The organism is Azospirillum sp. Marseille-Q6669 (assembly GCF_965111635.1).
Map to the genome: position 1 here is coordinate 822,252 of NZ_CBCOOP010000002.1, position 56,174 is coordinate 878,425.

Annotated in this window: 51 protein-coding genes and 2 tRNA genes (2 of these 53 cut by a window edge); 29 read left to right on the plus strand and 24 right to left on the minus strand. The window is 66.6% G+C overall.

Annotated elements, in window-relative coordinates; translation table 11 throughout:
• Positions 1-1,974: the 3' portion of a glycosyltransferase family 2 protein gene (locus ACWPXE_RS15185; RefSeq protein ID WP_454018492.1), read on the plus strand. Its footprint begins 636 nt before the window's first position; 1,974 of the gene's 2,610 nt are visible here — the last part of the coding sequence; its start codon lies off the left edge, out of view; its stop codon occupies positions 1,972-1,974.
• Positions 1,975-2,077: 103 nt separating this feature from the next.
• On the opposite strand, the gene ACWPXE_RS15190 is transcribed toward ACWPXE_RS15185, so the two are convergent.
• Positions 2,078-2,362 (minus strand): hypothetical protein, encoded by a 285-nt coding sequence (locus ACWPXE_RS15190; protein WP_237903460.1) that lies wholly within the window; start codon positions 2,360-2,362, stop codon positions 2,078-2,080.
• Between the two features lie 300 nt (positions 2,363-2,662).
• Between ACWPXE_RS15190 and ACWPXE_RS15195 the strand changes: the two genes are divergently transcribed.
• Positions 2,663-3,397: a Crp/Fnr family transcriptional regulator gene (locus tag ACWPXE_RS15195; RefSeq protein WP_246653612.1), complete on the plus strand. Its 735-nt coding sequence runs from the start codon at positions 2,663-2,665 to the stop codon at positions 3,395-3,397.
• Positions 3,398-3,631: 234 nt separating this feature from the next.
• A complete protein-coding gene (locus tag ACWPXE_RS15200; RefSeq protein WP_174451834.1) occupies positions 3,632-4,045 on the plus strand; it encodes a response regulator in 414 nt (137 codons plus the stop codon).
• Positions 4,046-4,070: 25 nt separating this feature from the next.
• On the opposite strand, the gene ACWPXE_RS15205 is transcribed toward ACWPXE_RS15200, so the two are convergent.
• The gene (locus ACWPXE_RS15205; protein ID WP_454018493.1) at positions 4,071-4,778 is read right to left on the minus strand and encodes a Crp/Fnr family transcriptional regulator; all 708 of its coding nucleotides are present in this window, start codon (positions 4,776-4,778) and stop codon (positions 4,071-4,073) included.
• A gap of 162 nt (positions 4,779-4,940) precedes the next feature.
• Here ACWPXE_RS15205 and ACWPXE_RS15210 point away from each other — a divergent pair, with 162 nt between their 5' ends.
• On the plus strand, positions 4,941-5,354 hold the full coding sequence (locus ACWPXE_RS15210) for a hypothetical protein (RefSeq protein ID WP_174451832.1): 414 nt from the start codon (positions 4,941-4,943) through the stop codon (positions 5,352-5,354).
• Here the strand turns inward: ACWPXE_RS15210 and ACWPXE_RS15215 are convergent.
• Both ACWPXE_RS15215 and ACWPXE_RS15220 read right to left on the minus strand, forming a co-directional pair.
• Positions 5,326-5,865, minus strand: coding sequence for an isoprenylcysteine carboxyl methyltransferase family protein (locus tag ACWPXE_RS15215; protein ID WP_349597475.1), 540 nt, complete (start codon positions 5,863-5,865; stop codon positions 5,326-5,328). The genes ACWPXE_RS15210 and ACWPXE_RS15215 overlap by 29 nt on opposite strands.
• A gap of 11 nt (positions 5,866-5,876) precedes the next feature.
• Positions 5,877-6,926, minus strand: a complete 1,050-nt coding sequence (locus ACWPXE_RS15220; RefSeq protein ID WP_454018494.1) for a type III polyketide synthase — start codon at positions 6,924-6,926, stop codon at positions 5,877-5,879.
• 166 nt (positions 6,927-7,092) lie between these two features.
• On the opposite strand from ACWPXE_RS15220, the gene ACWPXE_RS15225 reads away from it, so the two are divergent.
• Positions 7,093-7,818: a DUF502 domain-containing protein gene (locus tag ACWPXE_RS15225; protein ID WP_454018495.1), complete on the plus strand. Its 726-nt coding sequence runs from the start codon at positions 7,093-7,095 to the stop codon at positions 7,816-7,818.
• A gap of 25 nt (positions 7,819-7,843) precedes the next feature.
• On the opposite strand, the gene recG is transcribed toward ACWPXE_RS15225, so the two are convergent.
• The 4 genes from recG to cobU all read right to left on the minus strand — a co-directional run bounded on the left by recG (position 7,844) and on the right by cobU (position 12,919).
• Positions 7,844-9,925 (minus strand): ATP-dependent DNA helicase RecG, encoded by a 2,082-nt coding sequence (gene recG, locus ACWPXE_RS15230; protein ID WP_454018496.1) that lies wholly within the window; start codon positions 9,923-9,925, stop codon positions 7,844-7,846.
• A 367-nt stretch (positions 9,926-10,292) separates the two neighbouring features.
• Positions 10,293-11,735, minus strand: a complete 1,443-nt coding sequence (locus tag ACWPXE_RS15235) for a cobyric acid synthase (RefSeq protein WP_454018497.1) — start codon at positions 11,733-11,735, stop codon at positions 10,293-10,295.
• Positions 11,736-11,771: 36 nt separating this feature from the next.
• Positions 11,772-12,398 carry a cob(I)yrinic acid a,c-diamide adenosyltransferase gene (gene cobO, locus ACWPXE_RS15240; protein ID WP_454018498.1) on the minus strand — a complete coding sequence of 209 codons (627 nt, stop codon included), beginning with the start codon at positions 12,396-12,398 and terminating at the stop codon, positions 11,772-11,774.
• Complete coding sequence (cobU, locus tag ACWPXE_RS15245; RefSeq protein WP_454018499.1) at positions 12,395-12,919, minus strand: bifunctional adenosylcobinamide kinase/adenosylcobinamide-phosphate guanylyltransferase; 525 nt, start codon at positions 12,917-12,919, stop codon at positions 12,395-12,397. Before cobU ends, cobO begins: the two co-directional genes overlap by 4 nt.
• Before the next feature lie 181 nt (positions 12,920-13,100).
• On the opposite strand from cobU, the gene ACWPXE_RS15250 reads away from it, so the two are divergent.
• The 3 genes from ACWPXE_RS15250 to ACWPXE_RS15260 all read left to right on the plus strand — a co-directional run bounded on the left by ACWPXE_RS15250 (position 13,101) and on the right by ACWPXE_RS15260 (position 14,916).
• The gene (locus ACWPXE_RS15250) at positions 13,101-14,096 is read left to right on the plus strand and encodes an extracellular catalytic domain type 1 short-chain-length polyhydroxyalkanoate depolymerase (protein WP_454018500.1); all 996 of its coding nucleotides are present in this window, start codon (positions 13,101-13,103) and stop codon (positions 14,094-14,096) included.
• An 86-nt stretch (positions 14,097-14,182) separates the two neighbouring features.
• Positions 14,183-14,458, plus strand: coding sequence for a hypothetical protein (locus ACWPXE_RS15255; RefSeq protein ID WP_454018501.1), 276 nt, complete (start codon positions 14,183-14,185; stop codon positions 14,456-14,458).
• Positions 14,459-14,523: 65 nt separating this feature from the next.
• Complete coding sequence (locus ACWPXE_RS15260) at positions 14,524-14,916, plus strand: hypothetical protein (RefSeq protein ID WP_454018502.1); 393 nt, start codon at positions 14,524-14,526, stop codon at positions 14,914-14,916.
• Positions 14,917-14,931: 15 nt separating this feature from the next.
• On the opposite strand, the gene ACWPXE_RS15265 is transcribed toward ACWPXE_RS15260, so the two are convergent.
• Entirely contained in the window at positions 14,932-15,390 is a 459-nt protein-coding gene (locus ACWPXE_RS15265) for a hypothetical protein (RefSeq protein WP_454018503.1), read from the minus strand.
• 163 nt (positions 15,391-15,553) lie between these two features.
• Here ACWPXE_RS15265 and ACWPXE_RS15270 point away from each other — a divergent pair, with 163 nt between their 5' ends.
• Together ACWPXE_RS15270 and arfB are read left to right on the plus strand one after the other, a co-directional pair.
• Complete coding sequence (locus ACWPXE_RS15270) at positions 15,554-16,207, plus strand: DsbA family oxidoreductase (RefSeq protein ID WP_454018504.1); 654 nt, start codon at positions 15,554-15,556, stop codon at positions 16,205-16,207.
• A gap of 19 nt (positions 16,208-16,226) precedes the next feature.
• Positions 16,227-16,646 carry an alternative ribosome rescue aminoacyl-tRNA hydrolase ArfB gene (arfB, locus tag ACWPXE_RS15275; RefSeq protein ID WP_014240675.1) on the plus strand — a complete coding sequence of 140 codons (420 nt, stop codon included), beginning with the start codon at positions 16,227-16,229 and terminating at the stop codon, positions 16,644-16,646.
• A gap of 6 nt (positions 16,647-16,652) precedes the next feature.
• Here the strand turns inward: arfB and ACWPXE_RS15280 are convergent, their stop codons facing one another.
• On the minus strand, positions 16,653-17,096 hold the full coding sequence (locus ACWPXE_RS15280; protein WP_454018505.1) for a PRC-barrel domain-containing protein: 444 nt from the start codon (positions 17,094-17,096) through the stop codon (positions 16,653-16,655).
• A gap of 157 nt (positions 17,097-17,253) precedes the next feature.
• Here ACWPXE_RS15280 and ACWPXE_RS15285 point away from each other — a divergent pair, with 157 nt between their 5' ends.
• Positions 17,254-17,814: an AI-2E family transporter gene (locus tag ACWPXE_RS15285; RefSeq protein WP_454018506.1), complete on the plus strand. Its 561-nt coding sequence runs from the start codon at positions 17,254-17,256 to the stop codon at positions 17,812-17,814.
• Entirely contained in the window at positions 17,781-19,127 is a 1,347-nt protein-coding gene (locus tag ACWPXE_RS15290; protein WP_454018507.1) for an AI-2E family transporter, read from the plus strand. Before ACWPXE_RS15285 ends, ACWPXE_RS15290 begins: the two co-directional genes overlap by 34 nt.
• A 3-nt stretch (positions 19,128-19,130) precedes the next feature.
• On the opposite strand, the gene ACWPXE_RS15295 is transcribed toward ACWPXE_RS15290, so the two are convergent.
• The 4 genes from ACWPXE_RS15295 to ACWPXE_RS15310 all read right to left on the minus strand — a co-directional run bounded on the left by ACWPXE_RS15295 (position 19,131) and on the right by ACWPXE_RS15310 (position 24,952).
• Positions 19,131-20,084: an ACT domain-containing protein gene (locus ACWPXE_RS15295; RefSeq protein ID WP_454018508.1), complete on the minus strand. Its 954-nt coding sequence runs from the start codon at positions 20,082-20,084 to the stop codon at positions 19,131-19,133.
• A gap of 4 nt (positions 20,085-20,088) precedes the next feature.
• On the minus strand, positions 20,089-23,715 hold the full coding sequence (mfd, locus tag ACWPXE_RS15300) for a transcription-repair coupling factor (protein WP_454018509.1): 3,627 nt from the start codon (positions 23,713-23,715) through the stop codon (positions 20,089-20,091).
• Positions 23,716-23,725: 10 nt separating this feature from the next.
• Complete coding sequence (locus ACWPXE_RS15305; protein WP_038530795.1) at positions 23,726-24,028, minus strand: FAD assembly factor SdhE; 303 nt, start codon at positions 24,026-24,028, stop codon at positions 23,726-23,728.
• Between the two features lie 132 nt (positions 24,029-24,160).
• Entirely contained in the window at positions 24,161-24,952 is a 792-nt protein-coding gene (locus tag ACWPXE_RS15310) for a crotonase/enoyl-CoA hydratase family protein (RefSeq protein WP_454018510.1), read from the minus strand.
• 198 nt (positions 24,953-25,150) lie between these two features.
• On the opposite strand from ACWPXE_RS15310, the gene ACWPXE_RS15315 reads away from it, so the two are divergent.
• The 3 genes from ACWPXE_RS15315 (at position 25,151) to ACWPXE_RS15325 (ending at position 27,637) form a co-directional block, all read left to right on the plus strand.
• Positions 25,151-25,747: a hypothetical protein gene (locus ACWPXE_RS15315; protein ID WP_454018511.1), complete on the plus strand. Its 597-nt coding sequence runs from the start codon at positions 25,151-25,153 to the stop codon at positions 25,745-25,747.
• 175 nt (positions 25,748-25,922) lie between these two features.
• The gene (egtB, locus tag ACWPXE_RS15320; RefSeq protein ID WP_454018512.1) at positions 25,923-27,221 is read left to right on the plus strand and encodes an ergothioneine biosynthesis protein EgtB; all 1,299 of its coding nucleotides are present in this window, start codon (positions 25,923-25,925) and stop codon (positions 27,219-27,221) included.
• An 83-nt stretch (positions 27,222-27,304) separates the two neighbouring features.
• A complete protein-coding gene (locus ACWPXE_RS15325) occupies positions 27,305-27,637 on the plus strand; it encodes a (2Fe-2S) ferredoxin domain-containing protein (protein ID WP_237903438.1) in 333 nt (110 codons plus the stop codon).
• A 61-nt stretch (positions 27,638-27,698) separates the two neighbouring features.
• Here ACWPXE_RS15325 and ACWPXE_RS15330 read toward each other — a convergent pair whose 3' ends face one another.
• Positions 27,699-28,862, minus strand: a complete 1,164-nt coding sequence (locus tag ACWPXE_RS15330) for a nicotinate phosphoribosyltransferase (protein WP_145625986.1) — start codon at positions 28,860-28,862, stop codon at positions 27,699-27,701.
• Positions 28,863-29,225: 363 nt separating this feature from the next.
• On the opposite strand from ACWPXE_RS15330, the gene ACWPXE_RS15335 reads away from it, so the two are divergent.
• From ACWPXE_RS15335 to ACWPXE_RS15345, 3 genes are all read left to right on the plus strand, one after another.
• Positions 29,226-29,738: a flagellar basal body-associated FliL family protein gene (locus ACWPXE_RS15335; RefSeq protein WP_454018513.1), complete on the plus strand. Its 513-nt coding sequence runs from the start codon at positions 29,226-29,228 to the stop codon at positions 29,736-29,738.
• Positions 29,739-29,850: 112 nt separating this feature from the next.
• Positions 29,851-31,203 carry a glutathione-disulfide reductase gene (gor, locus tag ACWPXE_RS15340; RefSeq protein ID WP_454018514.1) on the plus strand — a complete coding sequence of 451 codons (1,353 nt, stop codon included), beginning with the start codon at positions 29,851-29,853 and terminating at the stop codon, positions 31,201-31,203.
• A 169-nt stretch (positions 31,204-31,372) separates the two neighbouring features.
• Positions 31,373-32,269, plus strand: a complete 897-nt coding sequence (locus tag ACWPXE_RS15345) for a manganese catalase family protein (RefSeq protein WP_145699941.1) — start codon at positions 31,373-31,375, stop codon at positions 32,267-32,269.
• 143 nt (positions 32,270-32,412) lie between these two features.
• On the opposite strand, the gene ACWPXE_RS15350 is transcribed toward ACWPXE_RS15345, so the two are convergent.
• A complete protein-coding gene (locus ACWPXE_RS15350) occupies positions 32,413-33,756 on the minus strand; it encodes an AmpG family muropeptide MFS transporter (RefSeq protein WP_454018515.1) in 1,344 nt (447 codons plus the stop codon).
• 216 nt (positions 33,757-33,972) lie between these two features.
• Between ACWPXE_RS15350 and ACWPXE_RS15355 the strand changes: the two genes are divergently transcribed.
• Positions 33,973-35,358, plus strand: a complete 1,386-nt coding sequence (locus ACWPXE_RS15355; protein WP_014240660.1) for a class II 3-deoxy-7-phosphoheptulonate synthase — start codon at positions 33,973-33,975, stop codon at positions 35,356-35,358.
• A gap of 141 nt (positions 35,359-35,499) precedes the next feature.
• Here ACWPXE_RS15355 and ACWPXE_RS15360 read toward each other — a convergent pair whose 3' ends face one another.
• From ACWPXE_RS15360 to ACWPXE_RS15385, 6 genes are all read right to left on the minus strand, one after another.
• Positions 35,500-35,952, minus strand: a complete 453-nt coding sequence (locus tag ACWPXE_RS15360) for a flagellar basal body-associated FliL family protein (RefSeq protein ID WP_454018516.1) — start codon at positions 35,950-35,952, stop codon at positions 35,500-35,502.
• Positions 35,953-36,093: 141 nt separating this feature from the next.
• Positions 36,094-37,587 (minus strand): NADP-dependent succinate-semialdehyde dehydrogenase, encoded by a 1,494-nt coding sequence (gene gabD / locus ACWPXE_RS15365; protein WP_454018517.1) that lies wholly within the window; start codon positions 37,585-37,587, stop codon positions 36,094-36,096.
• A gap of 141 nt (positions 37,588-37,728) precedes the next feature.
• Positions 37,729-38,619, minus strand: coding sequence for a pantoate--beta-alanine ligase (panC, locus tag ACWPXE_RS15370; RefSeq protein ID WP_454018518.1), 891 nt, complete (start codon positions 38,617-38,619; stop codon positions 37,729-37,731).
• A 151-nt stretch (positions 38,620-38,770) separates the two neighbouring features.
• Entirely contained in the window at positions 38,771-38,935 is a 165-nt protein-coding gene (locus ACWPXE_RS15375; RefSeq protein ID WP_014240656.1) for a hypothetical protein, read from the minus strand.
• 231 nt (positions 38,936-39,166) lie between these two features.
• Positions 39,167-39,241, minus strand: a tRNA-Val gene (locus ACWPXE_RS15380).
• A 132-nt stretch (positions 39,242-39,373) separates the two neighbouring features.
• Positions 39,374-39,448, minus strand: a tRNA-Val gene (locus ACWPXE_RS15385).
• Positions 39,449-39,694: 246 nt separating this feature from the next.
• Here ACWPXE_RS15385 and ACWPXE_RS15390 point away from each other — a divergent pair.
• Positions 39,695-40,519 (plus strand): DUF3108 domain-containing protein, encoded by an 825-nt coding sequence (locus ACWPXE_RS15390; protein WP_454018519.1) that lies wholly within the window; start codon positions 39,695-39,697, stop codon positions 40,517-40,519.
• 4 nt (positions 40,520-40,523) lie between these two features.
• On the opposite strand, the gene ACWPXE_RS15395 is transcribed toward ACWPXE_RS15390, so the two are convergent.
• Positions 40,524-40,802: a hypothetical protein gene (locus ACWPXE_RS15395; protein WP_200475224.1), complete on the minus strand. Its 279-nt coding sequence runs from the start codon at positions 40,800-40,802 to the stop codon at positions 40,524-40,526.
• A gap of 145 nt (positions 40,803-40,947) precedes the next feature.
• Positions 40,948-41,628 carry a phosphoglycolate phosphatase gene (gene gph / locus ACWPXE_RS15400; protein ID WP_454018520.1) on the minus strand — a complete coding sequence of 227 codons (681 nt, stop codon included), beginning with the start codon at positions 41,626-41,628 and terminating at the stop codon, positions 40,948-40,950.
• Positions 41,629-41,934: 306 nt separating this feature from the next.
• Between gph and glmU the strand changes: the two genes are divergently transcribed.
• The 9 genes from glmU to ACWPXE_RS15445 all read left to right on the plus strand — a co-directional run.
• Complete coding sequence (gene glmU / locus ACWPXE_RS15405) at positions 41,935-43,290, plus strand: bifunctional UDP-N-acetylglucosamine diphosphorylase/glucosamine-1-phosphate N-acetyltransferase GlmU (RefSeq protein WP_454018521.1); 1,356 nt, start codon at positions 41,935-41,937, stop codon at positions 43,288-43,290.
• Between the two features lie 57 nt (positions 43,291-43,347).
• A complete protein-coding gene (gene glmS / locus ACWPXE_RS15410; protein ID WP_454018522.1) occupies positions 43,348-45,174 on the plus strand; it encodes a glutamine--fructose-6-phosphate transaminase (isomerizing) in 1,827 nt (608 codons plus the stop codon).
• Between the two features lie 156 nt (positions 45,175-45,330).
• Positions 45,331-46,170: a TnsA endonuclease N-terminal domain-containing protein gene (locus tag ACWPXE_RS15415; protein ID WP_454018523.1), complete on the plus strand. Its 840-nt coding sequence runs from the start codon at positions 45,331-45,333 to the stop codon at positions 46,168-46,170.
• Positions 46,167-48,335 (plus strand): Mu transposase C-terminal domain-containing protein, encoded by a 2,169-nt coding sequence (locus tag ACWPXE_RS15420; RefSeq protein ID WP_454018524.1) that lies wholly within the window; start codon positions 46,167-46,169, stop codon positions 48,333-48,335. The genes ACWPXE_RS15415 and ACWPXE_RS15420 overlap by 4 nt, the downstream gene beginning before the upstream one ends.
• Positions 48,316-49,962, plus strand: a complete 1,647-nt coding sequence (locus tag ACWPXE_RS15425; RefSeq protein ID WP_454018525.1) for an ATP-binding protein — start codon at positions 48,316-48,318, stop codon at positions 49,960-49,962. The genes ACWPXE_RS15420 and ACWPXE_RS15425 overlap by 20 nt, the downstream gene beginning before the upstream one ends.
• 12 nt (positions 49,963-49,974) lie before the next feature.
• Positions 49,975-51,648: a TnsD family Tn7-like transposition protein gene (locus tag ACWPXE_RS15430; RefSeq protein WP_454018526.1), complete on the plus strand. Its 1,674-nt coding sequence runs from the start codon at positions 49,975-49,977 to the stop codon at positions 51,646-51,648.
• Positions 51,639-53,300, plus strand: coding sequence for a hypothetical protein (locus tag ACWPXE_RS15435; protein ID WP_454018527.1), 1,662 nt, complete (start codon positions 51,639-51,641; stop codon positions 53,298-53,300). Before ACWPXE_RS15430 ends, ACWPXE_RS15435 begins: the two co-directional genes overlap by 10 nt.
• A gap of 306 nt (positions 53,301-53,606) precedes the next feature.
• Positions 53,607-54,779 carry a DNA cytosine methyltransferase gene (locus ACWPXE_RS15440; protein ID WP_454018528.1) on the plus strand — a complete coding sequence of 391 codons (1,173 nt, stop codon included), beginning with the start codon at positions 53,607-53,609 and terminating at the stop codon, positions 54,777-54,779.
• A gap of 11 nt (positions 54,780-54,790) precedes the next feature.
• Positions 54,791-56,174, plus strand: partial view of an ATP-binding protein gene (locus ACWPXE_RS15445; RefSeq protein ID WP_454018529.1) — the 5' portion only. It continues 398 nt past the right edge of the window; 1,384 of the gene's 1,782 nt are visible here — the first part of the coding sequence; its start codon is at positions 54,791-54,793; its stop codon lies off the right edge, out of view.

Below are 56,174 nucleotides of genomic sequence, written 5' to 3' on the forward strand. Positions count from 1 at the left end.
AAGACCAAGTTCCCGAACAAGCACATCCTGATCTCGGAAATCGGCTGGCCGGCGGACGGCCCGTGGCGCCGCGGCGCCGAGGCGAGCCAGGTCAACCAGGCCAAGTTCATCCGCACCTTCCTGAACGTCGCGGCGCAGAACAAGCTCGACTACTTCATCATGGAGGCCTTCGACCAGCCCTGGAAGCGGGAGATCGAAGGCACCGCCGGCACCAGCTGGGGCCTGTGGGACGCGTGGCGCAAGCCGAAGTTCCCGATGATCGGCGAGGTGACGGAGTTGCGGAACTGGCCGCTGCTCTGCGGCATCTCCATCGCCGTAGGCTTCCTGCCGCTCGTCTTCTTCCTGTGGCGCCGCGGCGGCGACCTGAAGTTCGGCGGGCAGGTCTTCTACGGCGCGATGATCCAGGGCGTGTCGTCGGTGCTGGTCTTCACCTTCACCGCGGCCAGCGTCGCCGGTCTCGCCACCACCACCGAGATCGCTTGGGGCATCCTGGTCTTCTGCCAGCTCGTCCTGCTCGCCGTCATGCTGATCGACGGGCTGGAGCTGACGGAGGTCGTCTGGCAGGACCGCTTCAAGCGCAAGTTCCAGCCCTGCTCGGCGGCCCCTCTGCCCGACGCGCCGAAGGTGTCCATCCATGTGCCCTGCTACAACGAGCCACCGCACATGGTCATGGAGACGCTGGACGCGCTGGCCCGGCTGGACTACCCGAACTACGAGGTCCTGCTGCTCGACAACAACACCAAGGACCCGGCGGTGTGGCGCCCGGTCGAGGAGTATTGTCGCAAGCTGGGGCCGAAGTTCCGCTTCTTCCACTTGGACAACTGGCCGGGCTTCAAGGCCGGCGCGCTGAATTTCGGCCTCGCCCAGACGGCGCCGGACGCCCAGCACATCGCTGTCATTGACAGCGACTATCAGGTCCACCCCGACTGGCTGAAGGCGACCATCCCCCATTTCAACCGGCCGGAGGTCGGCTTCGTGCAGTCCCCGCAGGACTACCGGGACTGGAGCCACGACCTGTTCCAGCGGATGATCAACTGGGAATACGCCGGCTTCTTCCACATCGGCATGATCCAGCGCAACGAGCGCAACGCGATCATCCAGCACGGCACCATGACCATCATCCGCAAGTCCGCGCTGGAGGAGGTCGGCCGCTGGGGCGAGTGGTGCATCACCGAGGACGCCGACCTCGGCCTGCGCCTGTTCGAGCACAAGTACGAGGCCGTCTACATGCCGGAGAGCTACGGCAAGGGCCTCGTCCCCGACAGCTTCTCCGCCTACAAGACGCAGCGCTTCCGCTGGGCCTACGGTGCCGTTCAGATCCTCAAGCACCACTGGCGCGACCTGCTGCCGGGCGGCCCGCGCCTGACCGCCGGGCAGAAGTATCACTTCATCACCGGCTGGCTGCCCTGGTTCGCCGACGCCGCCCACATGATCTTCGGCATCGCCGGCATCATCTGGTCGCTCGGCCTGCTGGCCTTCCCGAAGTATTTCGAGTTCCCGCCCAGCGTCTTCATGATCCCGACGCTCAGCGTCTTCGCCTTCAAGGTCGGCGCCTCGCTCTGGCTGTACGAGGCGCGGGTGAAGTGCGGCTTCTGGGACAAGGTCGGGGCCGCCATCGCCGGCATGGCGCTGACCCACACGGTGGGCCGCGCCATGTGGCTGGGCATGTTCACTTCCGGGCGCCCCTTCGTCCGCACGCCGAAGTGCGAGAACCAGCCGGCGCTGATGCAGGCCTTCCTGATGGCGCGGGAGGAGATCGCGCTGCTGCTGGGCCTTTGGGGCGCCGCTCTGGCCATCGTGGTGGTGTTCGGTCACGAGAATCGCGACGCCTTTATGTGGTCGGGCCTTTTGGTCGTACAGTCGCTGCCCTACCTGTCCGCCTTCATCACCGCCCTGATCAACGCCTTCCCCAACATCGGGCTGGGCAAGCGGCGCCCTGAACCCACGGAAGCCGCCGGAGCCGGGGCGGACTGACCGCCCCATCGGATCGCCAACCCGAATCGCACGCATGAAGGGAGCCCCGCCGGAATGGCGGGGCTCCCTTCATTTCGCCCGGAAAGGCGTGCCGTACGCTTTCTTAGTCCTGGGAACCGCCGTCCGCCATCTGCCCGATCCCGACATGCGCCGACGCAGGATGGGTGGCGTTCACCTGGATCATCAGGCGCTCAACGATCTGCAACGCCACGCGATGCAGATTTGGATCCTCACCCTTTGGATCGCGATTCTGGTGGGCGGCAGCGGCGTCCTCAAGCGCGGCATGCGCTTCCTCGAGCCGTAAGACCCCGCGTTCCACCAATGCGAGCATAAGGGATTCACAAATCGAGAGGGCAGCCAGTCCCGCCGCATCCCGCTCCGCCGCCATGCCGCCCCCCGCACTGATCTGTTACCACCGCCGGCCGTTCAAAACCCCATACGGCCAATGCCACCAACAGTTTTGTATATGATCCCTCACCTGTCCGGTCGAGAAAATCTAACCCCTATTAACCTATGTTATAGATGGTTTTATCGTTTGGCTTAATCGTTCGAGGCCGCCCGGAATTGGGCTGGCAGTGGCACTCGCTTCGGGGCCATAACAATTGGACGATCAAAGGCTGGAACAGAAATGACCCGCGCCCAGGCCAACATACCGTCATCTCCACTGGGGCGCAAGATAACCAGTTACATGAGTCTGACAGACGAGGAGAAGAGTTTCCTCAACGAGTTGGAGCGCAATGTTACCCGGCACGGTTCGCGTTCTGATCTTCTCCAGCAGGGGGAACGCTACGGTTGCGTGCGAGTGATGCGCAAAGGCTGGGCAATCCGTCACAAAGCGCTTCCCGACGGGCGGCGGCAGGTCGTCAATTTTGTCCTGCCCGGGGACATCATCGGCTTTTACTGCAACCTGTTCGAGACGGCGGACCATGGCGTCACCACCCTGACCCCGGCGGAGGTCGCCAACTTCCAGCCGGAACGAATCATCGAACTGTTCAAGCTCTTCCCCCGTCTGGCCGCCGCCCTCGCCTGGTCGGGCGCCAAGGAGGAGGCGATCATCGCCGAACGCCTGCTCAGCGTCGGCCGCCGCACCGCGCTGGAGCGCACGGCCCACCTGATCGTGGAACTGCTGCGGCGGTTGAGCATCGTTGGGCTGGTCGAGGAGGGGCGTTTCACACTGCCGGTCACCCAGGAAATCCTGGCCGACGCGCTGGGGCTCAGCATCGTCCACATCAATCGGACGCTCCGGCGGCTGCGTGACATCGGGCTGATCGATCTGGCCGGACAGCAGATCACCGTCCACGATGTGAAGCAGCTCGCCTCCGTCGGCCAGTTCGACGAGTTGTACCTGCACCTGATCCAGGCACCCAAACAGCTGGAGCACGCCTTGGACGCCAAGTCCGACCGAAAGCGCGCGGGGGACTGATCGGTTTTTCGACCCTCTTCGATATTCCCTTCCGATTAACCTATGACAATGCGTCGGCGCGCCATTCGATATAGAATCTTAATTACCTGCACAGATAACTGAGCAGACCGACCACGGAGCGGACAGCGGCCACCCCCGCAACAGCTTTCCCAAACACGCTGGACGGGCGGCATCGGGCAGCCGGTATCGCCGTCCTGCTGTTCACCGGTTTCCCCGCTGTTCATTGGATAACGCATGACCGACGCCCCCCTCGCCGGCCGATCCGCAAGCTCCGGCACACTGACCGTCGCCCTTCTTGAGGACGACATGGTGCTGTGCCTGTGCATGGAAACCCTGTTCGAGGATTGGGGAATGGTGCTGGTCAGCGCCCCGACGCCAGACGCGCTCCTGGACGCGCTGAACGGCGGGGCGCTCCCCGACATCCTGGTCGCCGATTACCATCTGGGACGTCACGGCAAGGCGCCGGAGTCGGTGCGGGCGGTGCTGGAGGACGTCGGCTCCGCCCTGCCCGTCATCATCACCACCGGCGACGAATCCGCGGCTACCCAGGCGGAGATCCGCGCCGCGGGCTGGCATTTCCTCCCCAAGCCCTATGATCCCGAATCGCTTCGCGCCCTGATCCTGACCGTTCTCGGGCGGACGGACTGATACGCCCTTTCCGGCTGCCATCCCCTCACGCGCCGGCCCGGACATCCTCCACCAACGCCTCCAACCGGTGCAGGTCGCGCACGACCAGCGCGTCGGCCCGACGCTCCACCAGCCCATCGCGGGCAAGATCGTTCAGCACGCGGGCGACCGTCTCGCGTGCCGTGCTGACCCGGCTGGCGATGTCGGCATGGAGGGGAATCGGAGCGATCACCGCCGTCGCCCCTTCCACCCGCCCGCGTTTGGCGAGCCGCAGCAACTCGGCGTGGACACGGTTGTTGGCCCCCAGCGTGGACAATTCCATCACCCGGTCGGTGGCGATGCGGACGACCCGGCACAGCCGCCGCATCACCGCCATGGCGAGTTCCGGGTGGCCGGACACCAATTCCTGAAAGGGTTGGGGCGCCAGGAAGGCGATCAGGGTTCCCTCCTCCAAAGCCATCGCGGAGGCCGAGCGGGGAAGCCCGTCGATGGCCGCCATCTCTCCCAGGAACCCGCCGGCCTCGATGTCGTCGAAGCTGATCTCGCGACCCGCCGGGGAATGGCTCAGCACCCGCACGCGCCCGTGGACCACCAGCACGACGTCCCGCGATTCTCCCTGGTGGTCGATGATCTGCTCGCCGGCGTGGAAGCGGCGCCAGCGGCACTGGCGCGCCAGGGCGACACGCTCCTCCTCGGACAGTGGGCTCAACAGCGTGATCGCATCCAGCCGGGACAGTCCAGCGTCAACAGGCACGGGGCTACATCCTTTTCTGACAGCGACCCTCAAGCACAACCCTGAGCATAGCCGGGCCTGCGCAAAGGTGGAACCGCCTCCCTCCAACGGGTGTCGCTAACGTCCCGTTAACCCTGAAAGCGGCAGAACGGACGGGACGCGCCCACCGGAATTGAGAGAGCCATGTCGTTCCAACTGCCCTCCGGCCCCGTTCCCCGCAGCCTGATCCCCTATGCCGGCCGCGTGGATTCGCAGCGCCTGCTGTCGGTCGTCGCCATCCCCTTCGCCGCGGCCATCGCCATGGCGACCGCCGTGGCGGCGATGGGCGGCGTGACAGACCCCATCGCCGAGGCCGGCGGGCCGATGTACTTCGTCCTGAACTTCGTGAAGTTCTGCTATCTGGCGGTGTCGATGGCCCATCTGTCCGGCGCCCTGGCGGAACGCGCCAACGGCGGCTTGCCCGCCGGCCTGTGGCTCGACGAGATGGACCGCTCGGAGCCGGAATCCCGCGAGTCCTTCTGGCACGCCTTTCCGAACCACCTCGACGGGGCGGCCATCGCCGGCTGCGTCACGATGCTGTGCTTCCTGCTGACCTGAGCGCGCGCCGTCCGGACAGCGCGCCGTCCTCGACACGGATGCGGTGCAGGGTCAACGGCACGTTCAGCAGCGTGGCCAGCACCGCGATCCACCACGCCCCGAAGACCAGGGGCAGCACGGCCAGTTCGCCCGCCACGACCAGATAGTTGGGGTGGCGGACCCAGCGGAACGGCCCGCGCCGCACCAGCGGGGCGCCGGGCAGGGTGACGATGCGGGTGGTCCAGAACCGCCCCAGCGTGGCGATCACCCAGACCCGCCCGGCCTGCAACAGCACGAACAGGGCGAGCAGCCAGCCGTTGATCGGCGCGTCCGCCGGAACGACGGCGAACAGCAGCGCAAGCCAGCCGGCGTGCAGCCCGACGAACAGCGGGTAATGGGCGGCCCCGACCTCCTGCGCGCCCTCGGCCAGGAGGCGGCGCGTGTTGCGTTGGGCGATGACGAGTTCGCCCAGACGCTGGGCCGCGACCAGCAGCAGGATGACGTGGGGCCAGCCCAGCGGCAGCGTTTCCATTCCAAGCGCTCCTAGAGGTCGACCTGGGCCATCGCAGCGGTGAAGCCGGGGCCGAGCGCGGTCATCAGGTGGGGACCACGGGCGCCGGACGCGATGCGCCGCTCCAGCACGAACAGCACGCTGGCCGCCGACATGTTGCCGCAGCGGCGCAGCACCGCCCAGGCGTCGTCCAGCCCGGCGGAGACCGGGGCGCAGACCTCCTCCAGCGCATGCAGTACCTTGGCGCCGCCGGGGTGGCAGATCAGCCCGGCGAGGTCGCCGCGAGCCAGCCGCCGCCGCTCCAGGAAGCCGTCGAGGACCGGTTCCAGCCGGTTGCGGATCAGCGCCGGGATGCTCTGGCTGAAGATCACGCCGAGACCGTCATCCTCGACCCGCCAACCCATCACGTCCTGCGTTCCCGGCCAAGTGTGCTCCGCACCGTCCACAAGGCGCGGCCCCTCTCCCTCAGCATCGGCACGCAGCACCGCCGCCGCTGCGCCATCCGCGAACAGGGCGCTGGCGACGACGTTGGTCGGAGTCGCCTCTGCCGAGCGGAAGGCCAGCGTGCAGAGTTCCACCACCAGGAACAGCACCGTCTGCCCCGCCATCGCCTGGGCGATCTGGCCGGCGCGGGTCAGTCCCAGCACGCCGCCGGCGCAGCCCAGCCCGAACAGCGGCAGACGCACCGTGTCGGGAGGGAAGCCCATGCGCTCCAGCAAAAGGGCCTCCAGGCTGGGCGTGGCGATTCCGGTCGTCGAGGCGCAGACGATGGCGTCCACGTCCTGCGGCCTCAGGCCGGCACGGGCCAGCGCCTGCCCCGCCGCGTCTTCCAGCAAGGCCAGTGCGCCGTCGCGAAAGGCGGCGGTGCGCTCCGGCCAGCCGCGCGGCTCCATGTACCAGTCGATGGGCATGACCGCGTGGCGCGTCTCGATGCCGGTGTTGGCGAAGACCGGCACGAGCCGTTCGAAGTCGCGCATCCGCGGCCCGAAGACGGCCCGCGCGACGCCGAGCGCCTCGTCCTGGCCGAGACGATGGGGCGGCAGGGCCGTGGCGAGCGAGAGGATGCGGGGGGTATGGGTCATCCTCAGCGATGTGATGCGCGCGGGGGTGGCGGACCAGCCCCCCGGAGGGAGTTCCTTCGCTTGCTCTCCCGCGACTCTTTCCCGCCGTCCGATACGTCGTTGTGGATTGAGCAGAAGCCATGTCCTGTATCACTATACCGGGCGTCGGATTTTCGGGGGTGGGGCGGTGGATCGGAACGAGCAGGACAGCCAGAGCGTGGCGGACGAGAGCACGTCCCACCGGCCCGCCGGCATCGGCCTGACGGGGCGGCTGCGCGCCTATTTCCTGGCGGGCGTTCTGGTGACGGCGCCGATCGCGGTCACGGTCTATCTCGGCTGGTGGCTGCTGGCCTTCATCGACGGGCATGTGCGCCCGCTGATCCCCTCCGCCTACAACCCCGAGAACTACCTGCCCTTCTCGATCCCCGGCATCGGGGTGCTGACGCTGATCATCGTGCTGACCCTGATCGGCGCCTTCGCCGCCGGCTATGTCGGGCGGCTGGTGGTGCGCATCGGCGAAGGTGTGGTGGAGCGCATGCCGGTCGTCCGCTCCGTCTACGGGGCGGTGAAGCAGATCGTCGAGACGGTGCTCGCCAAGAAGTCCAAGGCCTTCCGCGAAGTGGTGCTGGTTGAGTTCCCGCGCAACGGGATATGGTCGCTGGGCTTCATCACCGGCGCCGCCCACCCGGAGATCCAGAAGATCTCCGAGGAGGAGATGGTGCACGTCTTCATCCCCTGCGCCCCGCCGACCGCCGGCTATCTGGCGATCCTGCCGCGGCGCGAGGTTACCGTTCTGGACATGACGGTGGAGGACGGGTTGAAGCTTGTGATGTCCGGCGGCATCGTCACTCCGCCCGACCGCAAGCCCCGCGAGGTGAAGGCCGCGCTGCTGGACGAGCGCAAGCGGGCATAAGAGCCGGGGTCTTCCGGCGTTTCTCTCAACCCGACCTTAGCGTCTTCGCCGCGGCGTCCCGCTCGAACAGGTACAGCAGGGTGCGCAGCGCCTGACCGCGCTCGCCGGCCAAGTCCGGATCGCGGTCCACGATCAGCTTCGCGTCGTCACGGGCGGCGGCCAGCAGGTCGCCGTGCACCGCCAGATCGGCCATGCGGAATTCCGGCAGGCCCGACTGGCGGGTGCCCAGCACCTCCCCCGCGCCGCGCAGCCGCAAATCCTCCTCGGCGATGACGAAGCCGTCCTCGGTGTCGCGCATCGTCTTCAGGCGGGCGCGCGCCGTCTCGGTCAGTTGCGGGTCGAACATCAGCAGGCAGGACGACGGCTTCTCGCCGCGCCCCACCCGGCCGCGGAGCTGGTGGAGCTGGGCGAGACCGAAACGCTCGGCGTGCTCGATCACCATGACGGTGGCCTCTGGCACGTTCACCCCGACCTCAATGACCGTGGTGGCGACCAGCACGTCCAGATTGCCGGCCTGGAAGGCGGCCATCACCGCGTCCTTGTCCGGCCCGCGCATCTTGCCGTGCACCAGCCCCACCCGGTCGCCGAAGGTGGCGCGCAGGAAGGCGTGGCGCTCCGTCGCGGCGGCGAGGTCGGTCTGCTCCGATTCGTCGACCAGCGGGCAGACCCAATAAACCCGCGCGCCTTCCTGCACTTTGCGGTGGATGCCGTGCACCACCTCCTCCAGCCGGTCGAGCGCGACGGTCACGGTCTGGATCGGCTTGCGCCCCGCCGGCTTCTCGGTCAGGCGCGACACGTCCATGTCGCCATAGGCGGTGAGGGTCAGCGTGCGCGGGATCGGCGTCGCCGTCATCACCAGCACGTCCACCGCCCGCCCCTTGGCGGAAAGCTGGAGCCGCTGGTGGACGCCGAAGCGGTGCTGTTCGTCGATCACCGCCAGGGCAAGGTCCTTGAAGGCGACATCCTCCTGGAACAGCGCGTGGGTGCCGACCAGCAGCGGCAACTCGCCCGAGGCCAGCCGGTCAAGCACCGCCTGCCGCGCCTTGCCCTTGTCGCGCCCAGTCAGCAAAGCGAGGTCCACACCCGCCGCCTTGCACAGCGGGGCGAGGCTCTCGGCGTGCTGGCGGGCCAGGATCTCGGTCGGCGCCATCAGGGCGGCCTGATGGCCGGCCTCCACCGCGTTCAGCATCGCCATCAGCGCGACCACCGTCTTGCCGCTGCCGACGTCGCCCTGGAGCAGGCGCAGCATCCGCCGCTCCGCCGCCATGTCCTCGTAGATCTCCGCCAGCGATGTGGCCTGGGAGTTGGTCAGAGAGAAGGGCAGCGCTGCGGCCACCTTGGCGCGCAGCCGCCCGTCGCCCTGAATGACGCGGCCCGACAGGCGGCGCTGCTGCATGCGGACCAGAGTCAGGGCGAGCTGGTTCGACAGCAGCTCGTCATAGGCCAACCGACGGCGGATCGGGTTTGTCGGGGCGAGGTCCGCCTCGTCCTCCGGCGTGTGGGCGCGGCGGATCGACTCGTGCCAGGTCGGCCAGCCGTTGCGGGAACGCCACGCCGCGTCCTGCCATTCCGGCAGCTCCGGCACGTCGTTCAGCATGGCGCGCACGGCCTTGCGCAGCGTCTTGGCCGGAAGCCCGGCGGTCATCGGATAGACCGGCTCCACCGCCTCGATCTCGTCCTTCGACTCCAGCGGAACCACGGCGTCGGGGTGAGTGATCTGCGGCGTGTCGTGGAACCACTCCACCTTGCCGGACACCACCACCGTTGCGCCGACCGGCATCTGCCGTTCCAGCCAATCGCCCTTCACATGGAAATAGATCAGCTCCAGCACCCCCGTTTGGTCGGTGCAGCGGACCTTGTAGGGATGGCGGGAATTGTGCGGGGCGGCGTGCGAATCGATGCGCACCGTCATGGTGGCGATCCGCCCGTTCGGCGCCTCGGCGATCTTCGGGGCGTAACGGCGGTCGATGACACCGCAGGGCAGGTGCCACAGCAGGTCCACGACCTGCGGACCGGCCAGCTTTTCGACGAGCTTGCCCAGCCGGGGACCGAGGCCGGGGAGTGCCGTCACCGGGCGGAACAGGGGGAAGAGAACGACGGGACGCACGGGAATGGAGTCTCGGGAGCGAGGATACGGGGGCCTGTGGCACCCATTCAAGCCCGCCGAGGGGGCTCCGCGTCAAGCGCGGCGGTTTCCGAAAAAGGCTGGGAGGGGAAAAGAAGACGGCGGTGTGCAAGGGTTTGGGGGGAAGCCTGGGCGGGGGACGCCGATCCAAGGCAAAAACCCAATGCACACCGCCGCAAGAAACGATCCGAGGGTATGCGGGAACATTCCGGATCGTGTGTGGCCGGCGGCGGGAACCGCCGGTGGATGACTCGCCAGTAATCAAACGTCGTCAATGACTGCAGTTGTAGCGCCCCCCGCCTGACCCCAGCGTTGCGGGATCATGAAATCGGTTTCATGAAGCGCCTGCTCACCGGGCTGCGGCCAGCAGGGCGTCGATGTCCACATGCTCCTCCAGCCGGGCGGCGATGCGGTCGAGCGCCTCTTCGACCGTCGCGACGTAGGATTGGCCGGACGCCTCGGCCCCCAGTCCCGTCAGGAAGGCGGCGCGGAAGCCGTCCGCCCCGAACAGGCCGTGCAGGTAGCAGCCCATCACCCGCCCGTCGGCGGACACCGCGCCATCGGTCTGCCCGCCCGCCAGCGTCAGCATCGGGCGGTCGCGGTCCGGCCCCTCCGTGCGGCCCATGTGCATCTCGTAGCCGGCGACCGTGGCTCCCGTGGCGGTCTCTGTACCAGTCGCTTCCTCCAGCACCTTCGGCCCCTTCAGCACGGTGTCCACCTCCAGCAGGCCCAGCCCCTCGGCCTCGCCCGGCGGCCCCTCGATGCCGTCCGGATCGGCGATGCGCCGGCCGAGCATCTGGTAGCCGCCGCAGATTCCCAGCACCCGCCCGCCGCGCCGGCGATGGGCGGCGAGATCGACGTCCCAGCCCTGGGCGCGCAGCACCGCCAGATCGGCGATGGTCGCCTTGCTGCCCGGCAGGATGACCAGATCGGCGTCGCCCGGCAGGGGCTGGCCACGCGGCACCATGGACAGGGCCACGTCCGGCTCCTGGGCCAGCGGGTCGAAATCGTCAAAGTTGGCGATGCGCGACAGCATCGGCACGGCGACGCGCAACCGCCCCCCGGAACGGGTCTTCCAGGTGTCCAGCGCCACCGCGTCCTCCGCCGGCAGCAGGGCGGCGTCGGCCAGCCAGGGCACGACGCCGAAGCTCGGCCAACCGGTGCGCTCGGCGATGACCGAGAGGCCGCCGTCGAACAACCGCACGTCGCCGCGGAACTTGTTGATGAGGAAGCCGGCGACCAGCGCCCGCTCCTCCGGCGGAATCAGGGCGTGGGTGCCGACGAGGCTGGCGATCACCCCGCCGCGGTCGATATCGCCCACCAGCACCACCGGCACGCCCGCCGCGGTGGCGAAGCCCATGTTGGCGATGTCGCCGGCACGCAGATTGACCTCGGCCGGGCTGCCCGCCCCCTCGACCACCACGATGTCCGCCTCGGCCTTCAGCCGCTCGAAGCTGTCGAGCACGGTGGGGAGAAGCTGCCCCTTGCGCGACTGGTAGTCGCCGGCCCGCGCCGTGCCCGCCACGACGCCGCGCACCACCACCTGGGACCCGACGTCCGACTGCGGCTTCAGCAGCACCGGGTTCATGTGGACGGACGGCGCCACCCCGCAGGCCCGCGCCTGGAGCGCCTGGGCGCGCCCGATCTCGCCACCATCGGCGGTGACGGCGGCGTTGTTGGACATGTTCTGCGGCTTGAAGGGCCGCACGGTCAGGCCGCGGCGGATCAGTGCCCGGCACAACCCGGCCACCAGCAGCGACTTGCCGACGTCGGACCCGGTGCCCTGAAGCATAATCGCGCGTGGGGGGACCTTCGCTGCGGCCATGGCTCAGAACTCGATGCCCGGCTGGGCCTTGATGCCCGCCTGGAAGGGGTGCTTGACCAGGGTCATCTCGGTCACGAGGTCGGCGGCCTCGATCAGCTCCGGCTTGGCGGTGCGGCCGGTCACCAGCACATGCAACCCCTCGCGCCGCCCGGTCAGCACGGGAAGCACCTCCTCCACCGGCAGATAGCCCATGCGCAGGACGATGTTCAGCTCGTCCAGCACGATGAGGCCGTACTTGGGGTCGGCCATGAGTTCCTGCGCCTTGGCCCAGGCGGCCTTGGCGGCGGCGATGTCGCGCTCGCGGTCCTGAGTCTCCCAGGTGAAGCCCTCACCCATCGTGAAGAAGTCCACGAGGTCGTCGAAGCGCTCCAGCGCCACCGTCTCGCCGGTGGACCAGGCGCCCTTGACGAACTGCACCACCCCCACCCGCATGCCGTGACCGGCGGCGCGCAGGATCAGGCCGAAGGCGGCGGTGGACTTGCCCTTTCCATTGCCGGTGTTGACCATCAGCAGGCCCTTCTCCTGCGTCTTGCTGGCCATCACCCGGTCATGCAGCGCCTTGCGCCGCTTCATCTTCTCGGCGTGGCGTTCGTTCTGGTCGGCATCGTTCCGGTCGGCGTCTTCGGTCATGGTTTTTCTCCCTTCAGCAGCAGCGGCAGCCCGGCGGCGACGAAGGCCACCCGCTGGGCTGCGGCGGCGATGTCCTGATGCAGTCGCCCGGCATGGTCGCGGAAGCGGCGGGCCAGCGCGTTGTCCGGAACGATGCCCAGCCCCACCTCGTTGGAGACCAGCACCACCCACCCCTCCACCGCCGCCAGAGCGGCCAGCAGCTCGGCGGAACGGGCGGGCACGTCGGCCTCGGCCATCATCAGGTTGGACAGCCACAGCGTCAGACAGTCGACCAGCACGCTCGTTCCGGGCTTGGCGTGGCGGCGCAGCGCGCCGGGCAGGTCGAGCGGCTCCTCCACCGTCGTCCAGCCGGGGCCGCGGTCCTCCTTGTGGCGGGCGACGCGGTCGGCCATCTCGGCGTCCCAGATCTGGGCGGTGGCGATGTAGACCCGCGGGCCGGGCGATGCGGTCACCAGCCCCTCGGCGTAGCGGCTCTTGCCGGAGCGGGCGCCGCCCAGGACGAGGGTGATGTCGGTGCTCATGACGGTCGGCTCACCTGGACGCTTGCGGGTTTGGGCGACGCTTGGCGGACGGGCGCTTGCGGAACCGGATGGTTAGCGCAGTTGGCGCCCCGGCGCAAACCGCCATGGCGGTTGTCCTCCGCCACCTCCGTCCCGTACCATCCGCCGCCTTCCTTCCCGAACCATCCCGGAGCCGCCGATCGTGACCGACACCACCCGGCCCCGCCCGGCCCTGGCCCGCGCCGCAGCCTTCCTCCGCCGCCTGACCGGAAAGCTGTTCCGCCGCGGCGCGCCCGTTCCCCCACCCCCGCCGAAGCCCGTACCCGTGACGGAGCCGATGGAATCCGGGATCTTCACCGGCGACTCCGGCTCGCTCGCCTACCGGCTGTTCGTGCCGGAGGGGGCGGCGGCGGGACCGCGTCCGCTGTTGGTCATGCTGCACGGCTGCACCCAGTCGCCGGAGGACTTCGCCGTCGGAACCCGCATGAACCAGCTGGCCGAGGAGGCCGGCTGCCTCGTCCTCTATCCGGAGCAGACCCCCGCGGCGAACGACAAGAAGTGCTGGAACTGGTTCAACCCCGACCACCAGCGCCGCGAGCGCGGAGAACCGGCGCTGATCGCCGGAGCCGCCCGGCAGGTCCTGGCGGAGCAAGGGGCCGACCCGCGGCGCGTCTACGTCGCCGGGATTTCGGCGGGTGGGTCCGCCGCGATGGTCCTGGCGGCGACCTATCCCGACCTGTTCGCCGCGGTGGGCATCCATTCCGGCCTGCCCTACGGCTCGGCCAGCGGCGTGCCCTCCGCCCTGCTGGCGATGAAGGCCGGCTCATCGCCCGGCCAGCGGCCGGCGGCCGGGGCTCCGGTGGTTCCGGCCATCGTCTTCCACGGCGACGCGGACAAGGTCGTGCACCCGCGCAACGGCGACCATGTGATGGCCCAGGCCACCGCCAACGCGGAGGGGCTGACCGCGAAGACCGAGGATGGGCAGGCACCCGGCGGGCGCGGCTTCACCCGCACCGTTCACATGGACCGCGACGGAGCGGCGCTGTTCGAGCAGTGGATCGTCCAGGGTAGCGGCCACGCCTGGTCCGGCGGCAGCCCGGACGGCACCTACACCGATCCTCAGGGGCCGGACGCCGCACGGGAGATGCTGCGCTTCTTCCTGTCCCATCGGCACGCCGAACCCACAAATAACGTGTGAGTTCACGGTTACCACTTTTGCACAACCGAATTCGCGCCGCCCGTGCCATAAACTTCCTCAGCCCCCACCAGCCCACCGACCCGGCCATGCGCGTCACCGCACTCCGCCTCGCTGCCCTCGGCGCCCTCGCGCTGTGCCTGTCGGCGTCGCCGACAGCCCAGGCCGCCAACGTCTCCGCCGGACAGGCCGAGGCGAAGGAGGCCGCCAAGTCGCTGGGCAACTGCACGCCCGCCAAGGTGGAGGTGATGAGCTACGTCACCGGCCGATCCGGCCAGACCGTGTTCAAGGTGGGCTGCACGGAGGACAAGGACACCTTCGTGCTGGTGCAGTGCCGGTCGCGAATCTGCACGCTGCTGCGCTGATTCACGGCTTCTTAATGAGGTTCGCCTGGAATCGGACTCGAACACGGGACGGGGTGCAAGGGGTGATGAAGCTCGCTCAGTCAATCGCGGTGCTGGCGCTGGTGGCCCTTCCTCTGGGCGCCTGCAGCGGGCCGATGATGGTCGCCAGCCTCGGCGCCGATCTGGCCTCCGTCACCAGCACCAAGAAGACGCTCGGCGATCATGTGGTGTCCGCGGCGACCGGGCGCGACTGCTCGTCCGTGTCCTTCTCGGAAACCGGACAGTATTGCCCGGAGAAGGTCTACGTCGACCGCTCCCGCCTCTATTGCTACAAGACTCTGGCCGACGTGGATTGCCACCACATCCCCGACCCGCACCGCAACGGCCACACCGCACTGGCGAGCCCGCCGCCGGACATCCGGCCGGAACCGCGGCAGCCGGGCTGGATCGAACGGATGATGACCGCGGCGGAGCAATAAGCCTGGGGCCTCTCCTCAGCGCATCTTCTTCGCTACGAAAGCCTTGGCGAGGGTCATCATCGCCTTCTCGTGGGTGACGCCGCCCTGACCGCCCTTGCTGGCGGGAACCACCATGGTGGCGGACTTGACCGGAGCGGGTGAACCGGCGCGGCCGCGCGGCGCCGGTGCGTCCTCACCGGGGTCGCGGCCGAGGCGGCTCAGCACGTCGGCCAGCGCCTCCTTGCTCAGCGCCGAATCCGCGGAACCACGGGACCGGCCCGGCTGCGCGGGCGCAGACCGGCTGGGCGCCGACGGGCGGACGCCCCGCTCGATCGCCGCCGCGGCGATGGCCTTCAGGAAGGGCTGTGAGATGCCCAGCAGGAGTTGCGGGTCCTCGACCGCCCAGGTCATCAGTAGTTTTTGCGCGGTCGCCCGGCTCCCCTTGGCCGCCACCAGCGCGTCGCGCACCTTGCCGTCCACATAGGAATTCGCCATCGCCACACGCCTCCCACCGCCGCGGACGCTCATCCGCGCAACAGGGCGACTCTCCGGCGGCAAGGGTTAACAAAGGGTTGCAAAGGCGGTTGGCCGAACGCGGGAGGGCGCTCCACGGGCAGGGCGGTTGCGCGGCGGGGTGGGAATGGGGGATAGTGGGCCTATGCTGATCGAAACCTACGCCGACCTGATCTGCCCCTGGTGCTACATCGGAAAGCGGCGGCTTGCCCGCGCGCTGGCCGATCGCCCCCGCGTCCAGGTGGAATTGCGCTGGCAGCCGTTCCAGCTCAACCCGGACATGGCGCCGGGCGGGATGGAGCGCAGCGCCTATCTGGCGGCCAAGTTCGGCGGCACGGAGCGGGCGCGGCAGATCCATCTGGTGGTCGAGGAAACGGCGGAGCGCGACGGCCTGCCGCTGCGGCTCGACCGCATCCGGCGCACGCCCAACAGCTTCGACGGGCACCGGCTGATCCGCATCGCCGCCCGCCACGGGCTGGGCGACCGGATGGCCGACGCGCTGTTCCACGCCTATTTCGTGGACGGGCTGGACATCGGCGACCGCGACACGCTGGCCGCGACCGCCGCCGGCCTGGGCTTCGATTTCACGGAGATCAAAAATCTACTGAATGGCGATGCGGAGACCACGGCGGTTTTCAACGCCGACGCCACGGCGCGACAGCTCGGCCTTCAGGCGGTGCCCTGCTACATCTTCAACCGGCGTTACGCGCTGTCCGGCGCGCAGGAGCCCGCCAGCTTCCTCCCGCTTCTCGACCTCGGGGTAGAGGAGCAGGAAGGCGTGACGGCGGCGGCCGATTGATGATCGTGGAATTTTAATGATGATCCGGGTCACCCCGCGCATCAGCCTGGACGAGAGCGAACTTCAGGAGAGCTTCATCCGCGCCTCCGGCCCGGGCGGCCAGCACGTCAACAAGACGGACAGCGCGGTGCAATTGCGCTTCGACGTGGCGGCCTCGCCGAACATCCCCGACGACGTGAAGGCCCGGCTGGTCCGGCTGGCCGGCTCGCGCATGACCGCGGCGGGCGTGCTGATCATCGTCGGCGACACTTACCGCAGCCAACTGCGCAACCGCGAGGACGTGCGGGAGCGGCTGATCGACCTGATCCGCGACGCGACGGTGGTCCCGAAGAGCCGCCGCCCGACCAAGCCGACCCTCGGCTCCAAGAAGCGTCGCCTGGAGGCCAAGGGTCAGCGGTCCGACATCAAGCGTCTGCGCTCCGGCAAGCCGGAGGACTGACTCCGCTCAGTGCGGGGTCTTCTGGCGGCTGAGCGAGATCATGTTCCCGCCATACTGGAACTCCGGCAGGTTGGCGAACTGGTCCTTGGTCAACTGGGTCGCCACAATGGCGTCCTGCTGCTGGTTGTAGCGGACGTTGTCGATGTCCAGCGCCACGTTGCGCCCGCCGATGCCCATGATGCCGCCGGTGGAGACCACCAGTTGGCTCGGGCGGTTGCTGCGGTTGAACAGCACGTCCTCGACCTGCCCCACCTTCTGCCCGTCATAGGCGACGACCGACTTGCCCAGCATGGCCTGCGGCTCGATCCGCGAGGCGGTCTGGAGCGATTGCTCGGACATCGGGCGGGATGCCTGATCGCTTCCCCCACCAAACCAGCTCGACGTCTCGGCGCAGCCTCCCAAAGCCAAAAGCGCGACCGCCGACAGGACCGGAACAGCAACCTTACGCATAGCCCCCTCCTTCTGACGAGATAACCACGCGGGTTTAAACAGGCCGTCGACCGCAATCGTCACGGTGTCTTGCGGCGATCGCGCCCGACGCGCCGGAACGCGCCGCGTCCAGCCGTGTTCTGCACACTCTCAACTCTCCCCCGAGGCTCCGCCGATCATGGCCGAAGACACCGCCCGCCGGTTGCAGGCCCGCCCCATTCCGGTGCCGAAGGCCGCCCCGCCCGCCTCCACCCAGACGACGCTGCTGGTCACTGCGCTGGTGGTGGCGACCTTGTATCTGGGAAGCGACATCCTGGTCCCCATCGCTTTGGCGGTGCTGCTGACCTTCGTCCTGGCGCCCATCGTCAGCCGGCTGGAGCGGCTGCGTCTGGGACGGGTGCCGTCGGTGCTGGCCGTGGTGGTGCTGGTCTTCGCAGGCATCGCCGGCTTCGGCATGGTGGTCGGAGGGCAGATCGCGGACCTCGCCAACAACCTGCCCAGCTATCAGCAGAATGTGCACGCCAAGCTGGACTCGCTGCGCTCCCGCGCCACGTCGGCGGGCAGCGGCGGGGTGGTCCAGCAGGCCACCGAAGCCTTCCGCGACCTGAAGCAGGGGCTGGAGCAGGTGACCGGGGAGACCCCGCCCGCCGCCACCGCACCGGCCAGTGCCCTGCCCGCCCCGGCGCCGCGCGGGAACCGGTGCCGGTGCGGATCGAGCAGGACGGGTCCGACGCGCTGACCATCATCAGCGACGTGCTGGGGCCGGCCATGGCGCCGGTCGCCACGGCGGGCATGGTGCTGGTCTTCACCATCTTCATGCTGTTGCAGCGCGAGGATTTGCGCGACCGGCTGATCCGGCTGGCGGGGTCCGGCGACCTCAGCCGAACGACGGAGGCGATGAACGACGCGGGCGAGCGGGTCAGCCGCTATCTGCTGATGCAGTGCGTCGTCAACGTGACCTACGGCCTGCCCATCGGGATCGGGCTGTGGCTGCTCGGCGTGCCCAACCCGCTCTTGTGGGGGATGCTGGCGACGGTGCTGCGCTTCATCCCCTTCCTGGGACCGGCGATCGCCGCGGCCTTCCCAATCCTGCTGTCCTTCGCGGTCGATGCGGGATGGACCCTGCCGCTGCTCTGCATTGCCCTCTTCGTGGCGGTAGAGCTGTTTTCCAACAATGTGGTGGAGCCCTGGCTCTACGGCTCCGCCACCGGTCTGTCGTCGCTGGCGATCATCGTCGCGGCGGTGTTCTGGACCACACTGTGGGGACCGGTCGGCTTGCTGCTGGCGACGCCACTGACCGTCTGCCTCGTCGTGCTGGGGCGGCACGTGCCGCAGCTTCATTTCTTGGAGGTGATGCTGGGCGACCGCCCGGTTCTGCCCGACGAGGCCAAGCTGTACCAGCGCCTGCTCGCCCGCGACCCCATCGAGGCCATGGAGATCGCCGAGGAGAAGATGAGCAAGGACGGGCTGGCGGAGGCCGGGCACGGACTGCTGATCCCCACCTTGTCGCTGGCCGAGCAGGACCGCCAGCGCAACCGCCTGAACCCGGAGGGACGGCAGGCGGTGGCGGAGGGCATGACGGCGCTGCTGGACGAGATGATGGAAGCCTCCCCGCCCGCCGCGGAGGACACGCCGCTGGTCCTGTGCATCGGCGCCCGCAACGACCTGGACGAGGCGGCGGCGGCACTGCTCGGCCATTTGCTGCGCCCGCGCGGGCTGCGCGCCGACGTGATCCCGTGCGAGAAGGTGTCCGTCCGCTCCATCGCCGCGCTGGCCCCGACCGGCGTGTCGGCGGTGGTCCTGTCCTATCTGAATCCGTCCGCCCTCTCCCACGCACGCCGGCTGGTGCGTCGGTTGCGCCTGCATTTCGGCCCGAACGTGCCGATCCTGCTCTGCCTGTGGAGCGCCCACCCCGAAGCCGAGGCGCCGGAGCACGCCATCTCCCAGACCGCCGCCGACCGCGTCGCCACCAGCCTGACCGGCGCCGTCACGCAGTTGGAGGAGATGGGCGTGCTCGCCGCCGTCGAAGCGGAGAAGGCCCCGCAGGCGTAACGGTCAAGAGGGCGCCACGACGGTGCAGACGCGCTTCAGCGCGTCGGCCGCGCGCTCCACGTCTTCGTCGCGCACCAGCACGTAATCGGTGTCGTAGGTGGACATGGCGAAGATCGGCACCCGCGCCTGGGCCAGCGGCACGGCGATGCGCGCCAGCACGCCGAACAGTGAGAAGTCCAGCGGCCCCTCCACCTTGAAGGCGCGCCAGCCACGTTCCGCCGTCACCCCGTCCGGCACGCGGGATTCGCGGCAGAGGATCGACAGCTCCTCCCCCGTGCGGGTGGCGCTGACCAGCGGGTCGGTCCAGTCGAGCCACATCGGCATCCCGTCCCCCGGCGCCAGCCGCGCCACCGCCAGCCGGTCGGGCAGCACCGACAGGGTCAGCGGCTTGGTCTCCGGCAGCAGGGCGGCGTCCAGCGTCGCGCGGTCCACCTCGAACGGCTTGAGGATGCGCTTGGCCCTCGCGGCCAGCGACGGGATGCGCGAGCGCATGGCCCGGCCCAGCATGTCCGCCGCGACCGGGCGAAGCTCCGGATCGTCCGCCGCCAGATCGACCATGGCCTGAAGAGCGGCGCTCTGCACGATCCGGCTGGCCCGGTTCTCGAACCAGCCCTCCAGAAGCGCCACCACCCGCTCGCGCTGCTCGTCCGTCAGGGTCAGGCGCGGCAGGATCGCCGCCAGATGCCAGCGCACCTCGGCCTGCTCGATGGCCGCCGCCTCGGTCAGCAGCCGTTCGGCGAAGGCGTCCAACGGGCGGGCGTCGCCGCGCGACACCCGGTCCAAGGCGTCGGCGGCGCGCATCCGCACCCCGGCATCGCCGTCGAACAGGCAGGCCACCAGTTCCGGCAGACGGGCGGGGTCGGCGGCCACCGCCTCCGCCACCGTAGGAATGTTGCCGAATGCGCGACGGTCGCCGCCGAGCGCCAGGGCCTTCGCCAGCCCCCCATCCTTTTTCATCGCCTCAGCGCCGCCCGAAGGGACGCGAGGGGATGTTCCGCCCGAACTTGGACCCGGCCTTCAGCGCGCTGGGACGCGGCGGAGGCGGGGGCGGCGGCGGAGGAGGCGCCTCGCCCTTCGGCACGGCGCCGCCGCCGGCCATCTGGGCGAGATCGCTCATCAGCCGGTTGACGCCGCGCACCCGCTGAGGCTCGTCGGCCCATTCGCGGGTGTAGACCAGCTTGTGGTCGGGCCGCAGCTTCATCAGGCTGATCTGCTGGCTGATGTAGGTCAGCAGCTTGGCCGGCTCGGCGTAGCTGTTGTTGCGGAAGGTCAACACGGCGCCCTTCGGCCCGGCGTCCACTCGCTCCACCCCCGCCTGACGGCAGAGCTGCTTGATGGTGACGACGTCGAGCAGGTTTTCCACCTCGCCCGGCAGCTTGCCGAAGCGGTCGATCAGCTCCGCCGCGAAGCCGTCGATCTCCGCCCGGTCCACCAGATCGGCGATGCGGCGGTAGAGCGACAGGCGCACCGTCAGGTCGGGGACATACTCCTCCGGGATCAGGACCGGGGTGCCCAGGTTGATCTGCGGGGTCCAGGGCTGGTCCTCAGCCCCGCTCGGCACCTGCCCGTCCATGTTGGCGCGGGCGTTGGCGACGGCCTCCTCCAGCATGTGCTGGTACAGCTCGACGCCGACCTCCTTGACGTGGCCCGACTGCTCCTCGCCCAGCAGATTGCCGGCGCCGCGGATGTCCATGTCGTGGCTGGCCAGCTGGAAACCGGCGCCCAGGCTGTCCAGCGTCTCGATGACGTGCAGCCGCTGCTGCGCCGTGCCGGTCAGCGGCTTGTTCGGCGCGTAGGTGAGGTAAGCGTAGCCGCGCACCTTCGACCGGCCGACGCGCCCGCGGATCTGGTAGAGCTGGGCCAGACCGAACATGTCCGCCCGGTGCACGATCAGCGTGTTGGCGTTGGGGATGTCGATGCCGCTCTCAATAATGTTGGTGGCGAGCAGCACCTCGAACTTGCCCTCGTCGAAGGCGGTCATCACCTCCTCCAGCTCGCTGGCGGGCATCTGGCCGTGGGCGGTGACGATCTTGACCTCGGGCACCAGTTCCCGCACCCGCTCGGCGACCTTGGGCAGGTCCTCCACGCGGGGGCAGACGTAGAAGGTCTGGCCGCCCCGGTAATGCTCGCGCAGGATGGCCTCGCGCACCACCACGGGGTCGTAGGGCAGCACGAAGGTGCGCACCGCCAGACGGTCCACCGGCGGGGTGGCGATCAGCGAGAGTTCGCGAACGCCGCTTAGTGCCATCTGGAGCGTGCGCGGGATCGGCGTGGCGGTCAGCGTCAGGACGTGCACGTCGGCGCGCAGCTCCTTCAGCCGCTCCTTCTGCTTCACGCCGAAATGCTGCTCCTCGTCGACGATGACCATGCCGAGCTGCTTGAACTGCACGCCCTTTCCGAGCAGCGCGTGGGTGCCGATCACGATGTCGGCGGTGCCCTCCGTCAGCTCCTGCTTGACCTTGGTCTGCTCCTTGGCAGTGACCATGCGCGACAGTTGCACGATGCGCAGCGGCAGACCGGCGAAGCGGGTGGTGAAGGTCTTGAAATGCTGGCGCGCCAGAAGCGTGGTCGGCACCACCACGGCAACCTGCTGGCCGCTCATGGCGACGAGGAAGGCGGCGCGCAGAGCCACCTCCGTCTTGCCGAAACCGACGTCGCCGCAGACCAGCCGGTCCATCGGACGGCCCGAACCGAGGTCGGTGAAGACCTCCTCGATGACCTTCAGCTGGTCGTCCGTCTCCGGGTAGGGGAAGCGGGCGGCGAATTCCTGATAGACGCCCTCCGGCGTGTAGACCGGATCGGCCTTCTTCAGCATGCGCTCGGCGGCGATCTTCAGAAGCGCCTCGGCCATGTCCTTCAGGCGCTTCTTGACGCGGGCCTTGCGGCCCTGCCAGCCGGCCCCGCCCAGCTTGTCGAGCTGCGCGTGCGCGTCCTCCGACCCGTAGCGGGTCAGCACCTCGATGTTCTCGACGGGGACGTAGAGCTTGTCGCCGCCCTCGTAGATCAGCCGCAGGCAATCGTGCGGCGCCCCGGACACCTCCAGTGTCTCCAGCCCGTCGTAGCGCCCGATGCCGTGGTCCATGTGCACCACGAGGTCGCCGGAGGCCAGCGCCGTGTATTCGGCGATGAAGTTGGCGGCCTTGCGCTTCTTCTTCGCCGCCGGGCGGACGAGTCGGTCGCCGAGGATGTCCTGCTCGGTGATGACAGCCATGTCGGCGGAAGTGAAGCCGTGCTCCATCCCCAGCACGATCATGCCGATGACGTGGCGGTCGAAGCGGCGGATGTCCTCGATGCTCTCCGCCGGCTCCAGCCCTGGAATGCCGTGGTCGCCCAGCACCGTCATCAGACGGTCGCGGGAGCCCGCGGAATAGCCGGCCACCAGCACGCGCCGCCCGTCGGCCCGCAGCGCCCGGATGTGGTCCTTCACCGCCTCGAAGACGTTGACGTCGGGCCGCGCCCGCTCCTCGGCGAAGTCGTGGCCGCGGCGCCCACCAGCGTCCAGCGTGCCCTTGATACCGGGTGGCGTGCCGAAGGGCTGGAGCTGCGCCACCGCGTGGGCGGCGAACAGGTCGTCCCAGGCCTGGGCGTCAAGGAACATCATGCCGACCGGAACCGGCTTGTAGACCGGCGAGCCCGTCCGCTTCTCGATGACGATCATGCTCTCGCGGGAGGCGTGGAAGTCCACCACCTGAGCGATCCGCGAATCGCGCGCCTCCGTCGCCTGATGATCCAGCGACAGGATGGCCTTGGGCATGTAGGCCAGCAGCGATTCCATCGTCTCGTGGAACAGCGGCAGCCAGTGCTCCATGCCGCCGTACTTGCGCCCGGCGCTGATCGCCTCGTAGAGCGGGTCGTCGTCGGTGACGGCGCCGAACAGCTCGCGGTAGCCGGAGCGGAAGCGGGCGATCCCCGCCTCGTCCAGGAACACCTCCGACATCGGCTTCAGGTCGATGCCGTCGCGCTTGTCGGTGGTGCGCTGCGACATGGGATCGAAGCTGCGCACGGCCTCCAGCTCGTCGCCGAACAGGTCGAGGCGCAGCGGCTCGTCGGTGCCCGGCGGGAACAGGTCCACGATGCCGCCGCGCACGGCGAACTCGCCCGGCTCGCGCACCGTCTGGGCCCGGGTGTAGCCGTTGCCGGCCAGATAGCGCTGCAGCTTCTCCAGGTCGATCCGGTCGCGCAGCTTCGCCGAGAACACCGCGTCGCGGAAGGCGGCGCGGGGCGGCACCTTCTGCACCATGGCGTTGACGGTGGTCAGCACGACCAGCGGAGCCGCGTCCGCCTTGCGCGCCAGCAGGCGGGTCAGCGTGTCGATGCGCTTCGCCACGATGCCGCCGTTGGGCGACACCCGGTCGTAGGGCAGGCAGTCCCAGGCCGGGAAGACCTGCACCTCCAGCGACGGCGCGAAGAAGGCCAGCGCCTCCGCCAGCTGGGCGGCGCGGGTGTCGTCGAGCGCGACGTGGAGAAGTCCGGCGCTCCCCGCCCGCTTGGCGAGGTCGGCGAGGACGCGGGCGTCATGACCGGCGGGGGCGCCGCCGACCAGAAGGCGGCCGGAGCGTCCCGGCTGCAACTGTTCGAAGCTGGGCAAGGATCGGGCCTCAGGACCCCTGACGGGGCGTGTAGCGGAACTTGGTCAACAGCTGCATGACGTCGGTGTCATGCTCGGCGGGCAGCGGCTCGCGCCCGGCGTACCAGTTGTAGAGGTCGGGGTCGCTGAGTTCGAGCAGCGCCTCGTAGCGGTCGAGCTGCGCATGGTCGAAGTCCGGGACATGGGCGTCGGCGAAGCTGCCGATCAGCAGGTCCATCTCGCGCATGCCGCGGTGCCACGACCGGAAGCGCAGCCGCTTGCGCCGGTTTTCCAGGGATTCGCCGCTCTCGGACAGGGTGTTCTCGTCGCTCATGCCATCTACGCCAAAAAGCCCCGGCCCCGGAAGATAGGGGGCGGAGCGGTCCACATCCACCCCCGCATCCTGCACACCGGCACGCCCCCGCGCAAACCGAAATGCCGGACGATCCCCCGCAAGGAGCGTGATTCAGCGCGCCAGCCACGCCTCCAGCCCGTCGCGCAGGTCGGCCCCCGGTGCCAGCCGGGCGAAGCGCTCGGTCTCCACCGCCAGCCCTTCGCCGATGGTCATGTTCAGCCCGCGGGTCACCGCCCCCAGGATGCCGGACACCGCCGCCGGGGAATGCCGGACGATCCGCCCGGCCAGTTCGAAGGCCGCGGGCAGCAGCGCGTCGTGGGCCACCACCTGATTGACCAGCCCCACCGCCAGCGCCGTCGCCGGCGGGAAGGCGTCGCCGGTCAGCAGCCATTCCAGGGCCCGCTTGCGCCCGGCGTTGCGGGGAAGCCGCTGCGTCCCGCCGAAGGTCGGCATCATGCCGAGCTTGATCTCCGCCTTGGAGAAACTCGCCCGCTCGCTGGCCACGGCGAGGTGCGCCGCCTCCAGGATCTCGCAGCCGCCGCCGTAGCAGATGCCGTTGACCGCGGCGATGATGGGCTTGGGGAAGGACTCGATGCGCGCGCACAGCGTCTGTCCGGGCCGGAAGGCGCGCACCGCCGCCTCCGGTCCCCGCCGGACGGCCGGGGTGAACTCCGCAATGTCCGCCCCGGCGGAGAAGGCCCGCTCCCCGGCGCCGGTGACGATGATGGCCCGCACCGCCGCGTCGGCCTCCAGCGCGTCCAGTGTGTCGAGCATGGCGGCGGCCAGCGCCGTGCTGATGGCGTTCAGCTTGGCGGGGCGGTTCAGGGTGAGGGTGGCGATCCCCCCGGCGGTGACGCACAGCACGGGATTGGCGGGGTCGGCGTGTTTGGTCGTCAGGGACATGGCGCGGTCCTTTTGTCCTGCGTTTGGGATGCCCCACTGTCGAGCCCGAGCCAGTCCCTGACAAACGAGTACGCCGCGTGTTCGGGTGAGCAACGCTCACCTGAAACGGGGCCTCCGCCGCAGGCCAAAGCGTCACCTTGACAGAATCGCGACCGTTGGTAGACTGAACAGTCCCAGCCACTTTCGGTGGAGGTCGCCATGACCGACGGTTCGATCGGACGCCCAGAGCCTCTGATCCGCTCGGCCGGCGTGGTGGAGCGCACCGGCAGCGCGACCGACCGCAGGAAACGGCGGCAGAATCGGCAGGACCTGCAACAGCAGGAGCGCGAGCAGCAGGAGCGCCGCGACCAGGACGAGGCCAACCACAAGCGGCGGCGCCTCTACGACCTGCTGTTCGACGAGATCGATGAGCTGGACACGCTGAACGCCGGGCAGCGGGCGCGCATCAAGCAGAATCTGCGCGCGCAGCTCGCCACCCGCCGTCCGCCGCCGCACCTCGCCCCCAACCTCGCCCAGCCGCCGCCGGCGGATGAGGACATCGAACGCATCGCGGCGGCGCTTCTCGAGAAAGCCGTCGCGGCCCAGTCGGTCGACCATGACCACATCGTCGGCATGGCGGCGCCGACGTACCCGGCGCTTCCGCCCGGGCAGACGGCGGAGAATGTGGCTCTCGCCAATCAGCTCCGCGATTGCCTGGAGCAGCGGACGACGACATCGCGGCGCGTTGCCGTGTATCTGCGCCTTCTTCTGACGCTCGAAGGCGCCTTCCGTCCGCATCTGGTGGTGGACGCCTGACCACAGTCCCACCGTGGCTGTGATGCGCGAATTCGGAGAAAGCCCCCCTCCGATGCGCCACCCAGGATGGTTGGACCATGCGGCACAATGGGCCTGTTGTTTCTCCGGCGGGGTCCGGGCGCGTTCCCGCGCCGTTCCCGCCGCGGAAAACCCGCTCCCGCAGGGAGGTTCCCCCGTGCCCGACACCCATCTCGCCACGCACGCCCAGCCGTCCGGCGACGCTCTTCGCCAAACTCTCTCCACCCGTTTCCAGAAGATCCGCGCCCGCACCGCCGAACTCGCGGCGCCCTTGTCGCCCGAGGACTTGATGGTCCAATCGGTGGCCGACGGCGCGCCGGCCAAATGGCACCTCGCCCACACGACGTGGCTGTTCGAAACCACCGTCCTGGTGCCCTGCAATCCCGGTTACCGTCCCTTCGACCCGGCCTTCCTGACGTTGTTCGCCGCCCGCGACGACCGGTTCGGCAGCCACCAGCTTCCCTCCCCCACCCTGCGCCTGCTCTCCCGGCCCAACGCGGCGGAGGTGATGCGCTACCGCGACCATGTGAACGCCGCGGTGCTGCACCTGCTGAACCAAGCCGACGAGGCCGACCTGCCGGAAATCGCCGACCGCGTGATCGTCGGCATCACGCATGAGCGGCGCCACCAGGAACGGCTGCTGACCCACATCAAGCACGCCTTCTGGAGCAACCCGCTGCGCCCCGCCTACGACCAGCCGCCACAGGCGGTTCCGACTCCGCCGCAGCTGGAACGCTGGATCGAGCATGAAGGCGGCATCGTCGAGATCGGGTTGACCAATGCCGGGGCTGGCTTCGACCATGAGGGGCCGCGCCACCGCACCCATCTTGAACCCTTCCGCCTCGCCGCCCTGCCGGTGTCCTGCGGCGCCTTCCGGGACTTCATCGAGGATGGGGGCTACGCGAAACGCGCGCTCTGGCTCGCCGATGGCTGGGAGGCGGTGCAGACCGAGGGGTGGCAGGCCCCGCTTTACTGGGAATGGCGCGACGGCGCGTGGCAGATCTTCACCCTCTACGGCATGCGCCCGCTCGATCCCGCCGAGCCGGTCTGCCATGTCAGTTGGTTCGAGGCCGACGCCTTCGCCCGCTGGGCCGGCAAGCGTCTGCCCGAGGAAGCCGAGTGGGAGGCCCTGGCGTCCCGCTGCGACAGCATGGGCAACCTGCTGGGCACCGGCAACCGCCACCCGCGCCCCAGCACCTGCCACGGCGACGGCCCGTGGCAATTGTTCGGCGACGTTTGGGAATGGACGCGCAGCCCCTTCGCCCCCTATCCCGGCTACCGTCTACCGGACGGGGTGGACGAGGCCGTTCATGGCCGCTTCATGATCAACCGCATGGTGTTGCGGGGCGGCAGCTGCGTCACCCCCTTCGACCATGCCAACCCGACGACCCGGCATTACCTGCGGCCGGAGTCCCGCCTGTCCTTCACCGGCTTGCGGCTGGCTGAGGATGCCTGACATATTGGAATCGTTTTAAACGGTGGCGCTGCACCGCAGCAAGCTCTATAACCATAATTAAATTATGGCCTATGGAGCCTGTGATGTCCCTCGATCTTCCTCCGGTGTTCCGCCACCACGTTTTCTGTTGCTCCCAGCAACGCCCGCCCGGTCACCCGCGCGGGAGCTGTGCGGCGAAGAATGCCCACCCGCTGTGGGAACAGCTCGGCCAGCGCATCCAGGCCAAGGGGTTGTTGGACGTCGGCATGGCCTGGACCGGCTGCCTCGGCTTCTGCTCCGCCGGGCCGCTGATGGTGGTCTATCCGGAGGGCCTGTGGTACCGCCCGGAAACGCCCGCCGACATCGACGAGATCGTCGATTCGCACCTCGTCAACGACACGCCGGTCGAACGGCTGGTGATGGTGCTGACCCGCTGAACGCAAAAGCCCCTCCGCGGCGTGGCCGGCGGAGGGGCTTTCTTCGTGCTGAACGACGATGCTATTTCCGGAACAGGAACTCGCGGCCGACCTTCACGCGCTTCTCTCCGTCATATTCGATGATGTCGGCGGTGGCGTAGGTCTCGGTCCAGCGCTCGGGCAGATAGCTGCCGGTGCCGATGATGTCGACAGGGGCGTTGGCCTCCGCCATCAGGCGGCACTTCGCCGGGCCGAAGCCGGAGCTGGCGACGATTTTCACCGCCGGGAAACCGGCCTCGTCCAGCTTCTCGCGCATGAAATGGATCGCCGCCGCCGACACGCCGGTGCCGATCAGGTAGCGGAGCTGCGTCTCGTCGCGATAGCCGCGGATGGAATGGGGGGCGTGCCGCTCCAGCACCGCGTAGGAGCCCGGCGGGTCCAGCCCTTCCAGGAAGCGCCCGCCCGGCGTGTCGAGCCGCACCGCCAGCTTGCCCTGCGCGGCGAGGCCGGGGAAGCGGCGGCAGACCTCCATCGCGTCGGTCACCTCACGCCCGAAGTAATCGACCAGGACGGTCAGAGGCAGTTCGGGGAAGGTCTCGTGGAACATCTCCGCTGCCCGCACGGTCGATCCGGCGTAGCCGATCAGCGCGTGCGGCATCGTGCCCATGCCCTTCTTCTGGCCGAAGAAATGGGCGGTGGCGTCCGTGGCGTTGCCGATGAAGCCCTTGGCGCCGACCTTGCGCTTCGCCCGGTCCGACCCGACCGAGGCGGCGTAGGCCATCATCTCCTCCATCTCCGTGCCGGCGCAGTGGCGCGCCTCCATGGCGAGGAAGGCGGTCTTCGGCAGGTCGGCGCACATGGTGAAGGCGTTGTAGGCGCCGACGCAGGCGGGGCCGAGCTTCTGGAGAATGATCGTCTCGGTGTCGACCAGATGGTAGAAGGAGCCGGTGATGTAGAGGATCGGCTCGCCCGCACCGACCCATTTTCCTTCCGGATAGTTCAGGACGATGTCGAGGTCGAACCCGCGTTCCCGCGCAACCGCCTCCAGCCATTCGATGGCGAGTCGCGGCGCGCAGACCACCGGGCGGCGCATGAAGATGGCGTAGGTGACCTTCTTGTCACCGAATTTCCCGACCGCCTCCTTGGTCCGCTTGAAATAGGTGTCGGTCCATTCGGTGATGGCCGACGCGGGCGGATGGCTGGCGGGCGCGTGACTGGCCGGCGGTTGGTTCCTGGTCTCGTCCATGGCGATGTCCTTGTCTTCCCGCTCTTGCCCTTCGCGACGATCACGTCCGGAGGCCGCCCCCACGGCGGAAACGGCAATCCGATTGAGAAACCAGCATTATACGCCCCGGCCCTCCGGTGGAAGAGGCTTCATCCGCTACGGCCAACCGCCGCAAGCAATGGTGATTTACCGAAAATACGCTACGAAATCCGGCGCATTTCAAACACAAAGAAGCTGAGAAGAGATGCGCAGTTCCTGACTGTAATGCGCTGTCACCAAAAAGTATAAAATACCTGTATTTGACGCCTTCCTTTTACCCATCCACCATACACCCAAGAACAGGCGCCACCCCCTTGCGGTGCCGGGAAAAGCGACGAGGTCGGCATGAGCCGGACAATCCGCCAAAACGCGCCGAACATTGCGGCAGGCCCCTCGACGGCAGCCACCTCGACGCTCGACCGCCTGAGCCGCCGGGTGGTGGTCGGGCTTCTCTGCACCATGGCCGGCCTGGCTGCGGCGGGCACCGGCGGGGCCTTCCTGCTGAAGCCCGGCACGGCGCAGGCCGGGCGTGTGGTGGGGGACACGCTGCGGACCGCCGCCAATTACGCGCGCCTGCCGGCGATGATCTTCACGCTGAGCGACGGCGACCGGCTGCGCGAGCTGCGGGTCCGCGTGGTGCTCGACATGGAGCCGACGGCCCCAGCCAAGACGGTGGAGAGCTACGGGCCGCGCATCGCCAGCGCGATGACCAACGTCATGCTGGAAACCGACCCCGGCGAACTGCGCGGGCGCAACGGCGCCTTCTACGTCAAGGACGCGGTGATGCGCACCGCCGCGAAGGAACTCGGCGCGATGAAGATCCGTCAGGTGCTGGTCCAGGAACTCGTCATGCGCTGAGGGAAGGCCAGCCAGCCGCCCCGATCCGCCACCTCGGCCAACGCTCGACAGGCGTTCCGGAATGGGGAACACTCCTGTCCCGTTCGGATCTTGGGATTGCAAGGAGACGGCCGTGGCCGAGTTCGATTTCGACCTTTTCACCATCGGTGCCGGCTCCGGCGGCGTCGCGGCCAGCCGGCGGGCCGCGGCCATGGGGGCCAAGGTCGCCATCTGCGAAGGCAGCCGGGTCGGCGGCACCTGCGTCATCCGCGGCTGCGTGCCGAAGAAGCTGCTGGTCTACGCCGCCCAGTTCCGCGACGCCTTCGAGGACTCCAGCGCCTATGGCTGGGCCACCGCCACGCCGGCCTTCGACTGGGCCACGCTGATCGGGCGCAAGGACGCGGAGATCGACCGGCTGAACGGCATCTACATCAAGATGCTGGAGAACTCCGGAGTCACCCTGCACACCGGCTTCGGGCGGCTGATCGACCGCCACACGGTGGAGGTGGCGAACAAGTGCTACACCGCGAAGAACATCCTGGTCGCCACCGGCGGCTGGCCGGCCCTGCCCAAGATTCCGGGGATCGAGCACGCCGTCACCTCCAACGAGGCGTTGCAGCTCGGCACCCTGCCCCACTCCGTCATCATCCTGGGCGGCGGCTACATCGCCGTGGAGTTCGCCGGGATCTTCCGCGGCCTGGGCGCCGACGTGACGATCATGATCCGCGGCGAGGAGCTGCTGAACGGCTTCGACGACGACATCCGCGTCGCCCTGGCCCAGGAGATGCGCAAGCGCGGCATCACCATCCTCACCCGCACCCAGCCGGTGAAGGTGGAGGAAGGCCCCGGCGGCTTCACCGTCATCGACCAGCTGGGGCGGGAGCATTCCGCCGGCCTCGTCATGGCGGCGACCGGGCGCCGTCCGAACACGCGCGACCTCGGGCTGGAAGCCGCCGGCGTCGCGCTTGACGAGAGCGGGGCGATCCGGGTGGACGAGTATTCGCGCACCAGCGTGGACAACATCTTCGCCGTGGGCGACGTGACCGACCGCATGGCCCTGACCCCCGTCGCCATCGCCGAGGGGCGCGCCTTCGTGGAGACGCTGTTCAACGACAACCCGACCAGCATCAGCTACGCCAACATCCCGACCGCCGTCTTCTCCATCCCGCCGCTCGGCACCGTCGGCCTGACCGAGGCGGAAGCGCGGGCAAAGCACGCGACGGTGGACATCTATAAGGCCGGTTTCCGCCCGATGAAGCACACCATGTCGGGCCGCGACGAGCGCGTCCTGATGAAGCTGGTCGTGGACGGCGAGAGCCAGCGCGTGCTCGGCTGCCACATGATGGGCATGGACGCGCCGGAAATCGTCCAGGGGCTGGGCATCGCCCTGAACTGCGGCGCCACAAAGAGAGATTTCGACCGCACCATCGCCCTCCACCCCTCTACCGCGGAAGAGTTCGTCCTGATGCGCGAGAAGGTGTCCTGACGATCGGACATAAAACCAAAGGTCAGGAGCCTGATTTCCTGGAACGCTTCTAAGAAGCCTGTGTTGAGGGCACACGACGATGGCGGCGGCGATCACGGCGGCGGTCAAGCACCCCCGCGGAAGCCGTCGCCTCCCATCCTTCATCCAGGCAGCGGGAGGGCTCCTACGCATGTTCATGCACAACAAGAACCTGATGTACACGGTCCGCGTCGCCGAACCGGACCCGAAGCTGGCCAGCCTGATGCTGGAACAGTTCGGCGGTCCCCAGGGCGAGTTGGCGGCGGCCTTGCGCTACTTCACGCAGGGCCTTTCCGACGAGGACCCGGGCCGCAAGGACATGCTGATCGACATCGCGACCGAGGAACTGAGCCATCTGGAGATCATCGGCAGCATCGTCGCCATGCTGACCAAGGGCGTGAAGGGCAAGTTGGCCGAGGGCGCGGAAGAGGTCACCGATCTCTACGCCGACATCGCCAAGGGCAACGGCAGCCACACGTTGGCCCTGCTCTACGGCGGCGGTCCGGCCCTGACCAACTCCGCGGGGCAGCTGTGGACCGGCGGCTACATCGACAGCATCGGCGAGCCGACCGCCGACCTGCGCTCCAACATCGCCGCGGAATCGAGGGCCAAGATCATCTATGAGCGCCTCATCAACATCACCCCGGATCCGGGCGTGAAGGACGCGCTGACCTTCCTGATGACCCGCGAGGTGGCGCACCAGAAGATGTTCGAGAAGGCGCTCTATTCCATCGAGAACAACTTCCCGCCGGGCAAGCTGCCGGGCAACCCCGAATACACCGACAAGTACTACAACATGAGCCAGGGCGACGGCGACATGCGCGGCCCGTGGAACCAGGGAGAGCAGTGGGAGTTCGTGAACATCACCCCCGACCAGGCCCCGGTCAGCGGCGGTGACGGCAACCCCTCGGTCCGGCTGGCGGCGGAAGAGATGAAGGCCGTCAACGAGGCCGCCAAGCGCACCATGTCGCGCACCGACGTGAACCCGGTGACGGGTGCCGACCTCGGCGCCGGCCCCGGCTCCGGCAAGATGACCCCGGTCAAGTAAGGCCCGATCCCCCCTCTCCCCTCTGGGGAGAGGGCTGGGGTGAGGGGGCGTCCGTCAGGGCGTCCACGCTCTGCAAGGAGTCAAGGAGTTCGGCCTCACGGCCGCCCCCTCATCCTGACCTTCTCACCAGAGGGGAGAAGGAATTAGGCCTTCACCACCGCCTCGTCCCGCCTTGGCCGCGTCATCAGCCACAGCAGAACCAGCAGCCCCGGCACTGCCCCTCCGGTGGACAGCAGGAAGAAGCTGCTCCAGTCCATCCGCTCGGCCAGCCAGCCGGACGACGCCCCGAACAGGTCCCCGCCCAGCTTGTAGAAGCTGCTGAGCAGCGCGTATTGCGTGGCCGTGTAGGCCGTGTTGCACAGGCTCGACAGATAGGCGACGAAGGCCGCCGTCGCGATTCCACCGCAAACGTTCTCCAGAGCCACCGTCACCGCCAGCGCCGACACGTCGTGCCCGACCTGCGCCAGCATGACGTAGCCGAGGTTCGACAGCATCTGCATCAGCCCGCCGACCAGCAGCCCGCGCAACACGCCGATGCGCCCGACCAGCACACCACCGATCAGCCCGCCGATGATCGTCGCCCACAGGCCGAACAGCTTGGTGACGTTGGCGATCTCCGTCTTCTCGAAGCCGAGATCGACGTAGAAGGGCGCCGACATCACCCCCGCCAGCACGTCGCCCAGCTTGTAGCAGGCGATGAACAGCAGGACCGCCGCCCAGGCCGGACGGGTCATGAACTCCACGAAGGGCGCCACGACCGCGCCGTAGACCCAGGCCAGCAGATCCGCCTTCCACCCCGTCAGGTCCGGGCGCGCGGCCAGCCAGTCGGCCACATGCCGTTCCCGCGCGTTGGACTCCGCGGTGTCCGCGACCTTCGGCTCGCGGTTCAGCAGGATCGTCACCATGCCGACCGCGACCAGCCCCGCCATGACGTAGTAGGCGACGTGCCAGCCGAAGAATTCCGCGAGGTACAGGGCCCCCGCCCCCGCCGCCAGCATGCCGAAGCGGTAACCGAGCACGAGGATGGCCGCACCGGCGGCCTGCTGGCGCTCCTCCAGCACCTCGACGCGGTAGGCGTCGACGACGATGTCCTGGCTGGCCGAGAAAAAGGCGACGACCACGGCCAGCATGGCGGTCCACCACAGGTCGGCCACCGGGTTCGTGCTGCCCAGCCCGATCAGCGCCGCCATCAGCCCGGCCTGCGCCACCAGCGCCCAGCCGCGCCGCCGCCCGAACAGGCGGGTCATCACCGGCAGGCGCAACCGGTCGATCAGAGGCGCCCAGACGAATTTCAGCGCGTAGGGCATGGTGACCAGCGCGAACAGGCCGATGGCGGTCTTGCTGACGCCGCCCTCGCGCAGCCAGATCGACAGGGTGGACCCGGTCAACGCCAGCGGCAGCCCTTCCGAAAAGCCGAGGAACAAAATGGCCAGAACGCGCCGGTCAAGATAGACGGAGGCCGCCTGACCCCAGGAGGATGGTTTCACCCGTTCAACCCTTCCGCACACCTGCGTATCCGTCTGTATAGGCCCCGACCGGATGCCCCGGCCAGCGCGCTTTTTCGGGCACCGCGCCACATCATCCATTGCGGAAGTTGCGGTCGAAACTATGGAAAAATTTCTCGGAGACCGCTATACAGATTACCCCTCTGGCCGTCATCCGGCCCCGGGCGGAACCCTTAGCACAAGGAAAGAGCGGGCGTCATGGTTGAGCGTTGGTCCCCCGACAGCTGGAGGTCGAAGCCGGCGAAGCAGCTTCCGACCTATCCGGACCCGTCCAAGGTCGAAGCGGTGGAGCAGCGCCTGTCCTCCTATCCCCCGCTCGTCTTCGCCGGCGAGGCGCGCCGGCTGAAGGACAGCCTCGCCGCCGCCGCCGCCGGCAACGCCTTCCTGCTTCAGGGCGGCGACTGCGCGGAGAGCTTCGCGGAGTTCCATCCGAACAACATCCGCGACACCTTCCGCGTCCTGCTGCAGATGGCCGTCGTGCTGACCTTCGGCGCCGCCATCCCGGTGGTGAAGGTGGGCCGCATGGCCGGGCAGTTCGCCAAGCCGCGCTCCGCCGACACCGAGGTGCTGGAGGGGATCGAGCTTCCGTCCTACCGCGGCGACATCATCAACGGCTTCGACTTCACGCCGGACGCACGCGTTCCCGACCCGGAACGCATGATGCAGGCCTACACCCAGGCCGCCGCCACGCTGAACCTGCTGCGCGCCTTCTCCCAGGGCGGCTACGCCGACCTGCACAAGGTGCACCAGTGGACGCTGGGCTTCGTCGAGCGCTCCCCCGCCGGTGAGCAGTTCCGCGAGATCGCCAACCGGCTGGACGAGACGCTGGGCTTCATGGCGGCCTGCGGCATCACCGCCCAGACCACCCCGCAGATCCGCGAGACCGAGTTCTTCACCAGCCACGAGGCGCTCCTGCTGCCGTTCGAGCAGGCGATGACCCGCGTCGACAGCACCACCGGCGACTGGTACGACGTGTCGGCCCACATGCTGTGGATCGGCGACCGCACCCGCCAGCTGGACGGCGCGCATGTGGAGTTCCTGCGCGGCGTGAAGAACCCGATCGGCCTGAAGTGCGGCCCGACGACCGATCCGGACGAACTGATCCGCCTGATCGATCTGCTGAACCCGACCAACGAGCCGGGCCGCCTGACCCTGATCGTCCGCATGGGCGCCGACAAGGTGGCGGAGAAGTTCCCGCCCCTGCTGCGCAAGGTGCAGCGCGAGGGCCGCGTCGTCGTCTGGTCCAGCGACCCGATGCACGGCAACACCGTCAAATCCTCCAGCGGCTACAAGACCCGTCCGGTGGAGAAGGTGCTGTCGGAGGCGCGCGACTTCTTCGCGGTGCACGAGGCTGAGGGCACCCACGCCGGCGGCGTCCATTTCGAGCTGACCGGCCAGGACGTGACGGAGTGCACGGGCGGCGCCCAGGCGATCACCGATCACAAGCTGGCGCTGCGCTACCACACCGCCTGCGACCCGCGGCTGAACGCCAGCCAAGCGCTGGAGCTGGCCTTCCTGCTGGCCGAAGAGCTGAAGCGCGCCCGCCTGAAGCGCGACGCCGACCGCCGCGCGGCGGCGGAGTAAGGCGTTTTCCTGGGGGCACTGCTGCCCCCTCCCCAACCCTCCCCCGCTGCCGCAGGGGAGGGAACTACCGCCGCTTCGCAGAAGGCACCCTCCCCTGCGAAAGCGGGGGAGGGCCAGGGTGGGGGCAACCGGCGCACGCGCCTACCGCACCACCATTCGCTCCAGCAGCACCTCGCGCACGCGAATGGCTTGCGCCTCGCGCTTCATCACGCTCGCCACGGTGTTCTTGATCAGGTTGGCGCCCTCGGCCCCGCTCAACTGGCCCGGCTCAATCTGGCGCAGCCGGTCGGCCATCTGGTCGGCGATGCGGGGAACGAAGGGCGTAGCCGGGTTCGGGTCCCCCGTGGGCTCAATCTCCAGCAGAATGCGGATGTCCACCAGACGCGCGTCGCTGCCCCCCAGCGTGAAGGTCATCGTCGGCAAGGATGCGTAAGTCTTCTGCGGCTTGCCATCGCCACCGGTGCTACGGGCCCCGGATTTGACGGAGACCACGGTCCAGGTGCCCAGCGCGGCAAGCAGCACCAGGGCCACCGCGACGAGGACGGGCATCAGGGACACCGATTCCCCATCGGAGCGCCGCAGCAGGAACCGCACCGGGCTGCCTTTCCCCCACTATTCCCCTGATTGGGGTATGGGCAAATTTAACGATGATTTATCCTAGATAAAAAAACAGGGCCGGTCAAAGCGCGTCGCGCGACCAGCCCCGCCTTTTTACTTGAAGTCAGCGTCCGGCACTCAGCCGCCGATGCCGCCCATGCACAAATACTTGATTTCCAAGTAATCCTCGATGCCGTACTTGGAACCCTCGCGACCGATGCCGCTTTCCTTCATGCCGCCGAAGGGGGCGACCTCGGTGGAGATGATGCCCTCGTTGATGCCGACGATGCCGTATTCCAGCGCCTCCGCCACCCGCCAGACGCGCCCGATGTCGCGGCTATAGAAGTAGGCGGCGAGACCGAACTCGGTGGCGTTGGCCATGCGTACGGCCTCCTCCTCCGTCTCGAAGCGGAACAGCGGGGCGACCGGGCCGAAGGTCTCCTCGCGCGCCACCTTCATCGCCGGAGTCACGTCGGCGAGGATGGTCGGTTCGAAGAAGCTGCCGCCCAGCTCATGCCGCTTGCCGCCCAGCACCACGCGGGCGCCCTTCTCCGTGGCGTCGCGGATGTGGTCCTCGACCTTCTCCACCGCGGCCATGTCGATCAGCGGCCCTTGCTGCGCCCCCTCCGTGGTCAGGCCGGGGCCGACCTTCAGCGCCTTCACCGCCTCGGCCAGCTTGGCCGCGAAGGCGTCGTAGACTCCGGACTGCACCAGCAGCCGGTTCGCGCAGACGCAGGTCTGGCCGGTGTTGCGGTATTTGGACGCGATGGCGCCCTTCACCGCCTCGTCGAGGTCGGCGTCGTTGAAGACCAGGAAGGGCGCGTTGCCGCCCAACTCCAGCGAGATCTTCTTCACCGTGCCGGCGCATTGGGCCATCAGCTCCTTGCCGATCTCGGTGGAGCCGGTGAAGGTCAGCTTGCGCACCGTCGGGTTGCCGGTCATCTCGCCGCCGATGGCGCGGGCGGAGCCAGTCACGACGCTGAGGATGCCCGCCGGAATGCCCGCCCGCTCCGCCAGCACCGCCATGGCGAGCGCGGTCAACGGGGTGGCGGTCGCCGGCTTGATGACCATCGGGCAGCCGGCGGCCAGCGCCGGACCGGCCTTGCGGGTAATCATCGCCGCCGGGAAGTTCCACGGCGTGATGGCGGCGGTGACGCCGATCGGCTCCTTGATCACGACGATGCGGCGGCCCGGCAGATGCTGCGGGATGGTGTCGCCGTAGACGCGCTTGCCCTCTTCGGCGAACCATTCGATGAAGGACGCGGCGTAGGCCACCTCGCCCCGCGCCTCGGCGAGCGGCTTGCCCTGCTCCGCCGTCATGATGCGGGCGATATCCTCCTGGTTCGCCATCATCAGGTCGAACCATGTCCGCAGGGTCTTCGCGCGCTCCTTCGCGGTCAGGGCGCGCCAAGCCGGCCAGGCGCGTTCGGCGGCATCGATGGCCCGGCGCGTCTCGTCCGCGCCCATCATCGGCACGCTGCCCAGGACGCTGCCGTCGGCAGGGTTGGTCACCTCCACGGTCTTGCCGCTGTCGGCGTCGACCCACCGGCCATCGACGAAGCACTGGAAGCGCAGCAGCTCGGCGTCCTTCAACCCAAGACGGCGGGCGGTGTCCACGGAATCGTACGGCATGGTGCCTTCCTTCCCTCGTTTCTTGCGCGCGGCCTCGCGGTCGGCCGCGCGTTCGGCAGAGAGTATAGGGCACCTCGCCCGCTCTGCGATCCTTCCCGTTGTGTGGGGAAGCCGTGCGGACCGGGGAAGAGAGGTCGGCGGTTACGCCGGAAGGACCGGGACGTTGTCGATCAGGCGGGCCTTGCCCATCCAGGCGGCGGCCAGCAGGCGCGCCGGACGCTCCACGCGGGTCACCGGTGCCAGCGTGTCGGCGTCGCGCAGCTCGACATAGTCGATGGAGCCGAACCCAGCGGCGGTGATGCGCGCCCGCACCGCCTCCAGCACCGTGTCGGCCTCCGCCCCGCCGGCCAGCGCCGAGGCGGCGTCGAGAAGCGCGCGGTTCAGCTCCGGCGCGCGGGCGCGCTCGTCGGCGGACAAATAGGCGTTGCGCGAGGACATGGCGAGCCCGTCAGCCTCGCGCACCGTCGGCAGCCCCTCCACCCGCACCGGGATGTCGAGATCGCGGGCGAAGCGGCGGATGACCATGAGCTGCTGGTAATCCTTCTCCCCGAACACCGCCACGTCGGGCTGGGCCTGCAGGAACAGCTTGGTCACGACCAGGGCGACGCCGCCAAACATCTGCGGCCGGAAGGTTCCGCACAGCCCCTCCGCCGGGCCGCCGACCGAAATGGCCGTGGCGAAGCCCTCCGGATACATCGCGCGCACCGTGGGGGCGTAGAGCAGATGGCAGCCCGCCGAGGCGAGCTTGCGCGAATCCCCGGCCTCATCGCGCGGGTAGCGGTCGAAGTCCTCGTGCGGGGCGAACTGGGTCGGGTTGACGAAGACGCTGGCGACCACCTGGTCGGCCAGTTCCCGCGCGCGGCGCACCAAAGCGAGATGGCCGTCGTGCAGCGCGCCCATGGTCGGCACCAGGGCCACCGTCTTGCCGTCGCGGTGCCAGGCGGCGACCTGGGCGCGGAGATCGTCCACGCTGCGGACGACCGGCAGGGGCTGTTCCGACTCCGGCAGGCGGGCGGCGGCGAGGGAGGTCATGGCGGGTGCTCCACAGGCGTCATAAACGGCGCTGGGATAAACCGCCGGATCGGCGCTGTCCAGTCATGGAATTAACCGGGCGAGCCCGAATTTGAAATTTTTCCATCCTGCGGGCGGGTCGGACCGCGCGGTCTCCCGCCCGCGGGCGGGGTCAGCGCATCAGCGTGACGACGACCAGATAGGTCAGGTTCACCCAGGCGCCGAGCGTGGCCAGGAGGACCAGGGTGGCCGGAGACAGGACCACCGAACCGAGGATCACGACGAGCGCCACGACCAGCAGGCCGAGGGCGAGAAGGGTCACGCGCGTATCTTCCATGTCACTGCTTCCAGATGATTGAGCAAATCGGATGCTGGAAGCGATAAACGAAAACCCCACGCGCTGTAGCTGATCTGAATCAACTGCGGTGGCGTTCGTCTCAAAAAGGCACACGCGATTGGGCAAGGGTATTTTGTGGTGTTGCGTCCAAGCACAGGGCCACGCAACCGGCGCGACGACCCATTACTGGCGAATTCCAACGATGTCTGGGAGAAGAGGCGGTGTTTGGGATGGTGGGCGCAGTAGGGATTGAACCTACGACCCCACCCGTGTGAAGGGTGTGCTCTCCCGCTGAGCTATGCGCCCATCCCAAAGAAACAACCGCTGACGCACCGCAGGGACGGAAATACGGGGCCCGACGGACCCCGATCTTGACCGGCCCTTACGATGGAGGGGATGGTACCATCCGCAAAGCCCATGAACCATCGGACCTTGGGATGGTGGGCGCAGTAGGGATTGAACCTACGACCCCACCCGTGTGAAGGGTGTGCTCTCCCGCTGAGCTATGCGCCCATCCCAGTAAAACCGCGTCGGCATCAAGCTCGTTTCGCTGTCGCGTCGTTGCCACCGCTGCGGTGAGGCGGGTTTCTAAAGGCCCCGCCCCCTCCTGTCAAGCACCTGTTTCACACCAATATCAAAGAAGCCCTTCCGCCCGGAGCCCCCGATGAGCCAATGGACATGACGCACCGGATTGCGCTTCCCACCCGGCCCCCTATCAGGCGTCCCTCGGCCGCCCTCGTCGCCGGCCTCATCGCAGGAATGTGCGCGACGTTCTCCGGTCTGTTCCCCCTGCCCGCCCTGGCGCAGCGCTGGCAGTTGGACTACCGCGTCCATGTCGGTGGCGTGGCCGTGCTCGACGCGCGGGCGGAACTGACCCTGACCGAGGGCCGCTACAGCGTCCAGGTCAACGCCGCGACGGACGGCTTTCTGGGGCGCCTCTTTCCCTGGGAAACGCAATCCTTGAGCGTCGGCACGGTCGGGCCGGATGGCGTCGCCCCGATCCGCCATACCCAGTCCGGCGTTCTGCGCGGCTCCCCGCGGACCGTCAGCTTGGGTTATGGGGCGGACGGCCGCGTTCGCACGCAGGTCTCCCCGCCCCCGGAGGAGGAGGACCGCGACCCCGTCCCCGAAGAACTCACTCGGCAGACCCGCGATCCGTTGAGCGGTGTCTTGGAAATGCTGCTCGCCGGGCTTCACGGCGAAGGATGCCAGCGCACGGTGCCCATCTATGACGGGCGCCGCCGGTACGACATGATCTTCACGGATCGGGGGATGACCACAGTCGGGGCATCGCGCCATTCGGTGTTCTCGGGCGCGGCGCGGCAATGCCGGGTGTCCCACAAGCCGATCGCCGGCTACGAGCGCACGCCGCGCCAACCTTTCTGGCAGCGCGGCGGAGGCCGGGAGGAACGCCCGCCCGTCGATCTGTGGATCGCTCCGGTGGAAGGGGCCGGCCCGCCCCTGCCCGTCCGGTTGGAAACCGACAGCGGATTCGGCGGGGTCGTCGTCCACCTCATCGCCACCCGCAAAACCGACCAGACGGCGGAACGTCCCGCCGAACCGGCGCCGTCACCGCTTCGTTGACGGGTCAGGCGCGCCCAACGCTGCCGCTGCAGGCGGTGGGATGGTACAGCAACTCGGCCATGGGCCGCTCGGCCAGCGCCTGTTCGCACAGGCGGTTGAACTCGGCCATCTTGCGCTGAAGGTCGCTGTGGTGAGCCATCATCCGATCGAAGTCGGCGGTGGCCGAGTCGATCTGGCTGTTGGCCGGGGTAAAGTTGGCGGTGTGGCCTTCGATGGACAGAACGTCGGCGGAGAGGGTGTTGCCGGTCTGGGTCTTACCGGGGAAGGCAAGGATCTGGGCCATCGGGTGTCTCCTTCGCTCACCACCATTCGATGCACCCATCCAACTACATTTACCTTTCGTTAGCCACCGTTAATCTCTCGTTAACCATGACAAGAAGGAGACCTACGGCGAAGCCCTCGCCGGCCTTGGCAGCCCGGCCGGCCGCTCAGCCGCCCAGCCGCCGCAGGGCGTCCGGCAGATCGGCGATGCGGTCGAGCAGGATGTCGGCGCCCAAATCCTGCACCGGCATGCGGGGATAACCGTAGGTCATCGCCACCACCGGCACTCCGGCGGCGCGGGCGGCCTTAACGTCGTTGCGGTTGTCCCCCACCATCGCGGCACTGCCGCCACCCAATGCCTCGACCACCCAGGACAGATGGCGCCCGTCGGGCTTCTTCACCGGCAGCGTGTCGCCGCCGGCCAGCGCGCCGAACAGCGACGACAGGCCCAGCGAGTCCAGCAGCTTGCGGGTGATCCGCTCCGGCTTGTTGGTGCACAGCCCCAGCTTCACGCCGTTCGCCGCCAGCGCCGCCAGTGTTTCCGGGACGCCGGGATAGAGCATCGGGGGTTCGTCGTCCTGGAAATAGGCGTCCAGATAGTCGGCCAGGGCCGTCCGCAGCGCCTCGTCGGTCAGAGCGTCGCCGGTCGCCGCGAAGGCCTGACGGACAAGGGCGGCCGAGCCGTCGCCCACCATGCCGCGCACCTGCTCCTCGCTGACGGCGGGTCGCGCGAAGCGGGACAGTGTGCGGTTGAGGACGCGGGTCATGTCCCGCGCGCTGTCGATCAGCGTGCCGTCGAGGTCGAAGACGACCGCGGAGAAGGGAATGGCGGTGGGCGCGGCAGACATCGGCAGAAGTCCCATGGTGACGCGAAGACGGGCGGATACCCCTTTCGATAGCACGCCCTTCTCCCGGCGGCGAGCCCCTGTTCCCGCAATCCACCGCCGGCATAGGCCCTTCGGCACCGGCGGCGCGGGGTGCGTACACCCTCGGGCCGCGATTTGTGTATGTCAGATTGACACAAAAGTTGACTTGGGGTCCTGGCACCGGATGTGGCACTGAATGGCGGAAGACAGACGTTTTGTCCGGATTTTGATGCGCATGCTTTTCCGCCCGTCCGCCATAACCCGTTTCCAATACTGCAGGGATATCCGATGACTCAGCACCGCCCGCTCGCCTGCGTCATTCTCGCCGCCGGCAAAGGCACCCGCATGAAGTCGGACCTGCCGAAGGTCCTGCACCGCGTCGCCGGCCAGCCGATGGTCGGCCACGTCCTGTCCGCGGTGAGGGCGCTCGACCCCGACCATGTGGTCGTGGTGGTCGGCCCCGGAATGGACAATGTGGCCGACGCGGTCGCCCCCTACCCCACCGCCGTCCAGCACGAGCAGCGCGGCACCGCCGACGCGGTGCGCGCCGCCTTCGGCCTGCTGGAGGGCTTCGACGGGGACGTGGTGGTACTCTATGGCGACACGCCGCTGGTCACGCCGGACACGCTGCGCGCTATGGTCGCCGCGCGGCGCCAGTCGAGCGACCCGGCGGTCGTCGTTCTGGGCATGCGACCCGACGATCCCGGCGCCTATGGCCGCCTGATCCTGAACGCCCGCGGCGGGCTTGAGAAGATCGTCGAGTATCTGGACGCATCGGAGGAGGAGCGCCAGGTCACCCTGTGCAACGCCGGGCTGATGGCCTTCGACGGCGCGCGGATGTTCGACCTGATCAGCCGCATCGGCAACGCCAACGCCAAGAGCGAATACTATCTCACCGACGTGGTGCAGATCGCCCGCAGCAACGGCATGGCCTGCGCGGTGGTCGAGGCCGCCCCGGCGGAGGTCGTCGGTGTGAACTCCCGCGCCGAACTGTCGGAGGTGGAGAAGCTGATCCAGCGCCGCCTGCGCAAGGCCGCCATGGACAACGGCGCCACCCTGACCGACCCGGACAGCGTCACCTTCTGCGTGGACACCCGCCTCGGCCGCGACGTGATCGTCGGCCCGCATGTGGTGTTCGGCCCCGGCGTGGTCGTCGCCGACCGGGTGGAGATCAAGGCCTTCAGCCATCTGGAGCAGGTGCGGGTGGACAGCGGCGCCCAGGTCGGTCCCTACGCCCGCCTGCGCCCGGGGGCGGAGATCGGCCCGGACGCCCACATCGGCAACTTCGTCGAGATCAAGAACGCGAAGATCGAGGCCGGCGCCAAGGTCAACCACCTCACCTACATCGGCGACGCGCGGGTGGGGGCGAAGGCCAACATCGGCGCCGGAACCATCACCTGCAATTACGACGGCTACGCCAAGAGCCACACCGACATCGGCGCCGGGGCCTTCATCGGCTCCAACACCGCGCTGGTGGCTCCGGTCAGGGTGGGCGACGGCGCGATCGTCGGGGCGGGCAGCGTGGTCACCACCGACGTGGAGGGCGACGCTCTGGTCGTTGCGCGCGGGCGCCAGCAGGCTTACACCGGCTGGGCCAAGCGTTTCCGCGAACGGAAGCAAAACGAGAAAGCGAAAAAGGCGTAAGATTGCCCCGGTTGACCGTTCACCCGGCCCCGGCCATCATTCAGGAGTTGCAGGTTCATGTGTGGCATCATCGGCATCATCGGCACGCATGACGCGGCCCCCCGTCTCGTCGAGGGTCTCCGCCGCCTCGAGTACCGTGGTTACGACAGCGCCGGCGTCGCCACGCTGGTCAAGGGCGGCATCGAGCGCCGCCGCGCCGAGGGCAAGCTGATCAACCTCGACGCCAAGCTGCGCGAGGCCCCGCTGCCGGGTGTGATCGGCATCGGTCACACCCGTTGGGCCACCCACGGCGGCCCGACCGAGAACAACGCCCACCCGCACGCCACCCACCGCGTGGCCGTGGTGCACAACGGCATTATCGAGAATTATCAGGAGCTGAAGACCGAGCTGATCGAGCACGGCTATGTCTTCGAAAGCGCCACCGACACCGAGGTGATCGCCCACCTCGTCACCTATTACATGGAGAAGGAAGGGCTGGGTCCGGTCGAGGCCGCCTCCGCCTCCTTCAAGCGCTTTACCGGCGCCTTCTCGCTGGTGCTGCTGTTCTCCGGCCGGGAGGACATGCTGATCGGCGCCCGCCACGGCACGCCGCTGGCCGTCGGCTACGGCGAGGGGGAGATGTATTTCGCCTCCGACGCCTTCGCGCTGGCGCCGCTGACCAACCGCATCTGCTATCTGGAGGACGGCGACTGGGTGGAACTGACCCGCACCGCCGCCGTGATCCATGACGCCACCGACGCGGTGGTGGAGCGTCCGGTCAAGACCACCGCCCTGTCCGGCGCCCTGATCGGCAAGGACGGCTACCGGCACTACATGCTCAAGGAGATCTATGAGCAGCCGCAGGTCATCGGCGACACGCTGAACGCCTACATCAACCCGGAGACCGGCCGCGTCACCCTGCCGGAGACCAGCTTCGACATCGCCAAGGCGACGAAGCTGACCATCGTCGCCTGCGGCACCGCCTATTACGCCGGCGTGGTCGCGAAATACTGGTTCGAGACGCTGGCCCGCCTGCCGGTCGAGGTCGACATCGCCTCGGAGTTCCGCTACCGCGAAGCGCCGATGCCCGAGGGCGGCGTGGCCCTGTTCATCAGCCAGTCGGGCGAGACGCTGGATACGCTGGAGGCTCTGCGCTACTGCAAGCGCCAGGGCCAGAAGATCCTGTCCATCGTCAACGTGCCGGAAAGCACCATCGCGCGCGAGTCCGACGCGGTGCTCTACACCATGGCAGGCCCGGAGATCGGCGTCGCCTCGACCAAGGCCTTCACGACTCAGCTGACCACGCTGGCCTGTCTGGCGGTTACGGTCGGTCACGCCCGCGGCGTGATCCCGGCGGAGCGGATGCAGCAGATCGCGCAGGCCCTGCGCGAGGTGCCGGCCCGCGCCGCCGACGTTCTGGCCCACGACGAGCGCCTGCACGAGCTGGCGCAGGAGGTCGCGGAGGCCCGCGACGTGCTGTATCTGGGCCGCGGCGCGATGTACCCGCTGGCTCTGGAAGGCGCGCTGAAACTCAAGGAAATCAGCTACATCCACGCCGAAGGTTACGCGGCGGGTGAACTGAAGCACGGCCCCATCGCGCTGATCGACGAGAGCGTGCCGGTGATCGTCCTGGTGCCGTCGGACAACCTGTTCGAAAAGACCGTGTCCAACGTCCAGGAGGTCTGCGCGCGGTCGGGCAAGGTGCTGCTGATCGCCGACAAGAAGGGCATCGACAAGCTGTCCGACAAGGTCCGCTGGTCGCTGGAGCTTCCGGCCTGCGACCCGCTGGTCGCCCCGCTGCTCTACGCCATCCCAGTCCAGCTGCTGGCCTACCACGTCGCCGTGCTCAAGGGCACCGACGTCGACCAGCCGCGCAACCTCGCCAAGTCGGTCACCGTCGAGTAAGGCGACCCAGTCAAACAAGGTTCCTGTCTGCGGACGCTAATGTCTCATCTTGGACCTGAATGTGTCATCGTGACGCATAAAGTCTCATCCTGAACCAGCTTGTGCTCTGCCGGGAGCGGCGTACCCTCGAAAGAGGTAGCCGCCCCCGGAGGCACTATGGCCCGGAAACGGTACTCCTTCGACGAGGACAAGATCGCCCGCTTCCAAAAGGAAGGGCGCGGCGAAGGAACCGGAGCGTCCTACAAGCCCTGGCTCACCATCCAGGACGTCCCGTCGATGGGGCGCTCCCACCGGCTGCGGGGATGGACGACGGGACGCATCCATCATCTCCTGTCGGACATCGAATGCGGCCTGTTCTACCTGTTCGACTGGTCGGAGTCGGTGCGCGACATCCGCGAACAGTTCCCGCTCGACCGGCCGACCACACGGCGGATCGCCGAGCAACTCGGCATCAAACATCCGGTGGACACCGCCACCAAGACACCGTTGGTAATGACCACCGACATCGTTATCGACATCGTCCGCGAAGGACGGTTCGTCACGCTGGCGCGCGCCGTCAAACCAGCCGATCAACTGGATAAGCCGCGAACCATCGAAAAGCTTGAGATCGAGCGCCGCTACTGGTCGGAACGGGGCGTGGATTGGGGCATAGTCACGGAACGAGACATTCCCACCACGTTTATCCGCAACGTGGCCTGGGTTCATAACTTCCGCTCGCTGGACGATCTCAGCCAACCCCACTCCGGCTATCTCGCCGAGAAGGCGGCACTGGTCGTGAGGGAGGTCGAGGGGTGGCCAGCGGACCAACCCTTGCGCCATTTCTGCGGTGCTATGGACACCCATCTGGCCATGCCACCTGGAACGTGCCTGATGCTGATTCGGCACCTGCTGGCCACGAAGGCGATCAGCTGCAATATGTCGGAGCCCTTGGACGACACCGCGTCCTTGCAGCGCTTCCGTGCGGTCTCCTCTGAACTGGGGAGGGCCGCAGGATGACATCGCCCCTGGTCAACCAACTAGTCACCTCCACTGCCGATCAGCGAACCGAACGTGTTCTGTGGATCGATCCCATGGGCCGCGGCCTGTTCGTCATCGAGGTGGAAGCCGCGACCGCCTTGCCGATCTTTCGGGAGATGACCGATGTCCAGGCACTTATCGATCAGAATGCGCTCCTGGTCCGCGATGATGACTCCTGGCTCGCCCCCGTGTCGGAAACCGGAATCCCGGACGACCACAAGACGAAACGGGATGCCGCCTGGACGCTGATCGAGCCTTTGGTGAAGGACCAGCCAGCCATCTTCGTCACACGATCGCGCGGCAGAGCGATCCGCCGCGTCATGGTTGCCAGCGGCGTTACCAACCAGACCCTGTATCGTCTACTCCGACGGTACTGGCAGCGGGGAATGACACGAAACGCCCTGCTCCCCGACTACGCGAAGTGCGGCGCACCTGGGAAAGAGAGGGCAATCACCGAACAAACAAAGCTCAAGCTGGTCTCGAACGGATTCGGAAATCTTGTCATCGATGCCGATGTGCGGAGCCTCTTTCGAGCGGTCATCACCCGCCGCTTTGCAACGAACAGGGAACTCGACCTCAGCGGTGCCTACGAAGACCTGATCCGGCTCCATTATTCCGACTCGGTGATCGACGAGGCAACGGGGCGACAGATGCTTGTTCCGGGTGCCCGCATTCCCAGCCCCCGTCAGTTCCGCTACTGGTACGTCAAGGACAACGACGTCTTTCAGATCGAGCGCATCCGCCGGACGCCACGCGTCTACGACAAGGATTGCCGAGCGTTGCTGAGTTCCTCGACCAGGGAAACCATCGGTCCCGGGTCTCGATACCAGATCGACGCGACCATCGGTGACGTATACCTCGTGTCCCGGCTGAATCGGAACAGGATCGTCGGTCGGCCGGTGGTCTACATCGTCATCGATGTCTTCAGCCGCATGATCGTCGGCGTGTACATCGGGTTTGAGGGTCCGTCCTGGGTCGGCGCCATGATGGCACTGGCCAACGCCGCCACGGAAAAGGTCACCTATTGCCGACAGTTCGGGGTGGAGATTACCGACTCCGATTGGCCGTGCCATTATCTGCCGGACGTCCTGCTCGGTGACCGTGGCGAAATCGCTGGCAACATGATCGACACGCTGATCAATACGCTCAGCGTTCATGTCGAAAACGCTGCTCCGTACCGGGCCGATTGGAAGGGCATCGTCGAACAGCGGTTCCGCATGCTACCGGCCAAGTTCAAGGCCTACACGCCCGGCTACATCGCGGAGGACTTCCAGGAGCGCGGCGGACGGGATTACCGCCTTGACGGACTCCTGGACATTGATCAATTTACGCGGATCATCATTCACTGCATCCTCTACTACAACAATCACCATGTGATTCGGGGCTACGACAAGCTGCCGGAAATGATCGCCGATGGGGTGCCGGCGGTTGCCATTGACCTGTGGGAGTGGGGGACAGCGCGGCGAAGCGGAACGTTGCGGTCCTTCCCGCCGGACCTCGTAAAGCTGAGCTTGCTGCCGTCCGGCGAGGCGACCGTCACGGCTCAGGGGATCCGCTTCTACGGCTGCTTCTTCAGCTGCCGAAAGGCGATCGAGGAACATTGGTTCGAGCGGGCACGCCAACGGGGTACGTGGACTGTCCGGGTCTCGTACGAACCGCGTTGCCTTGACGAAATCTACCTACACGACGGAACCAATCCAGCGCGCTTCATCGCGTGCAATCTGACCGACCGAAGCCGTCCCTACCAGGGGAAGACACTGTGGGAAATCGACCAGATGCGTCAGGACGACCGTCGCATCGACCGGGGACAGCAGCCCCAGGCTCTTGGCGGGCGAATCAATCTGACGGATGTGATCGAAGACGTCGTCGCCGAGGCCCAAGCCATGAAAGCGGCGTCCCCTGCCGTTCTGGAAACCGACCGCCAAAAGATCAAAGGCATCAGGGACAACCGACGAGACGAACGTCGATCGAACCAGGACCGTGAGGCGTTCCGCTTCGGTCCGGAGGCAAGCGAAGAGCGCGGAGGCAAGGTGGTCCCATTCACACCAAACCCGCCCGCCGATGAGGATTACAGCTTCCCGAGCATCGCGGACATCCTGAACCGGTTGGGAGACGGAGGTGAAGATGACCAGGGACGACGCTGACCTTCCTGAGCTGCCGGAATACCGGGACAACCCCTTCATAAACCGGCTACCGCCGGTTCTATCGATTCCTGATGCCCTGCGAAACCTGACGCAGTTGCCGCTCCATCGCGAAGAAGAACGGCAATACCCGGCCCACCTTCGCTGTCACTGCCTGCAACGGTTGGGGCGCTACTTCGTGCCCCTCGAACGTCATCTACAACTGGAAGTCCGACTTTCGGCACTCATCCGGCAAGGTTACGTCGGACGCAACCCCAACACCACCGACTACCTGTACCGGCTGCACAACGACTATGAGCGGGTTCTGAAGAAAGATCTGTCCGCCATCATCCATCCCGTCGAAACCACCGCGTCGGGGTTCGCCTTGATCGGCTGCTCCGGCATCGGCAAGACCAGGGGCGTCGAGCGCATCCTGCATCTCTATCCGAAGGTCATTCATCATCAGGAACCGTTCAGCTTGAAGCAGGTGGTCTGGCTGAAGCTGGAATGCCCGCACAAGGGATCGGTGAAGCAGCTCTGCATCAGCTTCTTCCACGAAATGGACAAGCTGCTCCACACCCGCTACGCAGCCCGCTACGGCTCCAGCCGTCTGTCCATCGACACTATGGTCGTCCACATGGCGGAAGTGGCCGACCGGCACGCCCTTGGTCTGCTGGTGATCGACGAGATACAGCATCTCGTGCGCGCACGCGGTACCGGCCAGGACGACTTGCTGACCTTTCTGGTGGCCCTGGTGAATACCATCGGCATCCCGGTGATGATCGTCGGCACCCCAGCCGCTGTGCAGCTACTGCAAAGCGCCTTCCGGGAGGCGCGCAGGGCCAGCGGCCTCGGCAGCCTGATCTGGGAACGGCACGCCGAGGACGCTACCTGGAGCCATTTCATCGACCGGATGTGGCGCTATCAGTGGACACGCGAGTCGACACCACTGACGGACGATCTCCGCCGCGTGTTGTACGAGGAAAGCCAAGGCATCGTCGACCTGGTCGTCAAGCTTTACATGCTGGCGCAGCTTCAGGTCATTCAGCTCAATGCCGTCACTGGACGGGATAAGAGCGAGCGGTTGACCGCCGGCCTCTTGAAGCACGTCGCCGCCGACGCGTTCCGCTTGCTGGCACCGATGATCACGGCGCTGAGGCAGAACGACCGTGCTGCCCTGGAAAAGTACGACGACCTCCGGCCCTTGGACGACTACGTGTTCCAAGCCTTCCAGACGGCGACAGTCCGACTGACACCCGTGCCCGCCAAGCCGGCAGCGGAGCCGCTGGAACCTCCGCCCATTTCCCCCGCCCAGGATGGAAGCGAAGCCGTTCTAACCTCCCTGGAAGGACTCGGCCTCGCCCCTGACATCGCCCAAGTTCTGCTGACCCAAGCGAAAGCCGAAAACCCGGGCCTCAGTCCTCTCGACCTAGTCGCGACGATCGCCGCGAAACTCCGCGAGCGCGGGCCTGAGGTAAAGCCGGTAAAGCCCCGCCGGAACCAGCAGAAGGCCGCCACGCCCGCGCGGCCTATCGACCCTGCCGACCTGCGTGTGATCGTCTCCACAAAAACGTCAGCGGGGGCAACCGGCTACGATGCGCTTCTGGCAGCAGGTGCCGTCAAGCCGCCGTTGCAGGACATCGCAGTGTGAGGAGCGTCGGCGATGCTTTCCTATTTTCCGGCACCTTATCCCGACGAGCTGCTTTACAGCCTTCTGGCCCGCTATCACCGCCACACCTGCTCGGTCAGTCCCAAAGGAACGCTAGAAGACCTTTTCGGGAACCGGAACGTAAGAGCGACGGTGGACCTACCGGGACATCTCGGCGCGCTGAGCCGTCATCTACCACCCGACCGAGGTCTCACGCCGGAGAGGCTTTCTGCGGAGCTCACGCTCTTCCCCTACTACATTGCATTCCAGCCGCCGACGGTCGTCACCGCCGTCCTTGCTGCCTTGATCCATGGAAGGGCCGACGGCATCCATCTGCGCCTTGGGATCGCGGCCACCACGGTTTCCGCGGCCCCCGCATTGCGCTACTGCCCAGCCTGCCACACCGATGCCCTCACCCGCTGGGGTGAACGCTTCTGGCGCCGCGTCCATCAGCTTCCTGGAGTGCTGGTTTGCCCCGACCATGGGGTGCCTTTGGCGGATAGCAGTGTAGTCCCCGCCCTTGGGCACCAGCACGAGTTCATCGCCGCCGATGATCGGACGTGCGGATCAGAATCTGCATCGCCCGTGTGGGCAGATGACCGCAAGTGTCGGGCTATTCTGCTGGACATTGCACAGCGTAGCGCCGTCCTTCTCGATGGTCGCCGGTGGGGCGTGAACCCCGCCGATCTGACCACTGGTTACCGCCACGCCCTGATTGATCGCCGTTTGGCCTCTGCCAACGGGCGCGTCGACCAGCTGCATCTGCACGATGCCTTCGCCGCCGTGTTCGCGCCTGCGTGCTCGGCTTTGCTGGAGCTGGTGGACACCACCTGGCTGGCGTCCATCGTGCGCAAGCATCGCCATGCCTTCCACCCGCTGCACCACATCCTGTTCGGATTGTTGCTCGACCGGTCCGCCCCCGTGCCCAAAGTGACGCACCCCACTCCCCGGCGGGTCGTTGCGACCACCGAATTTACCAATCGACTGCGTGATCTGGTGAGCCAGGGGGAAGGCTTGCGTGCGACCGCAAGGGCTTTGAATGTGGACCCGAACACCGTTCGCCTGCACGCCACGAGACTCGGCATCGACACTCCATGGCGCCCATTGGTCCGGCCGCGCGCTGCAGCAAAGGGTGATCCGGCACCGGCGATTCGCGAACGCTGGCTGGATCTTCAGCGCCAGGAGCCGCAGCTTGGTCGCAAGGCGCTTGCACACCGTCTGCCAGCTGAACACACGTGGCTCTACCGTCATGACCGAGCGTGGCTGGACGCCCATTCGCCGGCGAGCGCTTCGTGCACTCTCCCAGCTGCACGCGTTGACTGGGCGGCTGTTGACCACGACCTCGCCACCGCCCTGCGTGAAACCGCCGAAGCTATCGTCTCCCTGGTTCCGCCGGTAAGGGTCACTCTTGCTGAACTGGAGCGACGCCTCGGCCGTCCCGGCTGGGTAGGAAAGCGCCGGGCCAAGCTGCCTGAAGCGCGGGCCGTGCTGGCGTCGAACACAGAGAGTGTCGAGGCCTTTCAACTGCGTCGCATCGCCTGGGCTAAGGAGGTCCTCGAGTGGTCGGAGGGATTGGCGCCGGCCTGGAAGGTCAACCGTCTCGCCAGACTGCCGACGCGTGTATCAGCTGCGGTCCGACAGGCTCTTGCCACCACTCCCCAGAATGGACCTATCACCCCATGCCGTTAATCGACGCATTTGAGAAGCTAGGCGAAGACCTGGAACTAGTCTGGCTGGCTGGACTCGTGGATGACACGGAAAAGGGGTGGCAGGTCCGCGCCGCTACCCGTGGAATCGAATCGGATAACGTGGTCACGCACCTATTACCCATCGGCCTGCTGTCCGTGCTGCCACTGGGCAGGTGCTATTCGGGTGGCGATCCGACCAGTCTGGTGCTTCATGGCGATGTCGTCCAGTTTCACATTCCGAACGTCGCAGATGGCGAAGAGGTATCCGCCGAGTGCATCCCGCCCGACCTGTTCCCAGTAAAGGGGCGCACACGTAAGGTTCAGCGCCTACTCCGCTATCGAGTGAACGGCATTGAGGTATTGGTTCCGATCATCGAACTGATCCGAAGCCTGTTCGTGCACAACAAGACCATGGCGAATGCCCTGATGCATTCCAGTGGCTTGACGGAACTCTGCCGACCAGAATTGCCGGGTTTCCATTCGGATCTGCATCTCCATTTTACCGACAAGATGCCGGTCAAAATTCTGACACGGCCCTTCGTCGCTGAATTCGCTTGGACCGCGGTCAACCCGGACGCTCGTCGCTCATGGGGCAGCGTGGCTAACTTGTCGAAGGGGAAAGAATACGTCAGCTTTCATCCACCACCGCTGTTGAACTCCACCTGGACCGTGCGATGGGAACGTGATGGAAACACAGCGCTGGTGCTGGAAATCCTGCACATCACCGGCAAGCGCCATCCGTGCGACGTCCTGCACTACTCCCACCCGTCAATGCGTAAAGCTGTCAGTTTTCGTCCCAAAAACCTGACTGGGCGCCAGGAAGACACTGACGAACCGCCTCCGGTTAGGGAAGTCCGTGATTACGTCGTGGACCACCGCGCGACTGGTAGCCGCATTGATGCGCACCAATCTGCGCTACCAGTGATGTCGAAATTCAGCAGCTTCGACCGCGAGATCGAGATCACCAAGGTGGCCGAGATCACCGCCAAGGAACCGACATGTTCCTCCGATGATGAGGGCGACGAGTCAGGGACCGGTGATCGCAAGCCGCCGCCCGAGGTCGTCGCCCGTCGCCGAGTTCGCGTTGCGGCCAGCGTCGGCGAGGAGGAGGCAGGAGCCACACTGCCACCCATCGAGTTTCAACTGCTCGAACCCGCCGATCCCGATTACCTGGGCGAACTGGAACCTCTGATCGGCGCGCTCCACATCATGGCCAAGATGCTGCCGACGGTGAAAATGGCGATGTCGCTTTGCGCGCTGAAACGCGGTCGCACCATCTCGGTGACTGGTCATCATCGCCGCCCCTGCCTGATTGCCGTACTTTGGCCACCGGCCTCCCCACCGCTGGTGCTGATGGACGTCGATCACGCTGGCGGGGTTTCATTATCCTCAATGGTATTGCGCTACACACGTTCCTTACCATTCCGAAAAATAGAGGAACACGTCGTAACATTGCTTGATGGTTTAGTAGATCACCATGGTCGTTGGAATGAAAGCAGTGGAGACTCGTTCGCAGACGTTTGCGAATGCATCCGCCTCCCGCGAGTTCTGCGGCATCGTGAGCGGATTGATCAAAAAGGGTATTGGAAATCCTGGGCAATGCGATTGGCAGAGCGATTTGGGCTCGAACCGGAAACATCGAAGACTGTGTAGTTCCCTCCTGCCAAGCCGCAAAAGTCGGAGAGGTCCCATCCCGAGGTCGCTCACACCGCCCAACTGGTATCAAAACCAGCCGAATCCACGACCCGCTGTCCGACACCGAGTGCCACCTCTTCTACCTGCCCGACCGACCAGACGATTGCGGCTTGCTAACTAACGCTTTCGCACTCCGCACCTATCGTGCTGGACCCACAGATCGACACGACAAAAAATCGCGGACCGTCGCTTTTCCGGTCGCGCTTCGGTAACCTCGATGGTAGAATCGAAGGAGGAGTCTCCCCGCAACACGTAGAAATCTGCATGATGAATCAAACAGTTGTGGACTTATTCAGCGGTTGTGGCGGTTTTGGGTTGGGAGCTGAACTGGCCGGCTTCCATTGCCAAGTGGCTGTCGATATCGACGAGACGCTTCAGTCGGCATACCGGTTGAACCTTCCGAACACGCATTCGATTCAGGCCGACATCGCTGGCCTTGAGAAGTCGGCATGGCGCTTCCTTCTCAAAGATGCGCGACCCGACGGGGTCATCGGCGGCCCGCCCTGTCAAGGTTTCAGTCGGATGGGGAAACACGATCTGGAAGACCCGCGCAATTCACTAATAAGTCATTACTTCCGCCAAATCGCCTTACTGGACCCAAAATTTTTCATTATGGAAAATGTAGAAGGCCTTCTCGATCCTGGAAAAATTGACTTTTTGAAAGAGGCCATACAATCAGTGGAAAGGCGATTTCGGGTTCTTGATCCAGTTATAGTAAACGCATCAGATTTTGGAGCCGCAACTTCACGAAGGAGGGTCATTGTTATTGGATACAATCCGAATGATGTTGATAGATTTACAATGGAAGATATTTTGCCTCCTGAGGGACAGCAGAAATTTACGGTTAAAGATGCTATTTCTGATCTCCCCTACCCCATATTAACCTCCAATAACGATGACTTCTCCTGGTCGAAATACCCCAGCGTTCAGGGGAGAAGGTTGTCGGAGTATGCTTTGGCTGCACGAAAATTGCCGCCGGCCGGTCTCGGATCGCAGCAAGCTTTAACCCGGCTCCGCAATCGAGAAAGCTCAGGGCATGAGGCGACGGTTCACTCCGACGCCGTAAAGGCTCGGTACGGTTCCCTTGCTCCGGGGCAGACCTGCGAGGTGAGCAAAAGCAAGCGCTTGGAGTGGAACGGCCTTTGCCCGACGTTGAGGGCTGGTACGGGGGCAGAAAAGGGCAGCCACCAAGCTGTTCGCCCGATTCACCCGACCGAGCCGAGAGTCATCACCGTCAGAGAGGCCGCGAGAATGCAAGGATTCCCAGACTGGTACCTATTTCACCCAACAAAGTGGACCAGTTTCAGAATGATTGGGAATAGTGTCTCACCAAAGGTGTCGGCGTACCTGCTCAGACAAATTTCTCATCGCCTACAGTTGCAGAAGGTTGCATGCGAGTTTACAAGGGAGGAACATAGCCTTAAGAGACTCCCGTAGCAGGATGAACGATGTCTGACAATGTTCTCGTGAATTTTGGGATGGAGCGGCGTTACGTCTTTGACGTTCTGACATCCGACATCTCGACCGCGGATAGCCTCCTTGACCTCATTGATAATTCTATTGATGCCGCAAGAAGAGACATCGGCGCAACGAAGCGGGGAGCATCCCCTACCGGCCTTCCTGACTCATACGAAGGTTACTTCGTAGACATATGGATATCTCAAGAGCGAATTGAAATCAGGGATAACTGCCAGGGGATGGAAGAACATCTTCTGGCAGATAAAGCTTTTAGGTTAGGAGCAAGACACGAGCAGAGATACAGCATCGGAATATATGGTGTTGGGTTGATTCGTGCGTTCTGGAAATTAGGAAATTCCGGATGTTTATTAACGGATACCGGATCGGAATCATTTAAGCTCACCTTCTCGAAAGAACAAATACAGGACGAAGAAACTCCTCTTATTCCCGCCGAGCGAGATGCAACTTCAGGAAGCAAAACAAATCATTTGGTCATTAGCGATATTACTGAAGACGCATTTCTTGACGTAGCCGATCCGGAATGGATTGCATACTTCTGCGAAAAAGTTCGAAGGGTTTTTGGTCTTTGCATTCGCAAGGGATTAACTATCCGAGTAAACGACGCATCAATTCGCGAGTTCGGCCCAAGAATTAGGCCTGATATTAAGCCTTTATCTTCCAAACGTCTCCTGCATACGACCGAAGGCGTTTTGGTGGAAATCGAAACGGGTGTGCATGAGCAGTACTTATTTGCGGGTGAGCCTGGCCATTCTGCTGACAAGAATAAGATCCTCACGAAGGAATTTGGTTGGTATATTGTCTGTAACGATCGGATAGTTCTGATCGCCGACCTTTCCGAAAAGGTCGGATGGACTAAAGTTTGGCATAGCGAATACAACGGGTTTGTCGGCTGGGCGCATTTCATATGCAGTGACCCAAAGCTTCTTCCCTGGGACTCAAAGAAAACGGACATTAGCTTGGAAAAGCGTGCCCAAAGAGAAGTGGCCCCAACGCTCAGGGATTATGCTGACCTGTATCGGCAAAAGAACAGGCATTTTCGGTATGTCGATGCGGCGAATGGCGCAGAAGGCGATAAGTCGACCGACGATGCCGCAGGTGGTGGGCGTGATCACCCAGGCCACACCGAAGGCGAGAAGAAAGGATCAAGCTCCAGGTATTCTCATACCCGCCCGTCCGGGGAGGGAAGGACGAAACCTGAAACGAAAAAAGATGGATCGGTAAAGGAGAGCCAGAAAAAGCCCAAAAAAGGTGACCACAACGAAGCCTGGGAAATGCTCTTTCCTGAGGTATTTGTCTGCCATAATGACAACAAGTTGAAGGCTCTTGTCGTAGAGGCGATGGGACTACCGTTGG

What these genes read in the sequence shown, in the direction of transcription:
- ACWPXE_RS15345 (WP_145699941.1), top strand. Translation starts at nt 31,373, where the DNA reads ATGTTCATGCACAACAAGAACCTGATGTACACGGTCCGCGTCGCCGAA.
- ACWPXE_RS15435 (WP_454018527.1), top strand. Translation starts at nt 51,639, where the DNA reads ATGCCGTTAATCGACGCATTTGAGAAGCTAGGCGAAGACCTGGAACTA.
- ACWPXE_RS15190 (WP_237903460.1), bottom strand. Translation starts at nt 2,362, where the DNA reads ATGGCGGCGGAGCGGGATGCGGCGGGACTGGCTGCCCTCTCGATTTGT.
- ACWPXE_RS15415 (WP_454018523.1), top strand. Translation starts at nt 45,331, where the DNA reads ATGGCCCGGAAACGGTACTCCTTCGACGAGGACAAGATCGCCCGCTTC.
- ACWPXE_RS15325 (WP_237903438.1), top strand. Translation starts at nt 27,305, where the DNA reads ATGTCCCTCGATCTTCCTCCGGTGTTCCGCCACCACGTTTTCTGTTGC.
- ACWPXE_RS15255 (WP_454018501.1), top strand. Translation starts at nt 14,183, where the DNA reads ATGCGCGTCACCGCACTCCGCCTCGCTGCCCTCGGCGCCCTCGCGCTG.
- ACWPXE_RS15200 (WP_174451834.1), top strand. Translation starts at nt 3,632, where the DNA reads ATGACCGACGCCCCCCTCGCCGGCCGATCCGCAAGCTCCGGCACACTG.
- ACWPXE_RS15305 (WP_038530795.1), bottom strand. Translation starts at nt 24,028, where the DNA reads ATGAGCGACGAGAACACCCTGTCCGAGAGCGGCGAATCCCTGGAAAAC.
- ACWPXE_RS15270 (WP_454018504.1), top strand. Translation starts at nt 15,554, where the DNA reads ATGCTGATCGAAACCTACGCCGACCTGATCTGCCCCTGGTGCTACATC.
- ACWPXE_RS15315 (WP_454018511.1), top strand. Translation starts at nt 25,151, where the DNA reads ATGACCGACGGTTCGATCGGACGCCCAGAGCCTCTGATCCGCTCGGCC.
- ACWPXE_RS15375 (WP_014240656.1), bottom strand. Translation starts at nt 38,935, where the DNA reads ATGGAAGATACGCGCGTGACCCTTCTCGCCCTCGGCCTGCTGGTCGTG.
- ACWPXE_RS15420 (WP_454018524.1), top strand. Translation starts at nt 46,167, where the DNA reads ATGACATCGCCCCTGGTCAACCAACTAGTCACCTCCACTGCCGATCAG.
- ACWPXE_RS15195 (WP_246653612.1), top strand. Translation starts at nt 2,663, where the DNA reads ATGAGTCTGACAGACGAGGAGAAGAGTTTCCTCAACGAGTTGGAGCGC.
- ACWPXE_RS15265 (WP_454018503.1), bottom strand. Translation starts at nt 15,390, where the DNA reads ATGGCGAATTCCTATGTGGACGGCAAGGTGCGCGACGCGCTGGTGGCG.
- ACWPXE_RS15430 (WP_454018526.1), top strand. Translation starts at nt 49,975, where the DNA reads ATGCTTTCCTATTTTCCGGCACCTTATCCCGACGAGCTGCTTTACAGC.
- arfB (WP_014240675.1), top strand. Translation starts at nt 16,227, where the DNA reads ATGATCCGGGTCACCCCGCGCATCAGCCTGGACGAGAGCGAACTTCAG.
- ACWPXE_RS15355 (WP_014240660.1), top strand. Translation starts at nt 33,973, where the DNA reads ATGGTTGAGCGTTGGTCCCCCGACAGCTGGAGGTCGAAGCCGGCGAAG.
- ACWPXE_RS15260 (WP_454018502.1), top strand. Translation starts at nt 14,524, where the DNA reads ATGAAGCTCGCTCAGTCAATCGCGGTGCTGGCGCTGGTGGCCCTTCCT.
- ACWPXE_RS15215 (WP_349597475.1), bottom strand. Translation starts at nt 5,865, where the DNA reads ATGGAAACGCTGCCGCTGGGCTGGCCCCACGTCATCCTGCTGCTGGTC.
- gabD (WP_454018517.1), bottom strand. Translation starts at nt 37,587, where the DNA reads ATGCCGTACGATTCCGTGGACACCGCCCGCCGTCTTGGGTTGAAGGAC.
- ACWPXE_RS15390 (WP_454018519.1), top strand. Translation starts at nt 39,695, where the DNA reads ATGTGCGCGACGTTCTCCGGTCTGTTCCCCCTGCCCGCCCTGGCGCAG.
- ACWPXE_RS15210 (WP_174451832.1), top strand. Translation starts at nt 4,941, where the DNA reads ATGTCGTTCCAACTGCCCTCCGGCCCCGTTCCCCGCAGCCTGATCCCC.
- ACWPXE_RS15285 (WP_454018506.1), top strand. Translation starts at nt 17,254, where the DNA reads ATGGCCGAAGACACCGCCCGCCGGTTGCAGGCCCGCCCCATTCCGGTG.
- cobO (WP_454018498.1), bottom strand. Translation starts at nt 12,398, where the DNA reads ATGACCGAAGACGCCGACCGGAACGATGCCGACCAGAACGAACGCCAC.
- ACWPXE_RS15440 (WP_454018528.1), top strand. Translation starts at nt 53,607, where the DNA reads ATGATGAATCAAACAGTTGTGGACTTATTCAGCGGTTGTGGCGGTTTT.
- panC (WP_454018518.1), bottom strand. Translation starts at nt 38,619, where the DNA reads ATGACCTCCCTCGCCGCCGCCCGCCTGCCGGAGTCGGAACAGCCCCTG.
- ACWPXE_RS15295 (WP_454018508.1), bottom strand. Translation starts at nt 20,084, where the DNA reads ATGAAAAAGGATGGGGGGCTGGCGAAGGCCCTGGCGCTCGGCGGCGAC.
- ACWPXE_RS15335 (WP_454018513.1), top strand. Translation starts at nt 29,226, where the DNA reads ATGAGCCGGACAATCCGCCAAAACGCGCCGAACATTGCGGCAGGCCCC.
- ACWPXE_RS15425 (WP_454018525.1), top strand. Translation starts at nt 48,316, where the DNA reads ATGACCAGGGACGACGCTGACCTTCCTGAGCTGCCGGAATACCGGGAC.
- cobU (WP_454018499.1), bottom strand. Translation starts at nt 12,919, where the DNA reads ATGAGCACCGACATCACCCTCGTCCTGGGCGGCGCCCGCTCCGGCAAG.
- ACWPXE_RS15235 (WP_454018497.1), bottom strand. Translation starts at nt 11,735, where the DNA reads ATGCTTCAGGGCACCGGGTCCGACGTCGGCAAGTCGCTGCTGGTGGCC.
- ACWPXE_RS15395 (WP_200475224.1), bottom strand. Translation starts at nt 40,802, where the DNA reads ATGGCCCAGATCCTTGCCTTCCCCGGTAAGACCCAGACCGGCAACACC.
- ACWPXE_RS15310 (WP_454018510.1), bottom strand. Translation starts at nt 24,952, where the DNA reads ATGTCCCTGACGACCAAACACGCCGACCCCGCCAATCCCGTGCTGTGC.
- ACWPXE_RS15220 (WP_454018494.1), bottom strand. Translation starts at nt 6,926, where the DNA reads ATGACCCATACCCCCCGCATCCTCTCGCTCGCCACGGCCCTGCCGCCC.
- gph (WP_454018520.1), bottom strand. Translation starts at nt 41,628, where the DNA reads ATGTCTGCCGCGCCCACCGCCATTCCCTTCTCCGCGGTCGTCTTCGAC.
- ACWPXE_RS15330 (WP_145625986.1), bottom strand. Translation starts at nt 28,862, where the DNA reads ATGGACGAGACCAGGAACCAACCGCCGGCCAGTCACGCGCCCGCCAGC.
- ACWPXE_RS15280 (WP_454018505.1), bottom strand. Translation starts at nt 17,096, where the DNA reads ATGCGTAAGGTTGCTGTTCCGGTCCTGTCGGCGGTCGCGCTTTTGGCT.
- glmU (WP_454018521.1), top strand. Translation starts at nt 41,935, where the DNA reads ATGACTCAGCACCGCCCGCTCGCCTGCGTCATTCTCGCCGCCGGCAAA.
- glmS (WP_454018522.1), top strand. Translation starts at nt 43,348, where the DNA reads ATGTGTGGCATCATCGGCATCATCGGCACGCATGACGCGGCCCCCCGT.